This window comes from Pantoea sp. YU22, assembly GCF_003970755.1.
In the GTDB taxonomy this organism is placed as follows: domain Bacteria; phylum Pseudomonadota; class Gammaproteobacteria; order Enterobacterales; family Enterobacteriaceae; genus Pantoea; species Pantoea piersonii.
The window spans coordinates 852905-908133 of sequence record NZ_RYDU01000001.1; the positions used below are offsets into that span (position 1 = coordinate 852905).

Sequence of the window (55229 nt, forward strand, 5' to 3'; positions counted from 1 at the left end):
ACCTTTTCTATATCCTGCCCCGCTTCTTTTACGGCGCGTATAAGCCGATCCTGGGTGATATGCAGCGTCAGCATCCAGAAAGTAATTTGCCACTGTTCGCTGACTTCCACGCAGGAAAGATCAGCAGGGACGCGACGAACGATGGGGTCTCTCATATCTTTGTCCTTATTACCGGCAAAGGAAAAGCACCGGGACAATATTCAGCGTACGAAGCCCCCCATCCTGAATGTCTGGTACAGGATATAAAGCGGATTTATCCCTAAACGATTGTGAAGATAAATTATGAGAGGGTTCCGAGAGCGAAACCCAATTGAAAGGAGCCAGTTAATATTAAAGTGCGTTAAAAACCGATCCCATTAACCGCCACGCTAATTACATTAACAATGTTATTACATGCACCTGCGATATCAGGCAGTGACGGCGGATGATCAGACAGAAACAGAAACTTTCGCGCCTGTTACAGAAATTCTGTTATCCCTTTACCGATTGTTTTGTGTATGCCAAACAGAGTCCTGCTGGAACATGACTGGCTGCACAGAGAGAAACTTTTTATGAAGACAAAATCCTTTAAGCCAGGCGTCATTGTACAGAGCGATGTGCGTTCCCTTCGGGTCGCCGCTGGCCTGACTCAGGAGCGCGCCGCTGAACGCTTCAATCTGAGCCTGCGCAGCTGGCAACTTAAAGAGGCTGTATCCAGTCCCGGGCTGCTCAGCCAGGGAGAATATGAACTGCTGTTATTACTGGCTGGTAAACACCCCCATTTTATTCTGGCGTCTCGCTAACACCCTCAAGCATGGATGCTTATCAATATAAACGTAGCGCTTTAAGCCTGTCACTTAACATTCTATTTAAAATAAACAACATAAAGATAACCCACCGCGAAACAGACGCATCCACCTCTCGCAGAATTTTAATTGAAGGGGAAAAGAAACATGCCGATAACTAATCAGTTTTGCGATTCAGCAGACTGTTTTGTTAACGTATGGGGAACGGGAAAGCTATGTTTAAAAATTTACCTGTCAAGAAAAAATTCCTTCTTGCTTTTGGCACTGTTGTTGTTTTGTTGCTGGCGCTCTGCACCACTTTCTACAACAACTTTTCCAGTATCGTAAATTCCAATGACTGGAATATTCACAGCTGGCGCGTCATCGATAAAAGCCGCGCGCTGACCCAGAGTCTGGTGAATATGGAGACGGGCCTGCGCGGCTATGCCATTAATGGTAAAGAGGAAATGCTGGAGCCCTGGAAGTCGGGCAAAGATGACTTTGTTAAGTTTCTGCAGGAAGCAAAATCGCTGACCGCTGATAACCCTGCTCAGCAGGAGCGCCTGAACAATTTACTGAAGCAGGAGCAAGAGTGGCAGGAAAAATTCGTCGCTGAACTGCTGACTCATCGTCGCGCGCTCAATGCCGGGACCCTGACGCAGGTAGAGTTTAACGCCTCTTTCGAAGCGAATACCGGCAAAGCGCAGATGGATCAGATGCGCAGGACCATTGATGAGATCGTTAACGGCGAGAAAGGCCTGCTCAGCGAACGACAGAATACCGTTGATTCTATTGAAGCCAGGACCCGGCTGGCCCTGTTTGCTGGCGCGCTGCTGGGTCTGGGTATCGCTTCAGCTTTAGGTTACATTCTTGCCCGTTCAATTGTTCTGCCGCTTGAAGAGGCGGTAAAAGCGGCCAGAGCGATCGCTGCTGGCGATCTCTCTACAACGCTGGTTACCCATTCAAAAGATGAAACCGGTATTTTGATCGCGACCTTCGCCGCCATGCAGGAACAGCTCAAGAAAGTGGTCTCTGATATTCAGACCGCCGCGTCATCTATCGACACAGCGTCTAAAGAGGTGGCGATGGGCAATACCGATCTCTCTGCGCGAACCGAACAGCAGGCCGCCTCGCTGGAAGAAACCTCCGCCAGCATGGAGGAGTTAACGGCGACCGTCAGACAAAATGCCTCTAATGCGCAAACTGCGAGTAGCCTGGCGTCTGAGGCCTCCCAGGTTGCGCAGCAGGGAGGCGAAGTGGTCGATAAAGTTGTCACTACCATGGCGGCCATCTTTGATAGCTCGAAAAGCGTGGTCGATATTATCGGTACGATTGAGAGCATTGCGTTTCAGACAAATATCCTGGCGCTGAACGCAGCGGTCGAAGCGGCTCGCGCTGGCGAGCAAGGCCGCGGCTTTGCCGTGGTGGCAAGCGAGGTACGCGCCCTGGCACAGCGCAGCGCGACGGCGGCGAAAGAGATTAAATCTCTTATTGAAGCCTCAAACCACCGTATCTCAGAAGGCACCGATCTGGTGGCGCAGGCTGGCAAGACGATGAATGGCATAGTCACTGCGATCGGCGACGTGTCGCAAATTATGTCTGAAATCTATACCGCCACCGGCGAGCAGGTTAACGGCATCGAGCATGTTGGCATTGCCATCACGCAGATGGATGAAGTGACTCAGCAAAACGCAGCGCTGGTGCAACAGGCCGCCGCTGCCGCCGCTTCGCTGGAAGATCAGGCGGCGCAGCTAAGCCGTACCACCGCCATTTTTAAAATCGCCTGACAGACGATTAACGATCAACAAAACCTCGCGCCTGCGAGGTTTTGTTATTGTCAGAATAGCTATAACCTGGCTTTACCAGGGCACCACCTTGCCAAAACGGTCTAAAAATTCCAGGCCGGGTTTGCTTCGCTTGCGCTCAATCACGCTGACAATATCGGGAATCGTCTCTTCCAGCGTGTAGGCACCCTCTTCTCCGCCCAGCTCGGTACGGATCCAGCCCGGCGCCAGCAGCAATAACGCGCGCTCAGGGTAAAGCACCGCCTGTCGCGCGGCGTAGCTGCGCATGTACTGATTTAAGGCTGCTTTCGTGCCGCGATAGACCTCTCTGCCGCCCTGATGATTATTACCGATACTTCCCTGCCCGGAGGACATCACACCGATCAGCCCGTCCGCGTCGACAAGCTCCTGCAGCCGTTCTGCTACCCGAAGCGGTGAAAGCGCATTGGTTATCATCAGATGGGCAAACTCTTCGGTACTCACCTCTGCAATGGTGTCGTTCTGATTCCGGTTGGCTATGCCGGCATTGATGAACAGCGCATTAAAACGCTGGTGCCGCAGGCGGTTATGCAGCCGGGAAAGTTGAGCCTCATCTGTCATATCCAGCTGCTCCAGGGTCAGCGCCTGCGCATAGCGGGCCGCAAGGTTGTCCAGAGCGGCAGAGGCGGCTGCGCGGATCGTGGCGGTGACGCGCCAGCCGCGAGCGAGCAGCTCTTCAGCCATCGCCAGGCCGATGCCGCGCGAGGCGCCAATCAGCAAAATATGAGGGGGTGTCGTCTGTAACGGGTTCAGCGCCATGTTGATCTCCGGAATCTTCGCAGGGATCTTCAAACTAAACAGGAAAGGAGCATTACACCAGACGCCTCACATGCAACAATGGATTGCATCGCACGCAATCAACTCTTTCTTATGCCTGACATCGATCTGAACTTGCTCACCGCTCTGGATGCTTTGCTGACGGAATGCAGCGTCACCCGTGCGGCGCGGCGTATGGGCCTCAGTCCCTCGGCCATGAGCCGCACGCTTGCCCGTTTGCGCGCCGCTACCGGCGACCCGCTGCTGGTCCAGGCGGGTCGTCAGATGGTGCCAACGCCCTACGCGGCTGAACTGGCCGGGCGCGTCTCTCACGTCGCACGCAGCGCATGCGCGCTTCTGCAGCCAGCTAACCCACAGCTGAATCTCGCCAGTACGGAACGCAGCTTTATCATTCGCGCCAATGACAGTTTTATCGATCTGACCGCCGCCGCCCTGGTAAAAGAGCTTCAGCAACAGGCGCCGCTAATACGGCTGGTGTTTGTTAACAAGCGTGATAAAGAGGCTGACCTGCTGCGCAGAGGGGAAATTGACCTTGAAATCGGCGTGCTGGGAACCGATGCGCCGGAACTTAAAATCAGAACGCTGTTCAATGACCGGTTTGTGGGAATTTGCCGACAGAACCATCCCCTTTTACAGGCGCCTGGCGTGACGGCTGAACGCTACGCCAGCTACCCTCACGTTGTTATCTCCCGTCATAATAAAATCTGGGGACCGGTAGATGACGCGCTTGAGCGGCTGGGTTTGCGGCGGCGCGTGATCATGGCACTACCCGCTTTCGCTAACGCCATCCCTGTGGTGCAGGATTCCGATATTCTCGGTCTGGTTCCGCTTTCCTGCTCAGCCTGTTTCGCCTCTGGCGCGCGCCAAAACGATCTGGCCTACTTTGAGCTGCCCGTTGAGACGCCTGCCATCAACATCTCTCTTATCTGGCATCCGCGCATGCAGGCCGATCCGCTGCATCGCTGGCTGCGGGAAACCATTATGACGGTGTGTCGACGAGAGCAGGCAGCGCGCGGGTAGCCGTGAAAAGCGCAGGCATCCCTGCGGCGTAGCGGGTTGCCCACGGCTTCAACCCGGTACAGCCTGTAAAATTACAGGTATACTCAGTGAAATTTTTAACCGGCTTAGAAACGAAGATGACGAAACTTACCTTACAAGAGCAGATGCTAAAAGCAGGCCTGGTCACCAGCAAAAAGATGGACAAGGTGCAGAGAACGGCTAAAAAATCGCGCGTTCAGGCACGCGAAGCGAGACAGGCGGTAGAAGAAAATAAAAAAGCCCAGCTTGAGCGCGACAGGCAGCTAAACGAACAGCAAAAACAGGCTGTTCTCTCAAAAGAGTATAAAGCTCAGGTGAAACAGCTGATTGAGATGAACCGGATTATCATCTCCCGGGGCACTATTGGTTTTAACTTTACCGATAATAACTTAATTAAAAAAATAGAGGTGGATAAGGCGACTCAGGCGCAGCTGATTAGCGGCCGCCTCGCCATCGCGCGTCTGGCGACCGACAGCAGCGGCGAGAGCGAATACGCAATTATTCCCGCGAGCGTAGCCGATAAAATTGCGCAGCGCGATGCGAACAGTATCGTGTTAAACAGCGCGCTCAGTCAGGAAGAGCAGGATGAAGACGATCCCTACGCTGACTTTAAAGTGCCTGACGATTTGATGTGGTAATTCCTCGCTGTACAACGCTTTATATGAAAAGTCCCTGAGGGCTTTTCATCTTCCGTTCCCCCTCAATATCCTCTGATTCAGCGTCGCCAGCCGTGGCTACGCCGTCAGAATGGAGAGGCGTGACGGGCGGTTATCCGCTCTCCGCTGACGGGATGGATAAAATGAAGCTCGCTGGCGTGAAGCATCAGCCGTGGCGTCCGCTCGCTGCCTGGCAGTTCCCGCCCGCCATACAGGTCACAGCCCAAAATGGGGTGCCCCAGCTGCTGGCAGTGAATGCGCAGCTGATGGGTACGCCCGGTTTCTGGCGTCAGTTCAACGCGCGTCAACGACAGCCCTCCTCCGCCCTCCTGCTCCTGATAAAAACGCTCGACGACCCGATAGCGGGAACGTGCGGGCTTGCCGCGCACCGCGCAGATCGACATCAACGGGAACAGCGCCGGGTCTTTGGCAATCGGCGCGTCTATTACGCCTTCGGTATCGCCCAGATGTCCACAAAGCAGCGCGCTATAGCGTTTAATGACCGTGCGCTGACTGAACTGCTGGCAGAGCGCGGCGTTAATAGCCTTATTGCGCGCAATAACCATCAGCCCGGAGGTGCCGAAGTCGAGACGATGGACCAGAGTGCAGCCTGGAAAGATCTGAACCAGCCGGTGATGCACCGAGTCGAGATTGAGCGGATTTTTCCCCGAGAGGCTGAGCAGCCCGGAGGGTTTAGCGATCAGCGCCAGGTGTTCATCCTGATAGAGCGTCTCTATCTTTTCGTGACACGGCGGAGCAATAAAGGTATCTGAAAGGGTAGACATCAGGCTGCCGGTTAAGAAGTAAGGGCAGATAGTAGCGAATTTTGCGATAGCTGGCGAATCTTGCCGGGCTGCGCCATATCCCGGTGTAATGCGCCCGCTCTCGTTACGTTCAGCAGCGCTGCACCAGGCGCGGATCGCTTAACGCGTTCACTGAAAACCAAACGGCCCGCAGAAGCGGGCCATTTCATTACCCGCGTTGAATATCATTCGCAGGCGGCGGCCCCATATACTGCGCGCTGCTGACAGATGCTGGCGGCGGCCCCATATGCTGAGCGCTGCTGTCAGACGCTGACGGCGGCCCCATATGCTGAGCGCTGCTGTCATAGGCTGGTGGTGGCCCCATATGCTGAGAAGCGCTGCCAGCTGGTCCGGCGTGATGGTGTTTGCCTGAAGAAGGCGCGTAATGATGATGTCCACCATCAGCCACAACGCAGCCGGAGACAGCTGCGCACCCTAATGTTATCACCAGACAGGCGATCGCTTTTTTAAACATTATCATTTTCCCGATTAAATATTTACGCTTCACTTTATAACGGTGGGGTTACACCCTGGCTAAACGTGTGTGAAGAATTAATCTCCTGAAGCGAATAAATTGATGAGGATCAAATCTTAATAAATCGCCTGTCAACGCGACACTGATCAAGAGCCCGACACTAATGGCCAGCAAAAAAAATAAAAGCCACGAACATCACAATAATCAATTTTTAGCTGCTTTGCGGTAACACACCACGTTGACTCAGAACAATTTCCGGGTAAATTAATGCCTGATATTTACGGAGAAAAATTAATACATGAAACCGTAAATATTATTATTAATGCCAGTCCCGTTCTTCGCCATAGTGGCAATCCCGCTTCACTCTACCGGTCGCCAACGACTAATGAAGCGGGAGCTTTTTTTCTGAAACGCCAGTAACCTCTGCGCGCCCGAAAAATCATTATGCTATCACTGCCATTTCAGAAAAGACTCCTGCTGATAAATTAATTTTACATATCATCCAAAATGGCACTAATTTTGCGCGCGGGGGGGGTTATTATTTGGTCGCAGCGGTAAGGCAGGTGTCGCCCAGGCCGAGCTTAACAAAAGGCAAGTCAAATAAAGAGGCATCTTGGCTGGTAAACATAACGATGCCGTTACGCGACTCCATGGCTTTATAAGGGGCATAAAGTTCATATTGAATACCGTAATTCTTTACCTGACGCCCCTGGCTGTTGAAAAGAAAGAAGCACATTTTTTTACCTTTATCGGGCGTATAGGCTTCTTTGCTCATATTATTTATCGTTACTTTATAGGTAACCTGATATTCTGGCTGGTCAGTACGGCTGTTCCAGATGCTGCCCTGCGCATCCTTTGATGCAAAAACGGTAAGATCAGGCGTACTTTCCGATGCGACAGCGCTACCCGCCGCGAGCATGGTTAAAGAGAGCAACATCGCTTTTGTAGTTTTCAACATCAGATGACCTCCGGTTCTAAGAGATAAAAACAGTGACGTGCGGAATTATTCAGTCAGCGGCAAATTCCGCGCTGGGTTTTATAAGAGGAGCATGTTCATATTATGATGCGCGCGAGCTAAACTGATAAATATTCCCCCTGCGCCAGATAAACTATTGCTGCACCTCGATCTGAGTCCAACCTTTCTGATACATGCAGTCTTTGACTAAAATATCTCGTTGAGACGCATTCGAATCGCTCAGGGTATAACTTACGTCAGATTCGCCGTTCTTTTTATCCTGGGATACCGTTTTCCCGCTGACCTGATTATCCGGCGGCAGGTCGCGCAGCGCCTGAGCCTGACAGGCGGTTTCCACTACCGTTTCGTCTCTGTCGCTTGCGCCCTCTTTCACCCATTTATAATTAGCGCAGCTCGCCAGAAAAAGGGGCAATATCAGTAAAAGTATTTTCTTCATAAAAGCTTTAACCATGATTTATTTAAGGCGAGCACAGCCTGACAGGGAAAGGCGTAAATTAACTAATTACGCCTTATAAAAAATATCTGCTACTGTTCTTATGAACGACTCAACAATCAGGAAGCGGTGCCGCTTACTGTTTAACAATCTCTTTTACGTTTTGCTTCTGTAGCTGATGCATATTTCCGCCGACATCCTCGTAGGATATCATCCCAGTCTCTTTATCGATAACTGGCTTCCCGTTGGTATTGATCATATGTCCGTCATTGGTAGAAATAATATAATGACCTGCGCAGGCGGAAAGCATTGAAACCGCCGCCAGTATAATTATGCTTGCTGATGCTTTTTTAATGAACATGGCCCTGCCCCTTGTGTTAAACAGAATCAAAAACTGTTAATTTCGAAGCCAATACTACTCCTCTGAAATAAACACCACATCAACAATCGATGCTGAAAGACTCTGTCCTTACCATTAAATGATATTTGTCAAAAGAAGCTGCCGACTGAGACTTTTTCAGCCGCTAACTATGTAAGCGATTGATACGACATTTACGGACTGTAATGCGAAAGCTGTTAGCCAGCGCTGCTACTCAGCCCACTGGCGTAGCGGTAGCTTTTACGATCGGTTGCTGTTTTTGCGATCTACATTGTAGTACAACAGTAAATATTCGTACTACAATTAGGCAAAAGTCACGGAAACTGACGTTCGACCTGTACTTCAACTATGCGGTAAAACTGAGCGCTCAGGGTAAAGTAGATGCGCACAATCAGAACATACGGAGTGGCTATGAACCTCAATAAAACGGATCGCATCGTTATTACCCTGGGTAAACAGATCGTCAGCGGCAAATATCTTCCGGGCGCAGCGTTACCGGCAGAGACAGAGTTGTGTGAGGAGTTCGAAACCTCGCGCAACATCATCCGCGAGGTGTTTCGTTCGCTGACGGCGAAGCGCCTGATTGAAATCAGGCGTTATTACGGCGCGTTCGTCACCTTGCGTAATCAGTGGAACTACCTAGATACGGACGTGCTGCAATGGGTGCTGGAAAACGACGCTGACCCACACCTGATCGCCGCCATGAGCGAAGTGCGAAATCTGGTGGAGCCGGTTATAGCGCGCTGGGCGGCGGAGCGCGCTACGTCACAGGACCTGGCACAGATTGAGTCGGCGCTGAATGAGATGATCGCCAACAATCAGAACCGGGAAGCCTTTAACGAAGCGGATATTCGTTACCACGAGGCGGTTTTGCGGTCGGTGCACAATCCCGTGCTGGAGCAGCTTAGCGTAGCCATCAGCTCGCTGCAGCGCGCTGTGTTTGAGCGCACCTGGAAAGGCGATGAAGCCAATATGCCGCAAACGCTCCGTGAACATAAAGCGTTGTTCGACGCCATACGGCTGCAGAACGGCGATGCGGCAGAGCAGGCGGCCTACACCATGATCGCCAGCTCGACACATCGGTTAAAGGAGATCACATGACATTTCGCTACATCGCCATTGACTGGGGATCAACCAATTTACGCGCCTGGCTTGTCGAGAACGATCAATGTCTGGAGAGCAGGCAGTCTGAGGCAGGCGTTACCCGGCTGAATGGAAAATCCCCGCAGGCGGTGCTGGCGGATGTGACTAAGGGATGGCGCGACAGCGCTACGCCCGTGGTGATGGCGGGCATGGCAGGCAGCAACCTGGGCTGGAAAAACGTTCCCTATCTGCCGCTGCCCGCCAGTTTATCGACGATCGGCGAACAGCTCACTGCCGTCGACGATAACGTCTGGATCGTTCCGGGTTTATGCGTTTGTCGGGAGGATCACCATAACGTGATGCGCGGCGAGGAGACGCAGCTGCTCGGCGCACAAACGCTGGCTCCCTCCTCTCTCTATGTTATGCCGGGAACGCACTGTAAATGGGTAAAGGCTGACGAGCGCCATATTCAAGATTTTCATACCGTCATGACCGGCGAACTGCACCACATACTGCTGCGCCATTCGCTGCTGGGTGCCGGGTTACCGGAGCAGCAACCGTCACAGAACGCCTTTACCGCTGGTCTCGATCGCGGTATCGCGTCGCCAGCGCTGTTACCGCAGCTTTTTGAAATTCGCGCCTCGCGCCTCCTTGGCGCGCTGCCCCCTGAGCAGGTCAGTGAATTTTTATCCGGACTACTGATTGGCGCGGAAGTCGCCACGATGAGCGAACGTTTTAGCGATCGGCAGATCACCCTTGTTGCCGGAGAAGCGCTGGCGAACCGTTATCAGCAGGCGCTGGCCGCTGTGGGTCGTCAGGCGACGATGATATCCGGCGATACGGCATTTCAGGCAGGAATAAGGAGCATCGTTAATGCAATGGCAAACTGAACTCCCGCTTATCGCCATTCTGCGTGGGGTAAAGCCTGATGAGGTCCTGGCGCACGTCGGCGCCGTGATCGATGCAGGTTTTGATGCGGTTGAGATCCCCCTTAACTCCCCGCAGTGGGAAAAAAGCATCCCGCTGATTCTGGATGCTTACGGCGACAAGGCGCTGATTGGCGCGGGAACGGTATTGAAAACAGAACAGGTGGATATGCTCGCTCAGATGGGCAGCAAACTCATCGTGACGCCCAATATCCAGCCCGAACTGATTCGCCACGCCGTAAGCCTGGGGATGATCGTCTGTCCCGGCTGCGCGACCGCCAGCGAAGCCTTTAACGCGCTGGATGCCGGTGCGCAGGCGTTAAAAATCTTCCCGTCATCAGCCTTTGGTCCGGGCTATATCAAAGCGCTGAAGGCGGTGCTTCCCGAGGATGTACCTGTGCTGGCGGTGGGCGGCGTAACGCCGGAGAACCTGGCGCAATGGCTTGATGCCGGCTGCGCAGGCGCCGGACTCGGCAGCGATCTCTACCGCGCCGGACAACCCGTAGAACGCACCGCACAACAGGCGGCCGCATTTGTTCAGGCATACCGAGAGGCAGTGAAATGAAAATAACCCGGCTCACCACCTGGCGTTTACCCCCGCGCTGGATGTTTCTTAAAATCGAAACCGACGAAGGCGTGACTGGCTGGGGGGAACCCATTATTGAAGGACGCGCGCGCACCGTCGAGGCCGCAGTACACGAACTGGGCGACTACCTGATCGGTCAGGACCCGGCGCGCATCAACGATCTCTGGCAGGTCATGTACCGTGCAGGTTTTTATCGCGGCGGCCCGATCCTGATGAGCGCTATCGCCGGTATCGACCAGGCGCTGTGGGATATTAAAGGCAAGGTTCTGGGCGCGCCGGTCTGGCAGCTAATGGGCGGTCTGGTACGCGATAAAATCAAAGCCTACAGCTGGGTGGGCGGCGACCGACCGGCGGAAGTGATTGGCGGTATTGAAAAATTACGCCAAATCGGCTTTGACACCTTCAAACTTAACGGCTGTGAAGAGCTGGGAATAATTGACGACTCGCGCAAAGTGGACGCCGCGGTAAATACCGTGGCACAAATTCGCGAAGCGTTTGGCTATGAGATTGAGTTCGGCCTCGACTTTCACGGCCGCGTTAGCGCGCCGATGGCGAAAATCCTGATTAAAGAGCTGGAACCCTATCGTCCGCTGTTTATTGAGGAGCCGGTGCTGGCGGAGCAGGCTGAATATTATCCAAAGCTGGCGGCGCAAACGGCTGTGCCTCTCGCCGCGGGCGAACGTATGTTCTCGCGCTTTGAGTTCAAACGCGTGCTGGAGGCGGGGGGACTGGCTATCCTGCAGCCCGATCTCTCTCATGCCGGCGGCATTACCGAATGCTGTAAAATCGCCGCTATGGCGGAGGCCTGGGATGTCGCCCTCGCCCCCCACTGCCCGCTGGGCCCCATCGCACTCGCCGCCTGTCTTCATGTCGATTTCGTCTCGCGCAACGCGGTTTTCCAGGAACAGAGCATGGGCATTCATTACAATCAGGGCGCGGAACTGCTCGACTTTGTGAAAAACAAAGAGGACTTCAGCATGGAAGGCGGCTTTTTTAAACCCTTAATGAAACCGGGACTTGGCGTGGAGATCGACGAGGCGCAGGTGATTGAACGCAGTAAAAATGTCTCAGACTGGCATAACCCGCTGTGGCGCCATGCGGATGGTTCAGTCGCGGAGTGGTAAGACCGGCCAGGGATTCGTCCTTATCTGACACCGCCCAAGCCCGGGCCGAGGCAATTTCGCCGCGGCTTTAGCCCTGGTCAGTAAACGGCCAGCATCGCCAGCGTGCAGCAGGTTAACACTTTTCCGCTGCCGCCTGGCCAGGGCAAATAACAATCACTCCAGGTAGGGCTTCAGCAGCGTTTCACTCCACTGCATAAAGGCTCTGACGCGCTGCGACAGGTTACGCCGGTGCGCCACGACGAAAGACGCGCTAAGCGGCGCGGGACGCAGAGCAGGCAAAACCTCCACCAGCGTGCCGTTTGCCAGATGCGGCGCCAGCGCGGAATAGCCCGCCTGAATCAACCCCATCCCTGCCAGCCCCGCCTCATGATAGGTTTGTACGCTGTTAACCTTCATCATGCCGGGTAACATCAGCGTCTTATACCCCTCGTTTACCGGATATTCCCACCCGTCAGGTTTCGACCCAAAATTCCTGATGTAGTGCACCATCCTGTGTCCCTGGCTGAGCAGATCTTCAATCGTCTGGGGCGTCCCGAAACGTTCAAGATAGCCTGGGCTCGCCGCATTGATCATGCGTAGCTTGCCCATCGGCCGGGCAATCAGCGTATCGTCCACCACCGGCCCAAGACGTATTACGCAGTCAAAACCTTCCTGAACAAGATCGACACGGCGATCGGTGCTGGAGAGTTCGATCTCAAGATCCGGATGCGCTTCCATCAGCTGCGGCAAGGCGGGAATAAACAGGGTCTGCGCCAGAACGGTGGGCATATCAATGCGCAACCGCCCGCGCAGCGGCACGCCCTTATCGGCGAACATCGACTGTAGCGCCTCTGCCTCCGCCAGCAGATCCCGCGCACGGGAATAAAAAGCGCGCCCATCCTCGGTGAGCTGCACGCTGCGCGTGGTGCGATGCAGCAGCGTTGCGCCTACGTCTGCCTCAAGCTGGCGTATGACGGCTGAAACACGCCCCTTCTGAATACCCAGGCTTTCAGCCGCACGGGTAAAGCTCATCATCTCCGCCACGCGGCAAAAAAGCATTAACGCATCAAGATTCTTCATTGTTCATTATTCCGATAACAGCGCGTTCTTTTTTGGGCTGTTTATAGGCAGTCTAATACTCAATAGAGTGGCTTCACACCCTGTTTCTTTATCCGCTTTACAACCAGAGGTCATAAACATGAAGCCAAAAGGTTATTTAATCGCCCACGTTACCGTGTCGGATGCGGCTGCTTACGCTGACTATGCCAAAGCCGCCGGAGAGGCCATGCGGGAGTTCGCGCCTGAAATCGTCGCCTGGTCCGGGGCATATGAAAATCTGGAAGGAGAAGCGCATGAGCGCCATGTGATTTTTGAATTCGCCTCTTTTGCCGAGGCAAAGCGTTTCTATGAAAGCCCGGCGTATCAGGCCGCCAGAAAACTGCGCGAGAAAGCGGCAACCGGAACCTTTGTGCTGGTAGAAGGAAGCGCCTGACCGTCTGTTCCTTTTTTACGCAGAAGAAGCGCCTGCTTTGCCGACAATGAATCAAGCTGCTCAGGGTCATTTCCTGAGCGGTTAATTGCCCCGCTTGCAGACCTTCTGGTATTTGGTTCCTTTTTAAAATTATATTAGCGACCATGGTAAGCAGGTGCGCTTAGGAGCCTGTCCACAAATTCGTAATAGGCCTTCCCGGAATAGCGCCCTTGCCAGCCCGGAGGGCTGCATCAGGCGTTATCCCGTCTGTCTGCATGGCAATGTTTAATCCTGTACTATCGGGATCCTTGCAATAACCTTAATTTCAAAATCGAACCCAGCCAGCCAGTTCACGCCGACGGCCGTCCAGTTTGGATAAGGCGGCTGAGGGAAAACAGACTGCTTCACCTGCATAATGGTTGAAAACTGCTTTTCCGGATCGGTATGGAAGGTTGTGACATCAATCAAATCGGCAAAAGTACACCCGGCGGCGGCAAGCGTAGCCTCCAGGTTATCAAAAGCGAGCTGCACCTGTGCGGCAAAATCTGGCTCAGGCGAGCCGTCGGCACGACTGCCAACTTGCCCAGAAACGAACAGCAGATCGCCAGAACGGATCGCAGCGGAGTAACCATGCGCCTCATAAAGAGCGTGTCGATTAGCCGGGAAAACAGGGTAAGGCTGATTCATAAAGTATCCTTTTGAGCAGTAGATGAAGCGGGATGCGCAGCCTGCATAAATGATTTAAAATACGCTGCGTATGTAAAATTAATCATACATACGCGCCGTATGTCAACTCACATACGCTGCGTATGTAACAAGGAGAACGAATGGCTGTTAACCGCCGTGTCGAAACCATGGAACTCAACCGCGCAAAATTGATTGCGGCCGCGCGAAAAGCGTTTGCAGAAAAAGGTTTTGCAGCCGCATCAATGGATGACCTGACTGCCAGCGTTAACCTGACACGCGGAGCGCTCTACCATAACTTTGGCGATAAAAAGGGATTACTTGCCGCGGTTGTTACCCAGATAGATGGCGAGATGGCGCAGCGTGCCAGAGACGCCGTTTCTGATGCAGGTGATGACTGGGATAAGCTGCTGGCCGAAGGGATCGCCTACATTAAAATGGCGCTGGACGATGAAGTCCGCCGCATCGTTCTGCTTGATGGCCCGGCTTTTCTCGGCAACCCTGCGCAATGGCCAAGTCAGAACAGCTGTCTTGAATCCACTCGTCAGGGCATCTTAAACATGCTCGAAGGCGGCGTAATCAAATCGGTAGATCCGGATGCCACCGCCTATCTGCTGAATAGCGCCGCCTTCAATGCAGCGCAGTGGATAGCAGCCAGCGACGATCCGCAGCAGTCGCTGCCAAAAGTGATTGAGGTATTCACATTACTGGTAAAGGGTTTACGTAATAATGCCGGTGCAGCTTAATATATAAAAGAACAGCTAATTTCATTATTAGCCTTTCCCTTAATCTTTTCTGCTTCCCCTAAAAGCGGCATAAGATTGCCGCTTTAATCAAAGCGTATTTAAAACACCTGAATTCCGTAAGATAACATTTATTCTCAAGTGAGAATCAATATATGCAGGTCAGTTATTTACTTGAACGATAACTTATATAGTATGGGGGAAACTTAACTAGCTTGCTGTAATCGGTATGGGTTAGCACTACCCCTGCGATCAGTTAGCTGCCCTGCTTACTCTAAGCATTAATAATAAAAACATGAAATACACAGCGGGTAGCGGCATTACAAAAATAATCACCCAATTGATTCGATAGCCATGATGAACCTTATTAAAAGATTTTTTAAGCGGGTGTTTAAATCCTTATTTTCTCTTTATGCCCCGACCGTACTTACGGTCGTGTTCGCGATTGTTCTGGTCCATTTTTTCCCGGAAGGCCCCTTATGGCCTGTGCTTGTGTTTTTCATATTAACAATGATTATTATTGATTAAATATCATATAGGGCAGAAAAAACACGATGAATATAAATTCAGATTAAATTATAAAATTTTTATAGTAAACCCACAATGCTAGTAGCTCAAAGGAAACGCCTTACCAGATCATGCACAGAGTATTAGAGTATGCGTTTGAAGAAGACAACCAAGTTTTCCCGACAAATTTTCATTACATATAAAAAACCTAAAACACAGCGGCATCGGATGTCGGCCTTGCAAATTCATTCACCAGAGTAGATCGAAAGCTATGGCAAAAACTCTTAAAAGTTTTTTAAGCGGCTGATTAAATCTTTAGTTTCAGATTATGCTCCTGCATTGCTTACATTCTTATTCGCAGTTTTCCTGATACATTTTTTCCCGCAAGGCCCCTTATGGCCGGTGCTCATATTCTTCATATTTATAGTAATAATTATAGAGCGATGGTATATGAAATGGTAATCGCTGAAAGAGAAGCTTATTTTCACTAGATTATCTTTGTTTTAATTTTATTTAAGCGACACGAAATCAAACATTAACTTTTTCAGTAAAATGATTCTTTAAAGCAACCTGCTAATTTAAAACACTACGGGCACAGGGATGCGATATCATTTAAGTCATTCCAGGGGTTACGATAATTATGTGGAATATCATCATAAGGATCTTTAGGCGTCTTTTTATGTCCCTGTTTGCGCTATATGCCCCTCAAGCCCTGATACTGATCTTCACGATTGCTCTGGTTCATTTTTTTCCTGATGGTCCAGTCTGGCCTGTAGGTCTTTTTGCTCTTTTCATAATTTACATTTTCGCTCGTTACTGCAAATGGTGATCTTTTATAACGATCTTTCACCAGCATTTTCTGTTCTGTGGCACGACAAGGAAGGCAACTTAACCCTGAAAATTCACAACAGCGATTTGCGGTCACTACTTTTGTGTCTTCGCCTCAAAAGGAAGAGCGCCCCCCTGCGCTTTCCAGCACTGGCCTGTTGTGTGTTTTCACCATAAAACGTGCTGGCATTCGCCGCCGTAATCCGTACCATACGCGGCATACTTTTGCCTGCTGATGATTATCGACGGGCGCACACGCCCTCTTTTATAGCGAATCAGATGGGGTATGAACATGCGCAGAGTGTCCGTGAGTCCTGTGCGACCTGGATTGAAAAGATGAACAGCGAGCAGGTTGAAATGCTCAACGGTAAGCTGGCAATCTGAGTGGACCTTGCCCCTTATATGCCCCTTTTGGTTGTAGAGACAGAGAAAAATGCAAGAAAATCAAACGGTTGACAAGAAAGAACAGTACAACCTTAATAAACTCCAGAAGCGCCTGCGTCGCAACGTCGGCGAGGCTATCGCTGATTACAATATGATTGAAGAAGGCGACCGCATTATGGTCTGCCTGTCGGGCGGCAAGGACAGCTATACGCTGCTGGAGATCCTGCGTAATCTGCAGCAGAGCGCGCCGATTAACTTCTCGCTGGTTGCGGTCAATCTCGATCAGAAACAACCGGGTTTTCCAGGGCACATTCTGCCGGAATATCTGGAGTCGCTTGGCGTCGAATACAAAATCGTCGAGGAAGACACCTACTCCATCGTTAAAGAGAAGATCCCGGAAGGCAAAACCACCTGCTCGCTCTGTTCGCGCCTGCGCCGCGGCATTCTCTACCGCACCGCCTCCGAGTTAGGGTGTACTAAAATCGCGCTCGGCCATCACCGCGACGATATTCTGCAGACGCTGTTCCTGAACATGTTCTACGGCGGAAAAATGAAAGGTATGCCGCCGAAACTGATGAGCGACGACGGCAAACATATCGTGATCCGCCCGCTGGCCTACTGCCGTGAAAAAGATATCGTACGCTTCTCTGAAGCGCGCAAATTCCCGATTATTCCGTGCAACCTCTGCGGTTCGCAGCCTAACCTGCAACGTCAGGTGATCGCCGATATGCTGCGCGACTGGGACAAACGCTATCCCGGACGTATCGAGACGATGTTCAGCGCGATGCAAAACGTCGTGCCGTCGCATCTGGCGGATATCAACCTGTTCGATTTTAAAGGCATCCAGCACGGCGATGCGGTGGTGGACGGCGGCGATCTCGCTTTTGATCGGGAAACGCTGCCGGTACAGCCTGCTGGCTGGCAGGAAGAGGATGACGCCGAGCCGGTAGTCCGTCTCGACGTACTGCAACTGCCGTAATCGGAACGTGTTAAAAAGGGCGCGCTGCAATGTCAGCGCGCCCTTTTTTTTTACCGATGCGGCGGTGGATCGAGGATGGGCGGATAACCCGGCTCAGGCTGCGGGTCCGGTTGTGGGTTCGGCGGCGGTTGCGGCATCGGATCGGGAATCGGGACGGGATCGGTAGGAATCGGATCGCTTGCGATAATGGATGTCATACCCTTCTCCTTTGTGGTTACTGTCCTTAAAGCATAGGTATAACTCCGCCGCAGGGGCAAAAAAAAGCCGGCGGATAGGCCGGCGTATCGAATTAAATATGTGCTATGCAGTAATTCTAAAAAGGAAGTAAGACAATATGGAGCGCAACGCCCATCGCTTGACGTTGCATTCACCTGCGGATACAGAGTTTGCCGCTGTTGCCCTGGAGGGTTATTGACCTCGATCAGCTTTTTTTCCCTTTTTGCCATTAGCCGGCTTTTTTTATAGCTGAATTAACCCTTATAACCAGTTGATTACATTATTGTCACAGCCACTTGCGCCGTTTAAGCCACCAGGCGACGCCCAGAGCGAGGGCCACCAACAGCAGGCAGAACACGCTAAAGCCCAGGTGCCAGTTGGCGCCGGGAATGCCGCCAAGGTTGACGCCAAACAGCCCGGTCAGAAAGGTTGTCGGCAGGAAAATCATCGCCAGCAGCGACATGGTATAGGTACGGCGATTCATCGCTTCGGCCATCTGCGAGGCCACTTCGTCCGCCAGCACGGCGGTACGCGCCACCCCCGCGTCCAGGTCGTCAAGCCCGCGCCCTAACCTGTCCGACACCTCCTGCATGCGGCGACGATCGCTGTCATCCATCCACGGCAGCTTCTCGCTGGCGAGCCGCGAATAAACGTCCCGCTGCGGCGTCATATAGCGCCGCATGACTATCAGCTGCTTGCGCAGCAGCGACAGCTCGCCGCGCGCCGGTATACGCTGATCCAGCAGCGCATCCTCCAGCACGATGATTTTGTCATGCAGCTCTTCAATAAATTCACTGGCGTGATCGGTCAGCGCATCGCAGATATCGACCAGCCAGCTGCCGCCATCTTCAGGCCCGTTGCCGTTTTGCAGATCGGTCAGCACCTCATCTACCGCATAGACTTTACGGCGACGCGTCGAGACAATCAGCTTGTCGTTGATAAAGACCCGCATCGCCACCAGCTGCTCAGGCCGGGAGTCGGCGTTGTGGTTAACGCTGCGCAGCACAATCATAAATCCGTCGCCAAGACGGCTGACGCGCGGCCGCATGCTGTCGCCCGCCAGCGCGTCGCGCACCGTGTCGGGGATCAGGGGCGTAGACTGCAGCCAGTCAGAGCTCTGGCGATGGGTATAGTTAAGATGCAGCCAGCAGGGTCGCTCGCAGTGGATAACATCTTTATCTTCGATAGGGATTAAGCCGCCCTTGCCATCAAGCTGACAGGCGATAATGGCGTCGGAAACCTGCAACGCTTTGCCTTCAATGACGTTCACTCACTAGCCTCACTACAAAAATCAATACGATACAGTCTAGCGCGGCGCGGTTGAGTTGCAATCATCAGGCTGTGAGCAAAGGTGTCTGGATGCGGCCTGCTGGCAGGCCGCACAGGGCTTAGTGTTTTGCGATCCACAGCTCACGGCTGTAGGCGACATCTTCGGGATTAGTGATGGGATAGCCTTTCACCCACGGCTTGATCAGGCGGCCGTTGGTATACTGGTAAATCGGCGCGATCGGCGCCTGGTCGGCCAGGATCTGCTCCGCTTTGTTGTAGTCGCTATTACGCGCGTCAGCCTGGGTTTCGCTGCTTGCTCTGGCGAGAACCGCATCGTAATCGGCGTTGCTGAAGCGCGCGATATTGCTGCTGTTGCCGCTGGTCAGCAGGCTGAGAAACGTAGAAGGCTCATTGTAATCACCAACCCAGGAGGCGCGGATAACGTCGAAACTGCCGCTGTTGCGGCTGTCGATATACGTCTTCCACTCCTGGTTCTGCAACGTCACCTGAACGCCAAGATTTTTCTTCCACATCGACGCCACGGCAATCGCGATTTTTTGATGGCTTTCCGAGGTGTTGTAGAGCAGCGTCAGATGCAGCGGTCGGCCAGGGCCGTAGCCCGCTGCGTTAAGCAGCGCTTTCGCCTGGGCGTTAAGCTCCTGCTGGCTGTGCTGCTCAATATAGGATTGCGCAGGTTTGAAGCCCGCCGTCACGTCGGGCGTAAAGCGCCATGCGGGCTTCTCGCCGGTGCCCAGCACCTTTTCCGCGATAATGCGGCGGTCGATGCTCCACGACAGCGCCTTACGCACCCGCGCATCAGCCGTCGCTCCCTTTTGCGTATTAAAGGCGTAGTAGTAGGTGCCTAGCTGGTCAGGCGTGTAGACCTCGCCCGGCAGCGTTTTTTTCAGCTGGGCATACATGTTCTTCGGAAAGGATTCGGTGATATCGATATCGCCCGCGCGATAGCGTTTAGTGGCGCTGGACTCTTCATTGATGGGAATAAAGGTCACTTTGGTCAGGACCGAATGCGCGTCGTCCCAGTAGTGCGGATTACGCGCCAGCACAATCTTCTCATTCACCACGCGCGACGCAAGCTGGTAAGCGCCGTTGCCCACCAGCTTGCCCGGCGCGGTCCAGCCGTCACCCTCACTGGCGATAACCTGCTGAGGCACCGGGAAAAGCGCGACGTTAGCCGCAAGTGCGGGAAACCAGGGCACCGGCCGGTCGAGCGTCACCTTCAGGTGCTGGGCGTCTACGGCGCTGACGCCGAGTCGATTCGCCGGCATCTCGCCTTTGGTTATCGCACCCGCGTTGCTGATGCCTGCCAGCCCGGCAAACCAGGCAAAGGGCGAACTGTTTTTGGGCTCGACAAGACGCTGCCAGCTGTAGACGAAATCCTGCGCCGTTACCGGCTCGCCGTTCGACCATTTCGCATTAGTGCGTAGCGTAAAGATCCAGGTTTTATTGTCGCTGCTGCTCCAGTTTTCGGCCACGCCCGGCACGATATTGCCCTGCGCATCCTGATTCGTCAGCCCCTCGAACAGATCGCGGATCACCTGAATTTCCGGCAGCCCAACGGCTTTTAACGGATCGAGCGAGGCGGGTTCATCTTTGATATGGCGGACAATCTCCTGCCGATCGGCCAGCTGCGCGTTGGCCGGCAGCTGTGCCGCCAGCGCCTGGCTCGCGATGCCTGCGAGCGCCAGCGCCATCAGCGTCTTGCGAAATGTGCTTTTCATCTTCACTCCCTTACCCTAATGAAGCGCTGCGCAATGCACCAGAGGGCGCAGCATGACCCGGGCACTGTAGCGCAAATGCCTGAAGGATAAATAGCGATTTTCCGCGCGCGGCTTTTCCGCTACTTTGTCTGACAGAGGGCAACAAAGGAGAAAGCCTATGACGTTGTTACACCCGCGACCGCGGCGCGGAAAACTTGAAATTCCGTTTCAGCGCTACGGTGACAGCGTACTGGGCGCGCCGCTGCTCTGGTTTCCCGCGCCCGCCGCCGATGCCGACAGCGGACTGATTCTGGCAGGTACGCATGGCGATGAGAATGCGGCCATCGCCACGCTTTCCGCCGCGATGCGCACGCTGCCGGACCGGCTGCGTCGTCACCACGTGGTGCTGGCGGTCAATCCGGACGGATGCCAGCTTGGCCTGCGCGCCAACGCGCACGGCGTCGACCTCAACCGTAATTTCCCGGCGGCCAACTGGCAGAGCGGCGAGACGGTCTATCGCTGGAACAGCGCTGCCGAGGCGCGCGACGTGCTGCTCTCGACCGGGGATGGGCCAGGTTCAGAGCCGGAAACGCAGGCGCTGTGCGAGCTGATTCACGGGCTGAAGCCGCGCTGGGTGGTCTCCTGGCATGAGCCGCTGGCCTGTATCGACGATCCGCGCGGCAGCGATATCGGTCACTGGCTGGCGCAGCAGACCGCGCTGCCGCTGGTGAGCACTGTTGGTTACGACACGCCCGGCTCGTTCGGCAGCTGGTGCAACGACCTCGGTCTGCCCTGCATCACCGCCGAGATGCCAGCCATTTCGGTTGATGAAGCGACGGAGCGCTATCTGGAGGCGATGATCAACCTGCTGCGCTGGCAGCGATAAGCACCTTGCCTGCGCTGACCTGTATGGCGGGCTCGACATCCACCGCCAGCCAGGTCGGCCCGTCCAGATCGGCGAAGCGCGCTCCCGCCGCCAGCGGCAGCGCGGCATGAATAGCGCGCGAGGTGCAGATCATGCAGCCGAGCATTATCTCAAAACCGAGCGCCTTCGCCGCTGTCGCCAGCGCCAGCGCTTCGGTCAGGCCGCCCGCTTTATCTAGCTTGATGTTGATCATTTCATAACGCCCCCGCAGAGCGGGCAGGCTGTCGCGGGTATGGCAGCTTTCATCGGCGCAAATCGGCAGCGGATGGATAAAATTGGCCAGCGCCGCATCCTGACCGGCAGGCAACGGCTGTTCAAGCATCGCCACGCCAAGATCCGCCAGCAGCTGGCAACGCGCCGCCAGGCCTTCGGCCTGCCAGGATTCATTCGCGTCAACAATCAGCGTCGCCTGCGGCACCGCCGCGCGGATCGCCACCAGCCGCTCGGTGATAAAAGTATCATCCAGTTTGATTTTCAGCAGCGTCGCGCCGTGCTGCCACAGCGCGCGGGCGCTGCTTGCCATCGCTTCCGGGGTATCGATGCTGACGGTCTGCGCCGTCACGACCTCATCGGGCGCCGTGACGCCGTTCAGCATCCAGAGATCCTGCTGCTGCTGGCGGCTCTGCAGATCCCACAGCGCGCTGTCGATAGCGTTGCGCGCCGCGCCGGCGGGTAGCGCCAGCTGTAGGCCGTCGCGCGTCATTCCCTGCTGTAACGCCGGGAGAATATCAGCGATCTGCGCCAGCACTGAGGCTTCCGTTTCGCCGTAGCGCGCATAGGGCGTCGCCTCGCCGGTGCCTTTTACGCCATCCTCTTCAATTTCCACTACCACCACTTTCGCCTCGGTGCGGCTGCCGCGGGCGATAACGAAAGGGGTATGCAGCGGCCAGGACTCGGGATAGCTTTTTACCGTTCTCATACTCTCTCCATGTAGGTCGATAACTGCGCATCGTCTCGGATAATCTGCGTTTTTCGCTCGTAAGTCTTTTATAGATATGTCATAAACACGTTTTCAAACCATACTTACCTGTAGCCAGTCACGCTTTTTTCTGACGTTTAAGGAATCGCTATGTCTCATACTGTTCACTTTCAGGGCAACCCGGTTGAGGTTGCTGGTCACTTTCCACAGGCGGGCGAACAGGCTAAAGCCTTTTCGCTGGTGGCGAAAAATCTCACCGACGTGTCGCTCTCTGAGTATGCAGGAAAACGCAAGGTTCTGAATATTTTTCCCAGCATCGACACCGGCGTTTGCGCCGCCTCGGTACGCCGCTTCAATCAGCTCGCCAGCGAGCTGAACAATACGGTGGTGCTCTGCATCTCCGCCGATCTGCCGTTTGCCCAGTCGCGCTTTTGCGGCGCCGATAACCTGAATAACGTCGTCACGCTCTCGACGCTGCGCGGCGCTGAATTTAAAAATGACTACGGCGTTGAAATTGCCGCGGGCGCGCTGGCAGGTCTGACGGCGCGTGCGGTCGTGGTGCTGGATGAGCAGGATAAGGTGTTGTACAGCCAGCTGGTGAATGAAATCACCACCGAACCCGATTACGATTCCGCGCTGGCGGTACTGAAGTAGCATTAACGGCGGCGGCGCCTCTTAGCCGCCGCTTTTCTCTTCCTTTTCGCCACGTTTCTGCCCTAACCCATATTCGCGCAGTTTATTAGCGATCGCCGTATGCGATACGCCGAGGCGTTTCGCCAGCTTGCGGGTGCTGGGATAGGAGAGATAAAGGCGCGTCAGCACAGATCGCTCGAAGCGGCTGGTAATCTCGTCAAGCGTACCTTCCATCGCCTCTTCACCCAGCGAGGCATCCAGCGCCTGCTCAGGCAGGACGATATCCTGCGGGCGCAGCTCATGCCCTTCTAGCTGCGTCAGCGCGCGGTAGAGCGCATTTTTCAACTGACGCACGTTGCCCGGCCAGTTGTAGCGCGTCAGCAGTCCATTAAGCTGCGGTGACAGACGCGGACGCGGAATGCCCTGCTCGTCGGCAAAGCGCGCCACAAACATTTCGGTGAGCGGCAGAATATCCTGCGGACGCTCGCGCAGCGGCGGCAGATGCAGCGTTAATACGTTAAGGCGATAAAAGAGATCTTCACGGAACTCGCCGCGCTGCACCAGTTCAATCAGGTTCTTCTGCGTGGCGCAGATGACGCGCACGTCCACATGGACTTCATGCTCTTCCCCGACGCGGCGGAACGTCCCGTCATTCAGGAAGCGCAGCAGCTTGGTCTGCATGCGCGGCGACATTTCGCCGATCTCGTCGAGCAGAACCGAGCCACCATTAGCCTGTTCAAAGAAACCTTTCTTGCCCTCTAAGGCGTTCGGGTAGGCACCAGCGGCATGACCAAAAAGTTCGCTCTCTGCAACGTCATCCGGCAGCGAGGCGCAGTTCAGCGCCAGGAAAGGCTTCTTGCCGCGCGCGCTGCGCAGATGGCAGGCGCGCGCCAGCATATCTTTGCCGGTGCCGGTATCGCCGACGATCAGTAACGGCGCGTCATGCATCGCCAGCTTGCGCGCCTGATCGATCACCTGACGCATTTTCGGCGTCACCGCAATAATATGATCGAACTCCGACTCGTCGGTCACCACCAGATTTTGCAGCTGGCGTCCCATGCGCGCGGTGGATTTCAGCATCACCATCGCGCCCACCGGCTGGTCGCCCGCACCTTCATCGGCGGTGAGATAGACAGGATGCGCTTCCATCAGAAAATCGCGGCCGTCGATCACCACATGCTGCGCCTGCGCCTCAACGCGGTCGCTTTCCAGCCAGCGCTGGAAATTAAAGCCGCTAATCAAATTGCCTGCGCTGTAGTTACGAATTTTCTGCTCGTCGAGATCGAACAGGTTCTGCGCCGCCGGATTCGCCAGCTCGACTTTACTTTTCAGATCAATGGAAAACACCGGCTCTGGCATCGCCACCAGCAGCGCGCTCAGGGCACGATGCTCCCGCTCCGAAGGCATATAGGCGACGGTACGCACGTCGGTAACGCCCGGCGTGCGGCGGATTTCCGCCATCAGGCTGCTGAACTGATTAAATTCAAGCGCAGAAAAGTTGAGATAAATACGGCCAAGAGCCGCGATTTCAATGCCGCGTAAATCGATATTACGGGCGACTAACAGATCGAGCAGCTCGCGCGCCAGACCGATGCGGTCCTGGCAGAAGACTTCAAGACGCATTGCGATGGCCTTAGTCAGGTAAAGAATCTGGAGATAATACGCTAACTTGCAACAGGTCTGAAGAGGCGTGGAAGCAAAAGTTGACACCGGTGTTCATCCGGCGGTGCGCGCCGCTCAGGCGACGGCGCACCGGCAGGCAGGCGCGCTTAGTTTTCGCGCTTCGCGCCGCTTTTCGGCAGCGTCTCTTTAAGCTGACTAATAAGATCGCGACGGAAGTCGCCCAGCCGCGGCTTATCCTCCTCCAGCCAGGGCAGCGGGCGACACAGCTCCATCGCCTTGATGCCGAGCCGCGCGGTCAGCAGACCCGCGCCGATGCCCTGGGCGGCGCGCGCTGAGAGTCGGGCAGCAATATCCTGCGACATCCAGTCCATTCCCACTTCCCGCACCAGCTCAGACGCGCCGGCGAACGCCATATTCAGCAGCACCAGGCGAAACAGCCGCAGCCGACTGAAGTAGCCCAGTTCGATACCGTAGATGGCGGCGATACGATTGACCAGCCGCAGGTTGCGCCAGGCGATAAATGCCATATCTACCAGCGCCAGCGGGCTGACGGCGATCATCAGCGTCGACTCCGCCGCGTGGCGGCCGATTTCACGTCGCGCCTGACGATCCTGCACCGGCTGCACCAGCTGCGCATAGAGCTGAACGGTTTCGCGATCGTTCTGGGTTTCATGCAGCGACGCGTGCCAGCGCTGCAGCGCCGGATGCGCCTGATCGATGCCCGCCTGCTGCGCCAGCTTTTCGCAAAAAGCGCGGCCTTTGCCGACGCTATGGCTGTGCAGCAGTTCACGCCCGACGTCGCGCGCTTCGGCTCGCTCGCGCAGCTTATAGAGACGACGCCACTCGCTGGCCAGCGCGCCGACGCCAGCGATAACGATAAGCCCGCCAGCCGCGCCGCTGCCGAGTGCGAACCAGTCGCGCGTTAGCCAGGCGTCATGCATCCACTGGACGCTCTGCGCCGCGACGCTTGCAGCAAACAGCGCGACGCCCACGCCGACCAGTCTGCGCCACAGGCTGCGTTTCGGTCGCAATGCCTGCTCGACCGCCCGCTCTCCCGCGCCCTCTTCCATCACGTCGCCAGCCTGCTCGTCAACGGCAAGAAACGCCTGCTGCGCCTCATCGTCAAAAGCCAGCGCCGGGCGCAGCGGCTGCTCGCGCGGGGCCTCAAGCGGCCGGGCGAAATCGATACGCGGCTTAATTTTTTCATCGCTCATCGCAGCTTATCTCCTAATAAAAATTCCAGCGCGGCATCCATGCGGATATGGGGCAGCGGACGATCGATATCGAGCGGCTGCGGCCGGAACTGTTCAAACTGAAAACCCTGCTGCTGCCAGAAGGCCTGCCCCGGCAAACGCGGCGGCACTTCGCCCGGATAGAAAGTCAGGGCTGCGCCGTCTGCCAGTCGATCGCCGCGCAGCGCCGGGATCTTCTCGCCGCGATGATCCACCAGCCCGCTTTGCGTAGCCTGCACCGAGGCCAGCCCGATGCACTCCATGCTGATGCCCTCGAACGCCGCGTTTTGCCAGGCGTCCTGTACCAGCTGCTGCAGCAGCGACACCATATTAGCGTGCTGATCGGCGGTGATATGGTCAGCTTTGGTGGCGGCGAACAGCAGTTTATCGATAACCGGCGCAAACAGGCGACGGAACAGGGTGCGCTGTCCGTAGTGGAAACTCTGCATCAGCTGAGTCAGCGCCAGCCGCATATCGTTAAACGCCTGAGGGCCGCTGTTCAGCGGCTGCAGGCAATCCACCAGGACAATCTGGCGATCGAAGCGCAGGAAGTGGTTGCGGTAAAAATCTTTCACCACATGCTGGCAGTAGTAGCGGAAACGCTGCTGCAGCATGGCGAAGTTGCTGCCTTTGTCGGCCTGCGCCAGTTTGCCGCGCTCGGCCTCGTCCATCAGCGGCCAGGGAAAAAATTGCAGCGCCGGTGCGCCCGCCATCTCGCCAGGCAGCACAAAGCGGCCGGGCTGGATAAAGTGCAGCCCTTCGGCTTTACAGCGGTGCAGATAGTCGGTCCAGGCGGCGGCGATGGCGGCCAGCCGGTTTTCGTCGGCAGGCGCAAAGGGATCGAGCGACGCGCACAGCTCACGCCACGGCTGCGCCCACTGTGCGCGATCGCCCTGCAACAGGCTCAGCATTTGTCGCGACCAGTCGAGGTAATCCTGCGCCAGCATCGGCAGGTCGAGCAGCCATTCGCCGGGATAGTCGACGATTTCCAGATAGAGCGTCGCGCTCTCTTTGAAATGGCGCAGCAACGAATCCTGCGAACGATAGCGCAACGCCAGCCGCATTTCGCTGACGCCGCGCGTCGGGGTCGGCCAGGCGGGCGGCGTGCCATAAATCTGCGCCAGCCCTTCGTCGTAGGTGAAACGCGCCGTGCCCATGTCGCGCTGCGGAATGCGCTTGACGCCCAGCAGGCGCTCGTCGCGCACCACAGAAAAGAGCGGCAGCCGCGCGCCGCTGTGCACGTTAAGCAGTTGATTAACGAGTGAGGTGATAAAAGCGGTTTTGCCGCTGCGGCTCAGGCCGGTTACCGCCAGGCGCAGATGACGATCCGCGCCGCGGTTGAGTAATGAGAGTAGTTCAGACTTGTTTATCATCTTTTTCCCTGATGAAGCGCGCCGCCGCCCGCTTCATTACGCGCTGCAGCAACGGCTCCAGCGCCAGGGAAAGCAGAATGCGCAGAGGACGACGCGCAACCGATTTTACTGCCCAGCCGGTCAGACCGGCAGGCCCGTAGCTCACGGCATTGATAATGATGAATTTCCCGACCGACTTCAACGCGGGGGTCGCGCGGCGGCGAAAAGAGGACGTACGTGAATATAACAAAGCAAACCTCCGGTTGATCAGCATAACGGGGCCTGAACGGCCCCGCTCAGGAAAGGTCAGAGCTGGCGAAAGCGGCTACGCACGCTGAAGGTTTCAGACGTTACGTAACGCTCTATCTCGCGCACGCTGTACTCATCGCGACGCAGCGCGCTTTCCAGTCGGTCCAGCAGTTCGCCAGCGTTCGGCTTGCCCGCGCTCTCTTCAGCATCCGCGGGTTTAGGATCGAGTACATATCCCAGAATAAAATAGGCGCTGACGGTAATCGCGAACAGGCCGAAAAAGAGCGACAGCACCACGATCACGCGCAGCAGACGCACCGGGATATCGAGGTACTCCGCCACGCCGGCGCAGACGCCCATCAGCTTCCCTTCTTCCGGTTTACGCCACAGCTTACGTTTAATCATGGCTGCCTCCATTTCGGATGCTCAGCGTCCAGAATGGACTCCAGCGCCTGGATGCGGTCGCGCATCCGTTCAGCTTCCTGCGTTAGCTGCTGCAGGCGCTGAAGATCGCCTGCCGACAGGTCGTTGCCGCTGCGGCGATTGCTGTAATGCAGCCATAACCAGATCGGCAACACAAAGAGCACGAAAATGGTCAGCGGTATAGCGAGAAAAAGTGCGCTCATTGACTCTCCTTAATCAGTCTCGCAGACAGGATCATTATTATTCGCTACGGTTCATTTTGGCTTTCAGCGCTTCCAGCTGCTGACTGATCTCGTCATCGGCCTGCAGATCGGCAAACTGCGCGTCCAGCGATTTTGGCTTACCGAAACGCTGGCTTTCCGCTTCTGCTTCCATATGGTCGATGCGACGCTCAAACGATTCAAAACGCGCCATGGCTTCATCCAGCTTGCCGCTGTCGAGCTGACGGCGCGCGTCACGCGACGTAGAAGCCGCCTGGTGACGCAGCGTCAGCGCCTGTTGACGCGCGCGAGTTTCGCTCAGTTTTTTCTCCAGCTCGCCGATTTCGCCCTTCATGCGCTCCAGCGTCTCTTCAACGTGCACCACTTCCTGCTGCAGCGAGGCGATAAGGTCGGTGAGCTTCTGTTTTTCGATCAGGGCCGCACGCGCCAGATCGTCTTTCTCTTTGCGCAGCGCCAGCTCCGCTTTTTCCTGCCATTCGGCCTGCTGAATTTCGGCCTGTTCAATGCGGCGGTTCAGCTGTTTTTTCTCCGCCAGCGCGCGCGCCGAGGTGGAGCGCACTTCAATCAGCGTGTCTTCCATCTCCTGAATCATCAGGCGTACCAGTTTCTGCGGATCTTCCGCACGCTCCAGCAGCGAATTGATGTTGGCATTAACGATATCGGCGAAACGAGAAAAAATACCCATAATGATGTTCCTCTTTGATTATGTTGGTGCGCCATGCGCTGATTGTTATATACAAAAGGCGTGCCAGTTTTCATTTCGTTGATTTTAAATCATATTTATATTTTACAGCGCAGCGCGCGTCGCGTAAGGTAGTTAAATTGATTAACAGGTGGTGAATTTCATCATGGCTGGCAGCAACGATAATCTGTTGGGTGAATCCAACAACTTTCTTGAAGTGCTTGAACAGGTCTCTATGCTGGCGCCGCTGGAAAAGCCCGTGCTGGTAGTGGGTGAACGCGGCACCGGCAAAGAGCTTATCGCCAGCCGCCTGCACTATCTGTCCGACCGCTGGCAAGGCCCGTTTATCTCGCTTAACTGCGCCGCGCTGAATGAAAATCTGCTCGATTCCGAGCTGTTCGGCCATGAGGCCGGCGCCTTTACCGGCGCGCAGAAGCGCCATCTGGGCCGCTTTGAGCGGGCAGATGGCGGCACGCTGTTTCTCGACGAACTGGCAACCGCGCCGATGCTGGTGCAGGAGAAGCTGCTGCGGGTTATTGAGTATGGACAGCTTGAGCGCGTCGGCGGCAATCACGCTTTGCAGGTTAATGTGCGGCTGGTATGCGCCACCAACGAGGATTTACCCGCGCTGGCGGCGGCAGGAAAGTTCCGCGCCGACCTGCTCGATCGTCTCGCTTTTGACGTAGTGCAGCTACCGCCGCTGCGCGAGCGGCGCAGCGATATTCTGGTGATGGCGGAGCATTTCGCTATTCAGATGTGCCGCGAGCTGGGGCTGCCGCTGTTTCCGGGCTTTACGCCCGAGGCGCAGGAGACGCTGCTGGCGTATCAGTGGCCCGGCAACGTGCGTGAACTCAAAAACGTGGTGGAACGCTCGGTTTATCGTCATCACAGCAGCGAAGTGCCGCTGGACAGGATTATCATTAATCCCTTTGCGCCGCGCGCGCAGCCAGCGGTTACAGCGCAGGAAGAAACAAGCAGCGACCTGCCCGCTTTGCCGCTCGATCTGCGCCAGTGGCAAAACCAGCAGGAGCGCGCGCTGGTAGAGGCCAGTTTGCAACAGGCGAAATATAATCAGCGCCGCGCCGCCGAACTGCTGGGCGTGACCTATCACCAGTTGCGGGCGATGATGAAAAAGCACGGGGTAGAAAAGGAATAAACCATTAAAAATCAGGTAGTTGAATGATGAAAACAGGCCTGAAATGTGCAGTGAGTGATGGCCGCCGGATGAAGCCGTGAGCCATAATCGGCTATAAATTACTTTTAAAAAATTTTGATAAGCAAATAAAGACGATGCGGGGAAGCATCGCCAAAACGCATAGCGCAATCAGGTTGTAAGTAAGCCACTCAAAAATAAAGAGCTTTGCGCCTGTCGTTGTTCCTGACTGATGCTGCTCAGCGTTATTGCCAGCCTGATAATTCATTCCTGCTTTCAAAATGAATTTTCGTCCAGCTTCGAGCGTTATCTCTAATTTTATTTCGCTGCAGCCTTAATCAGACCATCCAGCCATTCCTGATGGCCGTTCAGCATTGGATTCGGGCGCGTTTCTGCCAGTTCTTTCGCAGGGTTACCGTTCTGAGTTTCCTGAGTCAGAATACGGACACGGTTACCACTAAGCTCCTCCAGCAACCAGGCATGATGAACATCGAGGCGGTCTGCACTGTTTTTCTCCCCTGCCCACCCGTGCCATGCCAGACGGGCAGGCAGGCCTTCCGCAGGTGGAACATACTCCACAACCTGAGCCTCTACTGGAAAACCAAAAGTGCTGAAGTAGAACCGGACCTTCTCTGCCAGCTCTGGTCCTTTACCGTCATAAAAGCGCACATCAGCGGAGTTTTTGTAGTAGACCGGCCACAGAAGAGGCTGACTCAGGAACGGCCAGACATCACTGACGCTCAGACCCGAAATGATCATTTCATTAGAGACAAAGTTATCAGTAAAACCCGGAACAAAACCCTCTGGCCAGTTAATCGCATTCATATGTTACTCCCGTTGCATTTATCGATTGCATTGTGTGTCAGTACGGCTGCCGTACTTGACCTGATGACAATGATTATTTGCGCAACGAAGTTATAAGACGAATCGTTATTCTTTATAATTAATATAAGATAAGTTATATCAGGCTATCAGAGGGCTGGCTGACTTCTGCACATAAAGCACGCATCCACTGATGAGCAGGATCACGATGAGTGCGCTCATGCCAGGCCATACTTTTAACAAAGCCCGGGATTTTAAGCGGCAAGGGTAAAATCGAAAGTCCGCTGTCAGCCAGAACCATGCGGCTGGGCACAACGGCAATCATATCGGTTAACCTCAAAATATCGGGTATCACCAGAAAACTGTTGACCGACATACCCACGCGCCGTGACAGACCCAGCTCAGCCAGAGCCTCATCCGTCACTGCCATGAAGCGCCCTTCTGTCGACACCAGAATATGTTCCTGCTCGCAGAATTGTGTGAGCGTTATTTCTGAAGCCGCAGCCAGAGGGTGATGGCTATGTGCTACGCAAATATATTCTTCTTCGTACAGTGCCCGTCCGTGCAGGTCTTCAGGGGTTGTTTGTGGTGTAACCAGAGCCAGGTCCACTTCGCCCCGGGCGAGTTGCTGATACATGCGCCCACTGTCTACTGGCCGTACTGCGATTCTGATGAGCGGTGCACGCTGTTTCAGCGCAGCCATTAACGGAACGACAACGGCCTTGAGTGCATAGTCCGTCGCCAGGATGGTATAGGTCAGGTCCGCCGTCACCGGATCAAATTCCACGGGTTTAAGCAGAATAGCGATATCAGTGAGGATTTGTTTTACCGGTATGGCAAGTTCGTTCGCACGCAGCGTAGGTATCATGCCGTAGCTGGAGCGAATAAAAAGGGGATCGCCAAAGTAATCACGCAATCGGGTAAGCATGCCACTGACGGCAGGCTGCGTCAGAGAGAGGCGCTCTGCAGCCCGTGTCACGCTGCCCTCATCCAGTAACGCATCCAGAGCTTTAAGCAGGTTAAGATCGAGGCCTCTGATATCATTTTTCATAATGAAGTAGTCTGGCAAATATAATAATTTTAATTGAGACCACAGGTTTGGAAAATACTTTTCCACAAAGTTTACGTCTGTTAATTCTTCGGCGTGATATTCCCTTCCGGGACAGAGGTCTTGAGGTAGAACAACATACTTTTAGCTATAACTGACCTTATCCACTCATGCCCGGACTCTCCCCGGTATCTCATAGCAGGTATCAGGGATTGCGTTAACATCACGTCGGGGCGCGTCTGGCCCTTTGCCAGCCTCTGAGTCAGTTACAAGTCCTACTACGCCTGTGCACCTGTATGCCGGAAAGGAACTGTGCCAGTCTGTTTTTGCCCAAAGTGGATGTTGTCGCCTCATGCAATTTCAACAGATATGCTTTAGAACTTTGTGTCGAAAACTTTATGCCAAAGGAAGAGGTATTTATGCGGACCATAGCTGTGATGCCATACGATGAAAAATGGCCAGAGGCGTTTAAAGTTGAAAGGTTACTGTTACAGACATTTCTTGGTGGCGTGGCTAAAAATGTTCATCATATTGGCAGTACGTCAGTACCTGGCCTCCCAGCAAAGCCAGTAATCGATATACTGCTCGAAGTGTCTGATGTTACTGAACTGGATAAATACAACGCTATAATGGTCCGTGCCGGGTACGTTGCGCGCGGTGAGAACGGGATTCCGGGACGCCGGTACTTTATTAAGGGTAGTGATGTGCGTAGCCACCAAGTGCATGCGTTTACAGTAGGGAATAAAGAGATACTGAGACATCTTGCTTTCCGTGATTACCTCAGGAAAAACAGAGATATTGCCTTAGATTACGCTGAGATAAAGCGTACTGCAGCATTCTTCTGTAAGAACGATGTTCATCGCTACAGCGCGCTCAAAGCGAATTTTATAGAGCATCATCTACAACTGGCGCTGATTGACCTGAAATGACAGGGATTGAGTTCGTTGCCGGATGCCATGTTCAATGCAGTGGTAATCTTCAGTTGTCATCTCAGCAAATGCAACATCCGCTATGTATCAGAAGCGGACGTTGCTATCCGCGTAGTACATTGCTCTTTATGAAGCAGGTCCTGGGAGGTTCGAATGCTCTTTTGCTGCATGAATAATACAAAATGGAATAAAATCCGCCTGGCCATGCTTAGCATGACATCGCCCCCTTTATGGAAAACTACCTCTCTAAATGGCTATGAATCCATAGTTGATGGTGAGTGGTTTTACCATTTCAGTGAAGGTGGTTATTCAGATATCCGATATCTGGATGTTTTGATAAACTCATTTGAACAGCATGTGGAAGTTGGAGCTATTCTTCGGGCTATTCATCTCCCCGGAATTGAAACTTCAAACGGCTATAGAATTTTGGGATACGCAGATTCGGCCGACCATGTGTTTTATCTTTAACTGGACAGAATTATTAAGTGGCCAATGAGATTACTGGATAATCGTGTAACATTTTTGTCTGCTCCTTGCTCTAAGCGGACCTTATACCGCGCATGTCCGCTCTGTGCCAGCAGCGGACGTTGCTAACCAAATGCTATGTTTATCTAAAAAATCATTTTTATAATCATATTCAGGTTATCGGCTGCTCGTCCGAATAACATAAAGATACATAGTGCGACTAAGGATAACGCGTGAGGGAACTGACTGAATTAATCGATCAGCAGTCATCTGGCTGGTTTATAGTGCAGCAGTGGCTTAAAGAAGCATCCAATAACTATAAAGTGCTTCCCTGTAATCCAATGCTCGCAGGCTCTGAGTTACATCAGCTTCAGGTGACAACGCACTCTCTCTTGGGCGCTGTCTTAATACGAAACGGGGGCTCCTGGTTGATAATGGCTGGTTGCGGATTTTAGGCTCCGGTCACCCCAGACTGGCGCGAACTATTGCCTCCTGGACGCCATCGGTGACAACAGGTCGGACATTTCAGGCACTCTTAGTTGCTGATGATTTATCCGGAGGTTTTTTGCACTTAACGGTGGTGAATTCGGTAAAGATCGCGGCGGTGTATATTACCTCGCTTCGGACACTCTCGAATGGGAGAGCCTTGAGACTGACTATTCAGGTTTTTTGCACCGGGCTCTTTGTGGAGATTTGGACCGATTTTATCAAAGCGTACGCTGGACAGGGTGGCGAGAAGAAACATCTTCGATAAATGGTGAGGCGGTTTACTCCTTTTATTCTTTCCTTTGGACCGAACCACAATTACCTATAGAACAGCGTTCATGAGTTGCTGTGCCTGTTGATGATCACTGGTCATTCTGCCTGGACTTACAACATCAATTAACCGGTATGCAGGACGACCAGTCTGCACGCTCATGATGAAGCAACCGTAGTGTAAATAGTGCCTTACGAACTTCTGCTTCTGGCTCATAACAGACAGTACGCGCGCGTCCGGCGGTTTTGAGCCAGCCCCAGACATGGCTAATTTTATGCTACCTGAATCCGAAGAGAGCGACGTGATTATCTTTCTGGCTTGAACTACAACATGCACAGAGCACGTTACTTTTTCCATTTCGCTCGGGAGAATAGGTCATGTTTAGTCATATTCACGTTGGCGCAAGAGATCTCAACACGTTAGTTGCTTTCTATGAAGCTCTGCTTGCGAGGTTAGGCTTTGAACAGATGCCAGAGGGTAACGGCGGCCAGGCTAAAGGGGTTGGCTGGAAATATCCGGATAAGCGATGGCCTCAGTTTTACGTGCAGGTGCCTGAAAATGGCCTCCCTTCAACCTGGGGAAATGGTATGCAAGTCAGTTTCTTAGTCGCTTCTCAGGAAGAAGTGCAGGAGATTTGGCACCTCGCCCTGAAAATGGGAGGAACCAACGAGGGTAAACCCGGTTTCAGAGAATACGCTTCAGACTTCTATGCGGCTTATTGTCGGGATCCAGAAGGGAATAAGCTGTGCTTTGTCCATGCTCCTGAAGAATAAGTTATCCGGATCAGGCTATGGTTATTCAAAAGGCGTTCTCTCACTACCTGTGATTGAACACCGCAATTGCCAGACGGACAGTCCGCTTTTCGTTCATAGCGGGCTATTTACTTGCCAGCGGAAAACAACGGGATCGTATCCCGGTGCTGGGCTATTTGTTCTACATCGCCGATCGCAGGCTCACCAATATGCATTATCCTTCGGGAGATAAGGCGCCGGATGGCTGGTTCCGTTTGCGTCATGAGCCTGCAATGGGCAGTGCTGGTGTGCAACGGCTGGCCGAAGCGGCAGTTGAGCAGTACGGCTTTCGTGACTTCAAGCTAAAAGGCGGTGTGATGGCAGGCGAAGTGGAAGTTGAAACGGTTGAAGCGCTGCTGACGTGCTTTCCTGACGCGCGTGTAACCGTCGATCCCAATGCAAGCTGGTCGCTGGATGATGCGATTCGCTTTGGTAAACAGCTGGCGGGGAAAGTGCCATATCTGGAAGATCCTTGCGGTGCAGAACAGGGCTATTCAGGCAGGGAAACGCTTACGGAATTCCGTCGCGCCACGGGCGTGCCGGTCGCTACCAATATGATCGCTAACGACTGGCGTCAGCTGCACCATGCGCTGCAGCTTAACGCCATAGATATTCCGCTCGCCGATCCGCACTTCTGGACGATGCGCAACGCCAATGTGGTGGCACAGTTGTGCAACGAATGGGGGCTGACCACCGGCTGCCACTCCAATAATCATTTTGATATCTCATTGGCTATGGTGGCGCACCTTGGCGCGGCGGTGCCAGGTGAGCGTCAGACCGCCTTTGATACCCACTGGATCTGGCAGGACGGACAGCAACTGACGCACCAGGCGCCGCAGATCCGCGATGGCTATCTGGAATTGCCACCCGGTCCAGGTCTGGGCATCGAGTTGAATATGGAACGCGTCGAGCAGGCGCATGCGCTTTACAACACGCTGCCGGATAAGAACCGAAACGATGCGTTGGGAATGCAGTTTTTAATTGATAACTGGCGTTATGATGCCAAACGTCCGTCACTGGTTCGCTAAGGAAGCAATGTGAAGAAAATAATACATGCAAAGACGATGGTGACGTATTAACGCCGCCTGGTAGCATGAAACTGGTCGCCCTGACTGTCGGCCGCACAATAGTCTAATCTGCTGAGGATGCATGAATAAATTTCTGATGACTCTGGTCTGCTGTGTTTCTTTTTCGTCTTGTTTAGCGCAAGCCGCCTCTTCAGTCTGCCGCCCCCAGGAATTTGGGGGTAAAGCTGATGGAGAAACCCTGCACACGAATGCTATTCAACAGGCTATTCAGCAATGTAGTCAGCGCGGTGGAGGAACCGTTCAACTATCGCCGGGGCTCTGGTTGAGTGGGCCGCTGCAATTACAAAATAATATCACGCTAAAAATTGAAAAAGGGGCAACCCTTAAAGCCAGCAATCAGGAAGGAAAATTCATTTCAGCCTTTATCGGGCATCCGGCCAAAGTGAATGAAGCCTTTATCTTCGCCAGTAATGTGAAAAATGTGTCCATTATGGGCGGAGGCACACTGGATGGCGATGGAGAGAAAACCTGGTGGCCTGAAGCATTAAAAATACGTGGCGAAGTAAGAGGTGGGAATCAAAAAATCTTCACCGACCGCTTTCCCGGAATTCCTTTGGCGAACGGTGTTCCACGCCCCTGGTTTGTAGAACTTAATCATGTCTCTCAGGGTAAGATTGAAAATCTACATCTGACTAATTCGCCCATGTGGAACATTGTTATTCGCAACAGCGTCGATATTAATGTGCACAAAGTGAAGATCACCAATCCTGTCACCTCGCCGAATACTGACGGGATGGATATTGTCTCTTCCCGGAACATTACTGTGTCAAACATGGATATTGCAACGGGTGATGACAATATTGCCATTAAGTCCGGGTTGGTTAACGGCACGGGAACAGCATCGAAGGATATCACCATCCACGACTCCATTATGCGTGATGGCCACGGTATTTCTGTAGGGAGTGAAACCGCGAACGGTATCGGAAAGGTGACGATCAGTCGCGTCACATTCCTGAATACGGAAAATGGCGTGCGCATTAAATCAGCCAGGGACAGAGGCAATGCCATAGGCCCTCTTATCGCCAGTCATCTCACCATGTCCAATGTGAACACGCCGATTCTGGTGACCAACAGCTACAGCGGCCAGGCGGGGGCACAAGGGCATACCCTTACGCAGCCGATAGAAACGAGCCCGCTTACGACTTCAACGCCAAAAATCAGAGGGATAACCCTCTCTGATGTGATGGCGACTAAAGCGACCTATGCCATGATTTTCAGCGGCCTGCCGGAATCCCCAATACAGGATGTCTCGTTACATAACATCAGGATTGATGCCAGTTATGGCGTGCAGGCAAGATATGTCGCAGGCAAAGGGAATAATGTGAGCATTTCCGTGAAGGAGGGTTCGACGATGGAAAAAGGCCCGGATGTAACACTGCAACTGAATCACGGGTCAGACTAACGGAATGAACGGGTATATTCCCTGAACACCCTGGGTCTTTCAATGTCGGTTCTGTGCCAGAAGCGGACGTTGCTATAGCAGCTTGTTTTGTCAGTCAGGGAAGATGTAAGCTTTTAATGTCCCCCCTGACTTTATCTGACACGTGCGTTTACAAACATGTTGTAATGTCCTGAATCGTTACTTTCAATATGAAGGCTTATTCTTGAATTCATATACGGCAACGCGCTTAAAGAGGACAAATGGATAAGTATGCGGAACGACTTACAGGATTTATGCGGGCTGTAGGCTGTATGAATGATACGGCAAACCGCGTGTCTGACTATTTTGTGATTAAACTTGAGGAAAGCGACAGCTTACTGATATCTCTGGCGATGTATCATTCATCTATCACAGATAAGTTTCCGGCTACATACTGGCATCCACAACTTGGAGCATGCTCTCAAAAAAAATTTATGGAGACAGTGGCATCATGGTTCTTTGAGCATAAGGATACGCAGCTTCTGCCTTCCTCACTCAGGCAAAACCTCCTCGCCCATTTTATAGATGATCTTAATGAAATGACCGGTAATGCACTGTTCTTTACCCTCATTACCAGCCCACCAGTATGGTATGGCTCCCTGCACGAAGAGTTTGTGATTGAGTCACAATATGGCAAATACCTCGTTCATTTCAGTTGTCACTGACCCCTTTGTCACCATTCAAAGTCAGCAAAGCTGCCCTGAACAACCTCTACCCCTATTAAGAAAATCGAGCTGAGGGCTTCGCGCGCCAGCATGCTGATTGCGTGTAGCCGGTCCTGATATCCTTTTGGGGAGGCCACCTTTTTTCAGCGAGACTGATAATCACCAGCATCATCTGGCGGACCTGCTCAGTGAGCGAAGGCGCTGAGGTGTGTCACTTTGGTCATGAAAAGCTCTTTTTCGAATTGATAAGCGTCTTCATGCGTGCCAGATCACCCGGTACTTTCTCGTTGCTGGTCGGTACGTAGAGCTTTTCCAGCTGCACACGGGCCCGTGACCATCCAGTAGTCCGCATTAGCTTGCCACGGATAGGCTTCTGGGGAGTGATATAAACCGCGGCGTGCACTGTAGCGCATGACCATGTCATAAAGCGTATTTCCATCCGGCAAACCTGCAGCGCCATTTTCACCGCCCTTGCACCCGCTGATGTAATGTTTAGCTTACGAGAACTGCAGTCCCAGCTTGCTTAAATAAGCATTCAGGGCTTCTGTGCCACCATCGTTCAGTGCAATCCCAATATACCCGTCAGGCCGCAGCAGACAGGTAGCATTCCGGGCAAAACCGGCCTGACCGAACGCATCGATCCAGGGGAAAACTGTCAGCGCAATATTATTGTGCTCGCACCACTCTTTCAGTCCAGCAAAGGGGCTTCCATACACGTGAACCTGCCATGCAATAGCAGAGAGAGAAGCATAATTATCGCCACCATCGAAGCGAATAAATGGAAGCCGATCCCCACCTGCTACCCTGCCCGCTTTACCGGAACTGAGCGGGCTCTCGGGATAATTCAGCATCGTCTGTGAAACGACGCGAAACAGATATTCACGGACATTTTCCAGACCATAGGCGACGCTGGCGAAGACAGGCACTATACGTGTGCGAACGAAGTCAGCTACGCTTCCCTCAGCGGTTGCAAATGAGAAGAGACGGTCTGTGGTCTCAACAAGCTTGTGCGCAAATGCCCTTCGCTCAATGTCATAGCTGTCGAGCAGGCGGTCTGGTGCCTGCATTTTAATGACGGCCGAAAGTTTCCAGGCCAGGTTAATAGCGTCAACGATCCCCGTATTCATGCCCTGTCCGCCCGCAGGGCTGTGGACGTGAGCGGCGTCACCCGCCAGAAAGATGCGACCATGCCGGAAATGGTCTGTGACCCGATGATGAACATGATAAGTTGAGAACCAGTTCACTTTATCAATACTGATGCCCAGACCTTCAATTGCCTTGTGCCCAATGTCCTTAAAGGTCAGGGAATGCTGTTCGGATGCAGATTCATTCTGAACTGTACCAATCAGACGATACTGTCCGGGATATCCGTATGCCATCACCAGCACAAAGTCTGACTTATCAAACGCAATATGCGCCTCTCCGGCAGGCTCCACCCCCTCTGCTTTAACGTCAGCGACATAAAATATCTGTTTGTAAGTACCCCCCTCGAATCCGCTACCAGTCTGGTGGCGAATCAGCGAGCGAGCACCGTCACAGCCAGCCAGATAGGTACAGATGCAGGTCTGGTCCAGACCGTCCTGTCTTCTCAGCGTAGCGATAACGTGATCATCTTTTTCTTCAAATCTGACGAACTCGGTCTCACGCTCCACCTCGACACCAAGCCTTTGCAGCCGCTCGACCAACAACCGTTCATGTTTATCCTGGGGGAAAACCAACACGAAAGGATAAGGCGATATATCTTCGCCAGCCTCGGTCAGCCTAATATGCGCTTTCCGTTTCCCGCGCGCCCACATATTCATTGCCGGGGTCTTGTAGCCCTCAGCTACTACGTCATCGGCCATATCCAGTTGACGATAAAGTTCAAGCGTACGGGCCTGTACTGCCATTGCTCTGGATGTCTCACCCGGACCGCTGCTTTTATCCACTATACGTACGGATATCCCCTGCCTGGTCAGCCAGAGGGCGAGAACGAGCCCGGTAGGGCCAGCTCCGACGATAAGGACATCTGTTCTGGTCATAAATTTTCCTTTATTTCAGAGAGATATGCAGGTCATCACCTCAGGAAAAACACAGATTATTACCGTACCCCCATGTTAATGACTATAGAGTCATTAACAATTTATGTAAAGTTGACTACATTGACCAGAGCAGAACAACGCTGTAAAAAAACGGCCAGGGAGGAGTTGTCATGGTTGCACAAAATGAAAATGCACCGCGCAGACGCCGTAAAGAAGCGCGCCCGTCAGAAATTATCAATGCTGCTACAAGCGTCTTTGCAGAGAAAGGGTATGCCAGTACTAACCTGAATGAAGTGGCTAAGCGTGCAGGTGTGGCAAAAGGTACGCTTTACCTGTACTTTGCGACAAAAGAAGATTTATTCAGGGCCGTTGCACGTTCTGCATTTACCAGTCATCTGGAAGGGATGGATAAGGCTGCCTCTGAACTCAGCGGTTCAGCGCGATTCATTATTCCCTTGATTCTGAATACTGCGGCCGAAGGCGCGAGTAACAGTCATGTGCCGGCCATAGCCCGTATGGTGGTAAGCGAATCGAAAAAATTCCCTGACCTTGCACGCATCTGGCACGACAATGTTGTTGCCCGCGTGCTCAGCCTGCTAACTGTCGTGCTTACTGAAGGGCAAAAGCGGGGAGAAGTCAGGCATGGAAATGCGCTGCATCAGGCGTTTTCAATCATCGGACCGATGGTAACGGCGACGCTTTTTCGTGAAATTTTCCCAGAAGACAGCACACTGCGGCCTGATCTGGACTCGCTGGCGAAAAGTCATGCTGATATAGTTTTAAGAGGCCTTCTTGAATCACCATGCGGACTGGACTCAGGCATGTGAGTAGTATTTAAGCACGATGTCCGCCTTTGCTATTTGCGGACATGGCTGCTTTACTCCCCTAAAACATTATCCTCCCGCTCCTCCAGAACCGAATAGCCTGTATCAGGGTTTATATTAATGTCACGTCGTGACGTTTACTGTTCTCTATACTTGTGTTTTTTCACCAGCCTCTGAGCCAGTTTCTGATCCCACTGCACCTGCCTGAACTGTTTCCCTGCCGATCGCCAGAATGCGCAAAATTCAGCAACCTGGGCGGCTCTGGTGGCTTATCAAGCGTCAATCAACCTGACAGGTGCTTCTTAGTTGTGACCTCATTGCCCGGCTGCGTCTGAATACATCCTGCCTTCCAGCCTTCCCAGGCATTTGGGTCAAGGCCTGACAATCCTGTCTCACCGCTGGACCTGGCCGGCATGGGAGAAAATGATGTCCAGATTGCCTTTTTCCTGCTGAATGACAGAGGCAACCATCACCATCTCCTTTTTGTGGGAGACATCGGCAACGATAGCGTGGCCATTCGGGCCAGTCTGTTTGATTGCCTCATCAAGAACGTTCTGACGGCGGCCCACGATATAGACAAAAGCACCTTCTTCAGCAAGGTGCTTTGCGCCCGCCAGACCGAGCCCGGTTCCGCCACCAGTAACCTTACCTTTTAACGTTTGAGCCGACACAAATATTCCTCTTTTTGTAATACAGGCCGCTTAAGCGTTCGTCTGCACTACGCTCATACAGGAGAAATCGATGGTGTCTCTGATTTTCTCTCCGAGAGCCATATGAGCAGGGTCATGCATGTAGCGCTCCCAGTCTTCCCGGGAATCGAACTCGGCGATCAGCACCACTGCCCGGGATTCTGACCAGGCAAGCGTCTTTTCAACGCTGAAGGCCCTGATCCAGGGGACGATGACGGGCAGATTGCGAAGAGTGTCTACAACAGCAGACAGCTCTGCCTCAGTCTTACCTGGATACGTTTTACCGATAAAAATATGTTTCAGCATCCGGGGTTCCTCAGGCATTTTTCAGCGTGGACATATCAATGGAGAAACGATATTTGACGTCACCTTTTTCCAGGCGGCTATAAGCGTCATTAATATCCTGGATGCCGATGACTTCCACATCGGATGTAATGTTGTGCTGACCGCAGAAATCAAGCATTTCCTGCGTTTCAGCAATCCCGCCAATAAGCGATCCCGACAGGCTACGGCCGCCAAAAATAAGGCTGTAGGCTGAAACATCAATTTTGTCAGCAGAAGCGCCAACCAGCGTCAGGTTCCCTTCCGGATGAAGCAGATTGAGATAAACATTCAGATCATGTGGAGCAGATACGGTATCGAGAATGAAATCAAACGTACCGGCGTGGGCCTGCATCTCTTCAGGGTTACGCGACACCACCACTTCGTGAGCACCAACACGGAGCGCATCTTCTTTTTTCGATGGGGATGTGGTGAAAAGAACCACATGTGCGCCCAGGGCGCGGGCAAATTTCACGCCCATATGTCCAAGCCCGCCCAGACCCACGATGCCTACTTTCTGACCGGCCTTTACCCCCCAGCGACGAATGGGGGAATACGCAGTGATACCCGCACATACCAGCGGAGCAACACCCGCCAGATCGAGATTTTTCGGTACCTGAAGGACAAAATGTTCATTCACTACAATGCTTTCGGCATAACCACCGTAGGTTGCCGGTGCAGTACCGTGCTTGTCCGGTGAGTTATACGTCAGCACCTTGGCAGGAGAATACTGTTCACGATTTGCTTTACAGTGAGGACAGGTCGGATCGGCATCGACCAGGCAGCCTACTGCGACAATATCACCCGCCTTGTGTTTTGACACTGCCGCGCCCACCGAGATAACCCGTCCCACAATCTCATGACCCGGAACAATCGGGTAGATGGTTGGCATGGCGCTACCGAACTCATCACGTACATGGTGAATATCGGAATGGCAAACCCCGCAGAACAAAATATCAATCTGGACATCGTGCTCATTCGGGTCACGACGCGGGATCGATAACGGTGCAAGGGGGGATGTTGCGGACGTGGCCGCATAAGCTTTGGTTACGTACATTCTTTGCTCCCGGTTGATCCCGGCGAGGAGTGCCGGGAAATGCGGCTACTATAGGATGTTAATTATCAAGTGAATAGCCAGCAAAGAATTGAAGCTGTTGTAAGTTCTGATTGATAATGGCTTCATTCATGGTTATCGGGGAAGGTAGTATGCTGACGAAAGACATTCGCGCTTTAGACATACTGGCGAAATCAGTCGAGCTGGGTAGTCTGCGGCAGGCCGCAATCGCAAAAGGGGTGACCTCACAGGCTGCCAGCCAGGCGCTGGCTCAACTTGAAGATTCTCTGGGAGTGCGTCTTCTGCACAGGACAACGCGCAGTCTCTCTCTGACAGAGGAAGGCAGGCAACTGCTGGAAGCCACACAACCGGCGCTGGGTGCGCTGGACCGCGCGCTCACGCGTGCACGGCAGTCAAAGGATGAAATTGCCGGTCCGTTGCGTATCGTTGGCCCCCGTTCCGCCTTTACTCCTGTTTTGTGGCCAGTCATTGACGAATACTGCAGGCGTTATCCGGACGTGCAGCCTGAAGTTCAACTTGATGATAACATGGGAGACTGGGTTCTTGATCGTGTTGACGTGGGTTTCAGGTTTGGTTCCTCCCCAGCGGAGGGACTTATTGCGCGGCAACTGTTCTCTGCCCAGATGATCATCTGTGCGTCACCGGCATACCTCCGCTATTATGGAACGCCCTTGTCACTGGATGAACTGGCTTTTCATCGCTGTAGTGTCTTCCGCCATCCAGGAACAAATGCGATCTTTCCCTGGTATGTGAATGTGGATGGCGAAATCCAGACTCGAGAGTTTCCTCCAACCCTGGCAACAAACAGCACGGATATTGAAGTTGAGGCTACGCTGACCGGACAGGTCATTGCACAGCTCTCATCACTGTCCGCAGCTACGCTGATACGCGAAGGCCGTCTTGTGCCACTACTGACAGAGCATGTAGCCAGCCACCTGCATCTTTACGCTTACTATGGTAGCCGCAAAGCGCAGCCGCTTAGGGTAAGAAAATTCATTGAGCTCGCCGTTGAGCGACTAAAGGACAACAGGGAGCTCACTCTGACCACAGAGGAATTGCAGACTTATTCTGCTGAAAGCCTGGACCAGTAAATGGCAGCATGTACAGAAAAGTCCTTCGTAAAAACAAGCCGAGACTGAGAATCCACTCAGGGATGTCCGCTCTTCGCTCAAAGCGGACATTTCCCGCTTTTAACCGATACCACTTCATTTCTCCCGGAACCTCTCCGGAATCTCATAGACCGTATGAGCTATCGCGTTAACATCGCGTCGGGGCGCTCTGCTCACGTTAAACTGTTGGCCCTTTACCAGCCTCTGGGCCAGTTTCAGACCTCATTCCGGCTATGCCCTAAAAGAACTGGGCCAGTCCGCTTTTGCCAGAAGCGGACGTAGCTGCTTCAGAGTTTTACAAACATTACGCTACAGAGATGACATGGTAATTGAGTGCCAGTGCTGACCTACCAGACAAAAAAGGCGCCAAAGATGCGGCTTGTCATTATTTACTTACGGGGTTTCCCCGCATCCGAGCGCTTTTCTCGAACGCTTCCGTCATTATTACGATCGCGGGGCTGGGTACCGCCGCCGGGTTTAGGAACGACTACGTTTGGATTGAGAGGTCTTCTGTCCGCCATGTTTCCATTTCCTGACCGAATGGCAAAAGTGCCGTCTCTTTTGATACGCCTGATACGGATATCTTTCAATTCTGACGAAGCGGCAGGTTGCGCATCATCAACTTTTGAAACCTTATTTCTTTATATGCGAAAAAGGCCGCCCAGTGGGCGGCCTCTTTCGGCAATTCCTTTTGCGACCATCCGTTATTTGTACAGTTCAGCGGTCATGTGCACGTAGTTATTGGTGTTAGCCTCAGTGATTTTGTAGTGAGCACCTTCCTGCTGAGCCTGGGCGGCGATTTTCGCTTCCGCGCCGTCCAGTGTGCCTGAAGTCACTGAAATGCTCTGTGCGAAGCTTGCGGCTGACATCAGAGAAAGAGCGGCTACGGCGGCGACAGACATTGCTTTGATAGTTTTCATGGTCTAAATCCTTGGTTTGTATGGTTGAAAGCCTGTTTGCTTTCGATGTGATAATGATAACCAAGGTTACTATTTAAATATTAACAATTAATGCTGGTATTGTGATCGTGCTAACCATCTTGCTAACCGGCGTGCAATTCAACTGCTTAGCGGCGGATGTATGCTGTTCAGTTTGTCCGTAAGACGGATGACTCGCGCACTGGTTATTCATACCCGGCAATGCTCGTAATGCAGTCTTCAGCTGGGCCGGGGTTACCATGGTCTGCTCACCGTTCATAGCAGGCAGCCTGCCCAAAGCAGCAATGTATATAAAAAGATGTTGTTAAAAGCCTGGCAGATACTTTCTGTATAAAAATTTAATTTTAAAAAGAAAAACGCAATAAAATGTCATTTCATATTTAACCTTAAATATAGTGGATCGCCTGGTTTCATCGGGTGATAACCAGTGTAAGTAATCCATTAACTGCGCAATTATGAACCCAGCTCATTACTCCATGCTGGTTTGCGCTATTTTCATCGGCTCTTCCTCCGTCCAGAATTCAGAAACCACTACACAGTATTCTTCAATTTACCCGGGCTAAAGCAGGAGAAATTATGCCGCACCTCGATTTACATTTTAACCCGCGCGAACTCAGTGAAGACGACATTGCCAATATGGCATCTGAACTTTGTGAAGTTTTGCGCCGACACCTTGGCACCAATGACGGTGCTATCTCGCTGTCATTCACCCAGGTAACGGCTGAAAACTGGAAGTCTCACGTCTATGACCCGCTGATTAGTCCAGTGATTGACGAGCTGTATAAGGCTCCGGGTTACACATTCTGAAAAGCTCAACAGGGAGAATCAACATGGTCACATATGATTTCAGTAACAAAGTTGCGCTGATTACCGGTGCCGCTTCCGGGATGGGACTTGCTACGGCAGAGGCGTTCTGTGAGGCTGGTGCTGCCGTAGCCATGGCCGACGTGCGAAAAGAAGAGCTGACCCTGGCGGCGCAGAAACTCCGTGAGGCGGGATATCGCGTACTGGATATCGTTTGCGATGTAACTGACGAAAACCAGGTGCGTCAGATGGTCGAACAGACAGTAGCGACATTTGGTCGCCTCGATGCTGCATATAACAATGCCGGCATACAAAGCCCAGTTGCCGAAACGGCTGATGCAGACAGTGATGAGTTTGACCGCGTTATGGCCATCAATCTGCGTGGCATCTGGAACTGCATGAAGTATGAGTTGCAACATATGCGCAGCCAGAGAAGCGGCGCAATCGTGAATTGCTCATCTCTTGGCGGCCTGGTAGGTATTGCAGGCCGGGGAGTCTATCACGCTTCTAAACATGGCGTGCTTGGACTGACGAAAAGCGCGTCGCTGGAATATGCAGCACGCGGTATACGGATTAATGCTATTTGTCCGGGAATAATCAGCACACCAATGGTTGACGCCATGCTGGAAAAAGAGCCGGATGCTATGGAAGAACTGATGAAACTTCAGCCTGTTGGACGACTGGGAGAAGCGCGTGAAATAGCCGCCGCTGTATTGTGGCTTTGCAGCTCAGATTCTGCGTTCATTATAGGTCATGCCCTGGCAATTGACGGCGGCTACACCGTTCAGTAACACAGCCAGATGAACATGTAATTTATGTCCATATTAATGAGATAAATTCATTTCTCTATCCCTTTTTATCTACTTAATCAGATTAATTCTCTGGCCTAAACTAACTACATCAACATTTCGCTGGCTGGTTATCTCTGTGCAGATGACAGTCTTATTGGCTCAGCCAGCTTATATATAAGCAAGGAAACGTCATGACCGATATTTATAAAAGTGGTTCACAGGCATCTTTCGCTGGTCCTGAAGAGTGGTTCACAGGCACCGTTCGAGTTGATCCTCTGTTCCCTGCCAATGAGCCTGCCCGCGCAAGCGGCGGCAGCGTGACATTTGAACCGGGCGCACGTACCGCCTGGCATACGCATCCGCTGGGGCAGACGCTGATCGTCACTGCAGGCTTTGGTTATGTGCAGACATGGGGTAAAGAAGCGCAAGAAATCCGTCCTGGGGACGTTGTCTGGATCCCGCCATTTGAAAAGCACTGGCACGGTGCAAGCGCAACCACACCGCTGACTCATATCGCCATTCAGGAAGCGCTGGACGGCAAGGTTGTCGAGTGGCTGGAAAAAGTAACCGATGAACAGTATGGAGATAAATAATGAGCACTGGCATTAGCGGAAAAGTAATTGTTATTACCGGAGCCAGCAGTGGGCTTGGCGAGTGCACCGCACGTCATTTGAGCGCTCTGGGTGCCATCCTCGTACTGGGAGCTCGTCGTACTGAACGGCTGCAAACACTGGTTACCGAACTGGAAAAACAGGGTGGAAAAGCGATTGCGGTTGCGACCAATGTTACGCGCAAAGAGCAGGTTGAAGCGCTGATCAAAACCGCTGTTGAAAAATTCGGACGCGTTGATGTTCTGTTAAATAACGCTGGTTTGATGCAGCAATCCCGGCTGGACAGTTTAAAGACTGATGAATGGGACAATATGATAGATGTGAACCTGAAAGGTACACTTTATGGTATTGCTGCTGTACTGCCATACATGCAGGCTCAAAAAAGCGGACATATTATCAATGTGTCATCTGTAGCAGGTCACAAGGTTACGCCTGCAGGCTCTGTCTACTGTGCGACTAAACATGCAGTGCGCGCTATTAGTGAAGGCCTGCGCTCAGAAGTGAAAGAGTGGAACCTGCGTACCACTATTATTTCACCCGGCGCAGTGGCTACTGAACTCACTGACCATATTACTGAAAAAGAAATTGGCCAGGGCATGCGTGACTTTTACAAACAGCATGCTGTCGGGCCTGACTCGTTTGCCCGCATCGTTGAATTTGCTCTCAGCCAGCCGGCTGAAGTAGATATTAATGAGATTCTGTACCGCCCTACCAGCCAGGAAGTCTGAGTCTGGTAAACTGCACAGAAGCGTAACAGAAGGCGTGCTCCTTTCCAGTGGACACGCCTTTTTTCATATGTGCTGTGCTTACTACTCAATCGTTCACCTGTTACATGAGGTTATTCAGATGGCACGGGAAAGCCTTAACGATCTGGTCGCTTTTGTTACCGTCGCCCGCGAGCAAAGCTTTACGCGCGCAGCTGCTCAACTGGGCGTGTCTCAGTCTGCGCTCAGCCACAGCGTGCGTGGGCTTGAAACCCGGCTTGGCGTCCGGCTGCTGACCAGAACTACGCGCAGTGTTTCCCCCACTACCGCTGGACAGCGCTTGCTTGAGTCACTGGCTCCCCGCCTCGAAGAGATCTGGAATGAGCTTTCCGTAATAGGCGATATGCGCGATACACCCACTGGAACGGTCCGCATTACCGCAACCGACTATGCCATTAAGTACCTGCTGTGGCCAAAACTGACGCCGCTTCTGAGAGAATACCCAGATATAAAAGTTGAGCTGGCAAACGAATATGCGCTGACCGATATCGCCGCTAATAGCTATGATGCCGGAGTACGCCTGGGAGAGCAGATCACCAACGGCATGATATCTGTACGAATTGGCCCTGATATCCGCTTTGCTGTTGTTGGCTCGCCAGATTATTTTCACAAAAATGGCAAACCGCTTGCCCCGGAGGATCTGATTGGTCACCGCTGCATCAATCTGCGTCTATCTACGCACGGCGGCCTTTATGCGTGGGAATTTGAAAAAAACGGGCATGAGGTTAAAGTCCGCGTAGAGGGACAGGTAACATTCAATGATATTTTTCAGGTTATCGACGCCGCAATAGATGGCTTTGGTCTGGCTCATGTCCCAGAAGAGATGGCCGAACAGTACCTTGCAACAGGCCGCCTGGTAAGAGTTCTTGACGCGTTTTGCCCGGCATGGGAAGGACATCATCTTTACTATCCCAGTCGTCAGTCATCGCGTGCGCTCTCCATGGTGGTCGATGCATTGCGTCACCGGCAGCGCTGATCGCGCCTCCTGTAATGGGAGCCATGTTATTTAACTTACTTTTCGGGCCGCAAAGACCTCTTTGAAAGCGGGCATGGCTGAAAAAACGGTTGGCCAGCCTGCCACAAAGGCGAGTTGAGTCAGCACTTCGGAAGCCTGAGAACGCGCGAGTCCACTGTCCATTGTGCGATTCAGATGAAACGTCCCTGCGCAATCTGACCTGCTGTAACCCGCGCGCTCCCGGTAATAAGGCTGCGGTCACGAGGGGCAAGGCCCGGGCGCAGCCAGAGATCGCGGAATACCGCCTCTGTAGTAAATTTCACTACGCCAGATGCCCCCTACCCGAAGTTGTCGTGCACCATAGTTGACCGTTTGATCTCTCCTTTCTCGTCCAGAGGCGTTATGCAGAGCGTATCCGCTTCAGTTGCCGGAAAATAGTTGCACGTCACAGGCCTTCAGCAGCGAGGGAAATATGCAGATAAAGTTTCCCCGCCAGGCTGTTCATCAGCTATATATCCCAGAAAAATGGCCCCAAATATGTCGTACTCAGAATAAGCAATCATTTCTGGTGTAGCGATAAACAGTGTTCCCTCAACCTGTTTTATTTATAAGAGCTACTGTCGTATCAGTCAGCGCGTTCGAACACGGCAGATATTGTGTTTGCCTTAAAAGGGAAACTTTCAGGAGCATCCAGTTGGCCAAGTTTAACCAGACCGACAGCATAGCTTTGTGTCTTGTAAAAAATGGCCAGATTTCCCCACGGAGCATACAAGCAGATATCGCCCTTGATGGCGTCGCTGCCTCTCGGCGAATCGGATGTTGAAAGACGACCCGGCAGATCGCTGATTTTCTCTGCACCTGCATAATCGTTAAGCTGAAGGGTAAGAGGCATCATGGCGACAAAATCTCTGCTGGCCTGGCTGTCGTTCAACGTGGCAGAGAATGTCCGCCCATCAATATGTATCTTTACATGCATGCTAATTTCCTGCGCGGAGAGATGGCTGTATTTCAGAAGCAGGCAACCTACAGCTATCATCATAAAGACCAATTTGGAAAAGCGGCCGATTCCGGATTTTGAATTGTTCATATGACCGTTTCTATCCAGATATGGATATTAATTATTAACAAATCAGAAGCGAATAATGAATAGCGAATTCATGAATACAGTAATGACCTGGTTTCATGAATGGCTCGGGGTGAATTCCCGTTTTGTTAAAAAAGATTTTACGGTGGGCGACTGTAAAGAATAAACCTGAGCCGTGAGTGAGTTCGATCATCTCTCGCTGCACATAGCCGAGGCAGGTGTGTTTCATGGCGTCGTTACCCACTATTTGGTAACGATGGATAAGCCTCTCGTTATGCTGAACAGAAAGGAATTTCATGATGACCACACCGTTTTAGCTGGGTGCAGACAGCCTGTCTGTGGCCATACGGCTAAACTGGCAACAGTAATGATCCGCTCAGCCGGGCCTGCACCTCATGCCCGCTCACCTTCATGAAGCTAAGCACCCAGCCTGTCCCGGCACACGTTATTCTTCTCCACGCCTGCTTGTGGAGAAGAATATACGCTTTGCGTTAGGGCTTCGTAGCTTGCAGTTCAGCCTCTAACTTTTTGGAATCATAATAATCGCCCTGCCAGGTGATTTTTCCATCGATAACTTTGATAAAACTGACGCCTTCAAATTTGATGTTGTTGTTAGTGGCAGGCGCGCCCGCCCATTCACCTGAATTTTTACCGGTAAATTCCCACTGAAAAGCGATAGTATCCTGGTTAAAGACGGGCTTACTGGTCATCTTCCACTGCAGGTCAGGCACCGCGCGAATAAACGCGCCGATAACCTCTTTTTCCGCCCGTTCCTTCCCTTTGACCGGCGAACCGGTTGCAGCGTCGTAATAGACAACGTCTTTCGCCAGATAACGGGCAGCCTGCGACGAGCTATGGGCATTCCATGCGGCCATATAGCCAGTTACAACGGCCTGCGGCGACTCTTCTGCCATGACGCCGCAAGAGATCAGGATAAGAGAGAGCGCAGCAATTCGGATCGATTTCATCTTGCTTCCTTTAGTCGTTAATGTCGCACATGATGTGTTTTACACGGGTGTACTCATCAAGTGAGTAAGAAGAGAGATCCTTGCCATAGCCCGATTTCTTAAAACCGCCGTGTGGCATTTCCGCGCACAGAGGGATATGGTTGTTGATCCACACCGTGCCAAAATCCAGTTCGATGCTGAAACGCTGGGCGCGTCCGTGGTGGCGTGTCCAGACGCTGGCCGCCAGTCCATATTCGACATCATTGGCTTTGTTTAAGGCGTCCGCTTCGTCAGAGAAACGCTGGATGGTCATCACCGGCCCAAATACTTCATGCTGGATGGCTTCGTCATGCTGCTGAAGCCCAGAGATGATGGTCGGTTCAAAGTAGTAGCCCGGCCCCTTTCCGGGACGGCCGCCGGTTTCGATTCTGGCATGCGCAGGCAGGCGCTCGATAAACCCCCTGACCTGTTCCAGCTGGTTACGGCTGTTTAACGCGCCATAGAGGGCGTCGCGATCGTCAGGCGTACCGAATCTGATTTTCCGCGTCCTGGCAACCAGCTTTTCAAGAAAGGCATCATAGGCTGACGCCTCAACGAGGATGCGCGTTGCTGCGGTGCAATCCTGGCCGGCGTTGAAAAACCCGGCAGTGGTAATTGTCTCGACAGCCTTATCCATATCGGCATCCGCAAAGACAATGACCGGCGCCTTGCCGCCTAACTCAAGATGCGCCTTGGTCAGGTTTACGGCGGCTGAGGCGGCAACCTGCAGCCCCGCCCGCACCGATCCGGTAATAGACACCAGTGACGCGACAGGATTTGAAACAATGAGCGACCCCGTCTCAGCTTTACCCAGCACGACGTTAAACGCGCCGGCGGGGAAAAAGGGCGCGGCCAGTTCAGCAAGGAGCAAGGTGCTGACGGGCGTCGTATCGCTTGGCTTCAGAACCACCGTATTGCCGGCGGCCAGCGCAGGGGCTATTTTCCAAACGGCCATCATAAAGGGATAGTTCCAGGGCGCCACCTGCCCGACGATGCCAAGAGGCTCCCGACGGATCACTGACGTGAAGCCGGCAGCGTACTCGCCGGCAGCCTTGCCTTCCAGGCAGCGCGCAGCGCCCGCAAAAAAGCGGATAGCGTCGCACGATGCCGCGATCTCCTCTTTCTCAATAAAATGTTTGAGTTGCCCTGTTTCTTTACTTTGCCATTCCACAAGGCGGGTAATGTTTTTTTCGATTTCATCCGCTAACCGGAGTAGCGCTTTTTGTCTCTCTGCCGGCGTAGACTTCTTCCAGATTAAAAACGCTTTTTCAGCCGCAGCGTAAGCAAGATCGACTTCCGCCTTGCCGCCATTGGGCGACTGCGCATAGATTTCACCATCAACCGGACTGACCAGATCGAAAAAATCGCTTCCCTGACTTGATACATACTGCCCATTGATGAAGTGCTGTAGGGTTTGCATCGCCTTCTCCGCTCACATTAATACATAAAAGATATTATGTAATATATTATCAGGCGAGGTTTCAATCCTTGCGTCTGTACAACATGAAGCGCATCGCATTTCTAACAAATTGATTACAATCCATGCAGCCGCTAACACGCGCGGGTTAGCGTCAGGCCAGTAATGACTCTCTGCGCTGAGCGGCATCGACAAACAACAGCAGCGGGATTACGTCTTACTTTCGGCATCTTTTAACCAGAAATTGACGTTATTTACTTCTTTCGTGACAGGTATGTTTATGCTAAGTATGGCGGCCTGTAGAAGGGACTTTCAGAGAAGATTATGATTACTCACGCGGTTATATTCGCTCCTATTGGCCAGGCCAGCCGTTCTGATCAGATAGTTCAGCGTCTTACTAATGCCATCGTTACCGGCCTGCTTGAACCGCATGAACAGCTGCCCAATGAGTCAGATCTGGCAAAGATGATGGGCGTGTCCCACATTACCATCCGCGAAGCGTTGAATACCTTACGCGCGAACGCGCTGATACATACGGTGCGCGGCCGTAACGGCGGCAGCTTTGTCTGTGAAACCGTTCCCGAATCGGGCAAGGATCTTTACCCATTCCGCAGCATCAGTACGGATTATCTGGCTGACCTGGGAGAGATGCATAGTGCGATTATCAGTCACAGCGCGAGGCTGGCTTCGCGGAGGATGACTAATGCGGATCTGAATCGTCTTCTGGAATTTACTGCGGTGCTGGCGAATGCTGAAACGCCTGAGCAGAGAACGCAGGCGGATATGCGTTGCCTGCTGGCAATCGCGGCGAGCTCGCAATCTGCCAGACTGGCGAATCAGGAGCTGCAGCTGCAGGCGGAATGGGCTTCTTTAGTCGCCGCACTTTACCGCTCCGATGATATTCATCGCGAGGTGATAGCACTTTACGCCGGGCTGACAGATGCGCTCGCCTCACATTCAGAGCAGCCTGCCGTTCAGGCCGCCACACAGCTTATCGATACGTTCACCGTATATTTATTAGAAAAGAAAATGAATTATCACTCTGAATAATCACCGTATAGGCAGTGTAGAAAATGAATCACTCAGAGCACCTTAGCGCGCTAACCCGTAAAATTGACGACATCATTAACTCCACTGTCGAGAGTACTGGTTTATTAGCAGACGAGATCAGGCAGTGTCTTAACGTTCATCAGGAAAGCCGGCCTGAAATGTTACTGGAGCCGGGCGTTAAAACGGCGATTCAGTCTTATATCAAAAAAACGCTAAACCATAACCCCTACTGCTCGGGAACGGGCTTTGCGAGTCACATTGAAAGCGCTGGCGCTGTGCGAGAATACTGGCTGCTGGAATGGTGGTATAAAAAAGATAAAGGCTTAAAGCAGGTGAGTCTCGATCTTGACCAGGCGACGCAGCAGCGACTCGATTTCCGTACTTTCGAATGGTTTAAAACGCCTGTCGCCGAAGGCAAAGCCTATATCCATGGCCCTTACGTTGACTATATCTGCAACACCTCGCTTACTCTGACCGCCGCTGTTCCCGTGCTTGCTGGAGGCCAGGTTCTGGGCGTCGCAGCGCTCGATATCCTCGTCAGCCGCGTCGAAGAAGAGCTTTTGCCTCTGTGTGGCAGGGAAAAGGTCATCCTGACCAACCTTGACGGGAGAATCATTTTTTCAACCAATCCACGGCTGCGCATCGGGGAACTGTTCAGGGCGGAAGCTCAGGAACTGATTTACCAAAACAGCTACTCGCTTCTCTACCAGCAGTAACCAGCAATAGTCCGGCGGCTCAGGTGCCAGCGTTCACGCGATATCAGCCTGAGCCGCATTGCCTGCTGCTAAAAAGCGCAATAAAAAAGCCGTAGCGTTAAAAGCTACGGCTTACGATAACGCCCTTAAAGACAATGGCGACAGCGACAGTTATCCCTTCAGAACCCCTCTTTTGCCCTGAGCCTGCTGGCGTGTTCAATGGCATCGTTTTCTGGCGCGCTGGAACGCCCAAACGGTTTGGCAATCGTCATATAAATCAGGCCGGCAATCAGCACGACCGCCAGGCCCACCAGCACCGTCCAGCGATCAAGGAAGCTGCTGCCGTCGGCAGGCTGAGCGAGAAGCCAAATTCCACACAGGCCATAGATCAGCGCGAAGACGTTTACGATGAACCCCCAGGATCCGAGTGTCCACTCTCCTGCCGGCTTCCAGCCCTTAAGGCGCTGACGCAGGGCAGCAAGCACAACCAGCTGGAAAGAGATGTAAATGCCTATTACGGCGAACGCGGTGATGCGCGAAAGATTATCCGGCTGGAAGTAGACCCAGACGCAGATGATGACGGGCAGGATGCAGCTGACCAGCATGGCGTTATCCGGTACGCTGTTTTTGGAAATTTTAGCCATCCATTCACTGCCGGGCAGCATCTTGTCGCGCGAGAAAGAGAAGATCAGACGGCTCAGAGCGGCCTGAAGCGAGAGGATGCAGGAGAGCATAGCGATGACAGCGACAACGATAAATACTCTGGCACCCGTGCTCCCCAGCGCTTCGTTAAGAATGGCCGGAATGGGATCGGCTATTTTACCGGTGACGATATTGACCAGATCGGGCGAGGACAACAGATAGCCCATTACCGAAATAACGGCTGAGATGGCACCAAAGACAATGCTCAGGATCATTGCTAAAGGGATCTTTTTGCCTGGATTTTTTACCTCTTCCGCGACGTTGCCGCAGGCTTCAAAACCAAAAAACATAAACAGGCCCATCAGCGCAGCGGACATGAACGCCGTCGCGTAGCTGCCGTCTTTAGCTATAACGCCCATTGAGTCAAAGAGGACG

The 55229-nt window shown here is 53.1% G+C and carries 60 protein-coding genes and 3 pseudogenes (2 of these 63 running past the window's edge); 30 read left to right on the top strand and 33 right to left on the bottom strand.

Annotation, left to right across the window (positions count from 1 at the left end):
- Positions 1–155 carry the 5' portion of a DUF3606 domain-containing protein gene (locus EKL29_RS04105; RefSeq protein ID WP_120452748.1) on the bottom strand. Its footprint begins 49 nt before the window's first position, so only the first 155 of its 204 coding nucleotides appear in the window; its start codon is at positions 153–155; the stop codon falls past the left edge of the window.
- A gap of 396 nt (positions 156–551) precedes the next feature.
- On the opposite strand from EKL29_RS04105, the gene EKL29_RS04110 reads away from it, so the two are divergent.
- Positions 552–782 (top strand): transcriptional regulator, encoded by a 231-nt coding sequence (locus tag EKL29_RS04110; protein ID WP_126688910.1) that lies wholly within the window; start codon positions 552–554, stop codon positions 780–782.
- A 218-nt stretch (positions 783–1000) separates the two neighbouring features.
- Positions 1001–2551, top strand: a complete 1551-nt coding sequence (locus tag EKL29_RS04115) for a methyl-accepting chemotaxis protein (protein WP_120452749.1) — start codon at positions 1001–1003, stop codon at positions 2549–2551.
- Positions 2552–2623: 72 nt separating this feature from the next.
- Here EKL29_RS04115 and EKL29_RS04120 read toward each other — a convergent pair whose 3' ends face one another.
- Positions 2624–3346: an SDR family NAD(P)-dependent oxidoreductase gene (locus tag EKL29_RS04120; RefSeq protein ID WP_120452751.1), complete on the bottom strand. Its 723-nt coding sequence runs from the start codon at positions 3344–3346 to the stop codon at positions 2624–2626.
- 111 nt (positions 3347–3457) lie between these two features.
- Here EKL29_RS04120 and EKL29_RS04125 point away from each other — a divergent pair, with 111 nt between their 5' ends.
- Both EKL29_RS04125 and EKL29_RS04130 read left to right on the top strand, forming a co-directional pair.
- Positions 3458–4384, top strand: a complete 927-nt coding sequence (locus tag EKL29_RS04125) for a LysR family transcriptional regulator (protein ID WP_126688911.1) — start codon at positions 3458–3460, stop codon at positions 4382–4384.
- Between the two features lie 116 nt (positions 4385–4500).
- A complete protein-coding gene (locus EKL29_RS04130; RefSeq protein ID WP_120452912.1) occupies positions 4501–5040 on the top strand; it encodes a DUF2058 domain-containing protein in 540 nt (179 codons plus the stop codon).
- Between the two features lie 104 nt (positions 5041–5144).
- On the opposite strand, the gene EKL29_RS04135 is transcribed toward EKL29_RS04130, so the two are convergent.
- The 4 genes from EKL29_RS04135 to EKL29_RS04150 form a co-directional block, all read right to left on the bottom strand.
- The gene (locus tag EKL29_RS04135; RefSeq protein WP_126688912.1) at positions 5145–5843 is read right to left on the bottom strand and encodes an RluA family pseudouridine synthase; all 699 of its coding nucleotides are present in this window, start codon (positions 5841–5843) and stop codon (positions 5145–5147) included.
- A 1031-nt stretch (positions 5844–6874) separates the two neighbouring features.
- Positions 6875–7294: a DUF4354 family protein gene (locus tag EKL29_RS04140; protein ID WP_120452757.1), complete on the bottom strand. Its 420-nt coding sequence runs from the start codon at positions 7292–7294 to the stop codon at positions 6875–6877.
- A 151-nt stretch (positions 7295–7445) separates the two neighbouring features.
- A complete protein-coding gene (locus EKL29_RS04145; protein ID WP_126688913.1) occupies positions 7446–7748 on the bottom strand; it encodes a hypothetical protein in 303 nt (100 codons plus the stop codon).
- Between the two features lie 133 nt (positions 7749–7881).
- Positions 7882–8106: a YgdI/YgdR family lipoprotein gene (locus tag EKL29_RS04150; protein ID WP_120452759.1), complete on the bottom strand. Its 225-nt coding sequence runs from the start codon at positions 8104–8106 to the stop codon at positions 7882–7884.
- 429 nt (positions 8107–8535) lie between these two features.
- Between EKL29_RS04150 and dgoR the strand changes: the two genes are divergently transcribed.
- The 4 genes from dgoR to dgoD are packed head-to-tail and all read left to right on the top strand — an operon-like array spanning position 8536 to position 11843.
- Positions 8536–9225, top strand: a complete 690-nt coding sequence (gene dgoR / locus EKL29_RS04155; RefSeq protein ID WP_126688914.1) for a D-galactonate utilization transcriptional regulator DgoR — start codon at positions 8536–8538, stop codon at positions 9223–9225.
- Complete coding sequence (locus tag EKL29_RS04160; protein WP_126688915.1) at positions 9222–10097, top strand: 2-dehydro-3-deoxygalactonokinase; 876 nt, start codon at positions 9222–9224, stop codon at positions 10095–10097. Before dgoR ends, EKL29_RS04160 begins: the two co-directional genes overlap by 4 nt.
- Complete coding sequence (locus tag EKL29_RS04165; protein WP_126688916.1) at positions 10081–10698, top strand: 2-dehydro-3-deoxy-6-phosphogalactonate aldolase; 618 nt, start codon at positions 10081–10083, stop codon at positions 10696–10698. Before EKL29_RS04160 ends, EKL29_RS04165 begins: the two co-directional genes overlap by 17 nt.
- Positions 10695–11843 carry a galactonate dehydratase gene (gene dgoD, locus EKL29_RS04170; protein WP_126688917.1) on the top strand — a complete coding sequence of 383 codons (1149 nt, stop codon included), beginning with the start codon at positions 10695–10697 and terminating at the stop codon, positions 11841–11843. Before EKL29_RS04165 ends, dgoD begins: the two co-directional genes overlap by 4 nt.
- A gap of 153 nt (positions 11844–11996) precedes the next feature.
- On the opposite strand, the gene EKL29_RS04175 is transcribed toward dgoD, so the two are convergent.
- Positions 11997–12902, bottom strand: a complete 906-nt coding sequence (locus EKL29_RS04175) for a LysR substrate-binding domain-containing protein (RefSeq protein ID WP_126688918.1) — start codon at positions 12900–12902, stop codon at positions 11997–11999.
- Between the two features lie 118 nt (positions 12903–13020).
- Between EKL29_RS04175 and EKL29_RS04180 the strand changes: the two genes are divergently transcribed.
- Positions 13021–13314: a DUF1330 domain-containing protein gene (locus EKL29_RS04180; RefSeq protein ID WP_126688919.1), complete on the top strand. Its 294-nt coding sequence runs from the start codon at positions 13021–13023 to the stop codon at positions 13312–13314.
- Positions 13315–13578: 264 nt separating this feature from the next.
- Here the strand turns inward: EKL29_RS04180 and EKL29_RS04185 are convergent, their stop codons facing one another.
- Positions 13579–13980: a RidA family protein gene (locus EKL29_RS04185; RefSeq protein WP_126688920.1), complete on the bottom strand. Its 402-nt coding sequence runs from the start codon at positions 13978–13980 to the stop codon at positions 13579–13581.
- A gap of 140 nt (positions 13981–14120) precedes the next feature.
- Between EKL29_RS04185 and EKL29_RS04190 the strand changes: the two genes are divergently transcribed.
- Complete coding sequence (locus EKL29_RS04190) at positions 14121–14723, top strand: TetR/AcrR family transcriptional regulator (protein ID WP_120452773.1); 603 nt, start codon at positions 14121–14123, stop codon at positions 14721–14723.
- 1765 nt (positions 14724–16488) lie between these two features.
- Positions 16489–17418, top strand: a complete 930-nt coding sequence (ttcA, locus tag EKL29_RS04205; protein ID WP_126688923.1) for a tRNA 2-thiocytidine(32) synthetase TtcA — start codon at positions 16489–16491, stop codon at positions 17416–17418.
- 50 nt (positions 17419–17468) lie between these two features.
- Here the strand turns inward: ttcA and EKL29_RS23200 are convergent, their stop codons facing one another.
- From EKL29_RS23200 to EKL29_RS04215, 3 genes are all read right to left on the bottom strand, one after another.
- A complete protein-coding gene (locus EKL29_RS23200; protein WP_167456951.1) occupies positions 17469–17615 on the bottom strand; it encodes a hypothetical protein in 147 nt (48 codons plus the stop codon).
- A gap of 305 nt (positions 17616–17920) precedes the next feature.
- The gene (gene zntB / locus EKL29_RS04210; RefSeq protein ID WP_120452780.1) at positions 17921–18904 is read right to left on the bottom strand and encodes a zinc transporter ZntB; all 984 of its coding nucleotides are present in this window, start codon (positions 18902–18904) and stop codon (positions 17921–17923) included.
- A 118-nt stretch (positions 18905–19022) separates the two neighbouring features.
- Positions 19023–20642 (bottom strand): ABC transporter substrate-binding protein, encoded by a 1620-nt coding sequence (locus EKL29_RS04215; RefSeq protein WP_126688924.1) that lies wholly within the window; start codon positions 20640–20642, stop codon positions 19023–19025.
- 157 nt (positions 20643–20799) lie between these two features.
- On the opposite strand from EKL29_RS04215, the gene mpaA reads away from it, so the two are divergent.
- Positions 20800–21507: a murein tripeptide amidase MpaA gene (gene mpaA, locus EKL29_RS04220; RefSeq protein ID WP_126688925.1), complete on the top strand. Its 708-nt coding sequence runs from the start codon at positions 20800–20802 to the stop codon at positions 21505–21507.
- Here the strand turns inward: mpaA and ycjG are convergent.
- A complete protein-coding gene (gene ycjG, locus EKL29_RS04225; RefSeq protein WP_126688926.1) occupies positions 21482–22465 on the bottom strand; it encodes an L-Ala-D/L-Glu epimerase in 984 nt (327 codons plus the stop codon). The two genes, mpaA and ycjG, sit on opposite strands and share 26 nt — an antisense overlap.
- 150 nt (positions 22466–22615) lie before the next feature.
- Here ycjG and tpx point away from each other — a divergent pair, with 150 nt between their 5' ends.
- Positions 22616–23119, top strand: a complete 504-nt coding sequence (gene tpx / locus EKL29_RS04230; RefSeq protein WP_120452786.1) for a thiol peroxidase — start codon at positions 22616–22618, stop codon at positions 23117–23119.
- A 21-nt stretch (positions 23120–23140) separates the two neighbouring features.
- Here the strand turns inward: tpx and tyrR are convergent, their stop codons facing one another.
- The 7 genes from tyrR to pspA form a co-directional block, all read right to left on the bottom strand.
- Positions 23141–24721: a transcriptional regulator TyrR gene (tyrR, locus tag EKL29_RS04235; protein WP_126688927.1), complete on the bottom strand. Its 1581-nt coding sequence runs from the start codon at positions 24719–24721 to the stop codon at positions 23141–23143.
- Positions 24722–24867: 146 nt separating this feature from the next.
- Positions 24868–25935, bottom strand: coding sequence for a YcjF family protein (locus tag EKL29_RS04240; RefSeq protein WP_126688928.1), 1068 nt, complete (start codon positions 25933–25935; stop codon positions 24868–24870).
- Complete coding sequence (locus EKL29_RS04245) at positions 25932–27326, bottom strand: YcjX family protein (RefSeq protein ID WP_126688929.1); 1395 nt, start codon at positions 27324–27326, stop codon at positions 25932–25934. The genes EKL29_RS04240 and EKL29_RS04245 overlap by 4 nt, the downstream gene beginning before the upstream one ends.
- Complete coding sequence (gene pspD, locus EKL29_RS04250) at positions 27310–27579, bottom strand: phage shock protein PspD (RefSeq protein ID WP_371315526.1); 270 nt, start codon at positions 27577–27579, stop codon at positions 27310–27312. Before pspD ends, EKL29_RS04245 begins: the two co-directional genes overlap by 17 nt.
- Positions 27580–27611: 32 nt before the next feature.
- Complete coding sequence (gene pspC, locus EKL29_RS04255) at positions 27612–27971, bottom strand: envelope stress response membrane protein PspC (RefSeq protein WP_371315527.1); 360 nt, start codon at positions 27969–27971, stop codon at positions 27612–27614.
- Complete coding sequence (gene pspB, locus EKL29_RS04260; protein ID WP_120452796.1) at positions 27956–28180, bottom strand: envelope stress response membrane protein PspB; 225 nt, start codon at positions 28178–28180, stop codon at positions 27956–27958. The genes pspC and pspB overlap by 16 nt, the downstream gene beginning before the upstream one ends.
- A gap of 37 nt (positions 28181–28217) precedes the next feature.
- Positions 28218–28883 carry a phage shock protein PspA gene (gene pspA, locus EKL29_RS04265; protein ID WP_120452798.1) on the bottom strand — a complete coding sequence of 222 codons (666 nt, stop codon included), beginning with the start codon at positions 28881–28883 and terminating at the stop codon, positions 28218–28220.
- 163 nt (positions 28884–29046) lie between these two features.
- Between pspA and pspF the strand changes: the two genes are divergently transcribed.
- Positions 29047–30036, top strand: coding sequence for a phage shock protein operon transcriptional activator (pspF, locus tag EKL29_RS04270; RefSeq protein WP_126688930.1), 990 nt, complete (start codon positions 29047–29049; stop codon positions 30034–30036).
- Positions 30037–30351: 315 nt separating this feature from the next.
- Here the strand turns inward: pspF and EKL29_RS04275 are convergent, their stop codons facing one another.
- Both EKL29_RS04275 and EKL29_RS04280 read right to left on the bottom strand, forming a co-directional pair.
- Positions 30352–30858, bottom strand: coding sequence for an SRPBCC domain-containing protein (locus EKL29_RS04275; RefSeq protein ID WP_126688931.1), 507 nt, complete (start codon positions 30856–30858; stop codon positions 30352–30354).
- Between the two features lie 133 nt (positions 30859–30991).
- The gene (locus EKL29_RS04280) at positions 30992–31906 is read right to left on the bottom strand and encodes a LysR family transcriptional regulator (protein WP_126688977.1); all 915 of its coding nucleotides are present in this window, start codon (positions 31904–31906) and stop codon (positions 30992–30994) included.
- A gap of 416 nt (positions 31907–32322) precedes the next feature.
- Here EKL29_RS04280 and EKL29_RS04285 point away from each other — a divergent pair, with 416 nt between their 5' ends.
- The 7 genes and pseudogenes from EKL29_RS04285 to EKL29_RS04315 all read left to right on the top strand — a co-directional run bounded on the left by EKL29_RS04285 (position 32323) and on the right by EKL29_RS04315 (position 38018).
- A complete protein-coding gene (locus tag EKL29_RS04285) occupies positions 32323–32832 on the top strand; it encodes a GrpB family protein (RefSeq protein WP_120452804.1) in 510 nt (169 codons plus the stop codon).
- Positions 32833–32985: 153 nt separating this feature from the next.
- Positions 32986–33300, top strand: a complete 315-nt coding sequence (locus tag EKL29_RS04290; RefSeq protein ID WP_126688932.1) for a DUF6678 family protein — start codon at positions 32986–32988, stop codon at positions 33298–33300.
- A gap of 230 nt (positions 33301–33530) precedes the next feature.
- Positions 33531–34125: pseudogene (locus EKL29_RS23525) on the top strand (DUF2625 family protein).
- 306 nt (positions 34126–34431) lie between these two features.
- Complete coding sequence (locus EKL29_RS04300) at positions 34432–34827, top strand: VOC family protein (protein ID WP_126688933.1); 396 nt, start codon at positions 34432–34434, stop codon at positions 34825–34827.
- Positions 34828–34934: 107 nt separating this feature from the next.
- Positions 34935–35873, top strand: a pseudogene (locus EKL29_RS04305) (enolase C-terminal domain-like protein); the annotation flags it as partial.
- A 121-nt stretch (positions 35874–35994) separates the two neighbouring features.
- The gene (locus EKL29_RS04310; protein ID WP_311778961.1) at positions 35995–37335 is read left to right on the top strand and encodes a glycosyl hydrolase family 28 protein; all 1341 of its coding nucleotides are present in this window, start codon (positions 35995–35997) and stop codon (positions 37333–37335) included.
- Between the two features lie 239 nt (positions 37336–37574).
- On the top strand, positions 37575–38018 hold the full coding sequence (locus EKL29_RS04315; RefSeq protein ID WP_126688934.1) for a hypothetical protein: 444 nt from the start codon (positions 37575–37577) through the stop codon (positions 38016–38018).
- Positions 38019–38287: 269 nt separating this feature from the next.
- Here the strand turns inward: EKL29_RS04315 and EKL29_RS04320 are convergent, their stop codons facing one another.
- Complete coding sequence (locus EKL29_RS04320) at positions 38288–38503, bottom strand: replication protein P (protein WP_126688979.1); 216 nt, start codon at positions 38501–38503, stop codon at positions 38288–38290.
- A gap of 12 nt (positions 38504–38515) precedes the next feature.
- Positions 38516–40039, bottom strand: coding sequence for an FAD-dependent oxidoreductase (locus tag EKL29_RS04325; RefSeq protein WP_126688935.1), 1524 nt, complete (start codon positions 40037–40039; stop codon positions 38516–38518).
- Positions 40040–40209: 170 nt separating this feature from the next.
- Here EKL29_RS04325 and EKL29_RS04330 point away from each other — a divergent pair, with 170 nt between their 5' ends.
- On the top strand, positions 40210–40866 hold the full coding sequence (locus EKL29_RS04330; RefSeq protein ID WP_126688936.1) for a TetR/AcrR family transcriptional regulator: 657 nt from the start codon (positions 40210–40212) through the stop codon (positions 40864–40866).
- A 134-nt stretch (positions 40867–41000) separates the two neighbouring features.
- Here the strand turns inward: EKL29_RS04330 and EKL29_RS23530 are convergent.
- The 4 genes and pseudogenes from EKL29_RS23530 to EKL29_RS04345 all read right to left on the bottom strand — a co-directional run.
- Positions 41001–41108: pseudogene (locus tag EKL29_RS23530) on the bottom strand (hypothetical protein); the annotation flags it as partial.
- A 147-nt stretch (positions 41109–41255) separates the two neighbouring features.
- The gene (locus tag EKL29_RS04335; RefSeq protein WP_311778962.1) at positions 41256–41534 is read right to left on the bottom strand and encodes an SDR family NAD(P)-dependent oxidoreductase; all 279 of its coding nucleotides are present in this window, start codon (positions 41532–41534) and stop codon (positions 41256–41258) included.
- Positions 41535–41564: 30 nt separating this feature from the next.
- Positions 41565–41858, bottom strand: a complete 294-nt coding sequence (locus EKL29_RS04340; protein ID WP_158618917.1) for a Dabb family protein — start codon at positions 41856–41858, stop codon at positions 41565–41567.
- Positions 41859–41868: 10 nt separating this feature from the next.
- A complete protein-coding gene (locus tag EKL29_RS04345) occupies positions 41869–42930 on the bottom strand; it encodes an NAD(P)-dependent alcohol dehydrogenase (RefSeq protein WP_126688938.1) in 1062 nt (353 codons plus the stop codon).
- 149 nt (positions 42931–43079) lie between these two features.
- Between EKL29_RS04345 and EKL29_RS04350 the strand changes: the two genes are divergently transcribed.
- Positions 43080–44039, top strand: a complete 960-nt coding sequence (locus EKL29_RS04350) for a LysR family transcriptional regulator (RefSeq protein WP_126688939.1) — start codon at positions 43080–43082, stop codon at positions 44037–44039.
- A gap of 722 nt (positions 44040–44761) precedes the next feature.
- Here EKL29_RS04350 and EKL29_RS04355 read toward each other — a convergent pair.
- Complete coding sequence (locus EKL29_RS04355) at positions 44762–44977, bottom strand: YdgH/BhsA/McbA-like domain containing protein (protein WP_126688940.1); 216 nt, start codon at positions 44975–44977, stop codon at positions 44762–44764.
- 594 nt (positions 44978–45571) lie between these two features.
- Here EKL29_RS04355 and EKL29_RS04360 point away from each other — a divergent pair.
- The 5 genes from EKL29_RS04360 to EKL29_RS04380 all read left to right on the top strand — a co-directional run bounded on the left by EKL29_RS04360 (position 45572) and on the right by EKL29_RS04380 (position 48941).
- Positions 45572–45802 (top strand): tautomerase PptA, encoded by a 231-nt coding sequence (locus tag EKL29_RS04360; protein WP_126688941.1) that lies wholly within the window; start codon positions 45572–45574, stop codon positions 45800–45802.
- A gap of 23 nt (positions 45803–45825) precedes the next feature.
- Positions 45826–46590, top strand: a complete 765-nt coding sequence (locus EKL29_RS04365) for a glucose 1-dehydrogenase (protein WP_126688942.1) — start codon at positions 45826–45828, stop codon at positions 46588–46590.
- A 191-nt stretch (positions 46591–46781) separates the two neighbouring features.
- The gene (locus tag EKL29_RS04370; RefSeq protein ID WP_126688943.1) at positions 46782–47183 is read left to right on the top strand and encodes a cupin domain-containing protein; all 402 of its coding nucleotides are present in this window, start codon (positions 46782–46784) and stop codon (positions 47181–47183) included.
- Positions 47183–47929, top strand: coding sequence for an SDR family oxidoreductase (locus EKL29_RS04375; protein WP_126688944.1), 747 nt, complete (start codon positions 47183–47185; stop codon positions 47927–47929). Before EKL29_RS04370 ends, EKL29_RS04375 begins: the two co-directional genes overlap by 1 nt.
- A 118-nt stretch (positions 47930–48047) precedes the next feature.
- Complete coding sequence (locus tag EKL29_RS04380) at positions 48048–48941, top strand: LysR family transcriptional regulator (protein ID WP_126688945.1); 894 nt, start codon at positions 48048–48050, stop codon at positions 48939–48941.
- Positions 48942–48971: 30 nt separating this feature from the next.
- Here EKL29_RS04380 and EKL29_RS04385 read toward each other — a convergent pair whose 3' ends face one another.
- The 4 genes from EKL29_RS04385 to EKL29_RS04400 form a co-directional block, all read right to left on the bottom strand.
- Complete coding sequence (locus EKL29_RS04385; protein ID WP_126688946.1) at positions 48972–49103, bottom strand: hypothetical protein; 132 nt, start codon at positions 49101–49103, stop codon at positions 48972–48974.
- A 442-nt stretch (positions 49104–49545) separates the two neighbouring features.
- Positions 49546–50007: a cyclophilin-like fold protein gene (locus EKL29_RS04390; protein WP_269950229.1), complete on the bottom strand. Its 462-nt coding sequence runs from the start codon at positions 50005–50007 to the stop codon at positions 49546–49548.
- A 488-nt stretch (positions 50008–50495) separates the two neighbouring features.
- The gene (locus EKL29_RS04395) at positions 50496–50972 is read right to left on the bottom strand and encodes an ester cyclase (protein WP_126688947.1); all 477 of its coding nucleotides are present in this window, start codon (positions 50970–50972) and stop codon (positions 50496–50498) included.
- Positions 50973–50982: 10 nt separating this feature from the next.
- Positions 50983–52410: a gamma-aminobutyraldehyde dehydrogenase gene (locus EKL29_RS04400; RefSeq protein ID WP_126688948.1), complete on the bottom strand. Its 1428-nt coding sequence runs from the start codon at positions 52408–52410 to the stop codon at positions 50983–50985.
- A 321-nt stretch (positions 52411–52731) separates the two neighbouring features.
- Between EKL29_RS04400 and EKL29_RS04405 the strand changes: the two genes are divergently transcribed.
- Together EKL29_RS04405 and EKL29_RS04410 are read left to right on the top strand one after the other, a co-directional pair.
- On the top strand, positions 52732–53457 hold the full coding sequence (locus tag EKL29_RS04405) for a FadR/GntR family transcriptional regulator (protein ID WP_126688949.1): 726 nt from the start codon (positions 52732–52734) through the stop codon (positions 53455–53457).
- 23 nt (positions 53458–53480) lie between these two features.
- Positions 53481–54173, top strand: coding sequence for a cache domain-containing protein (locus EKL29_RS04410; protein ID WP_126688950.1), 693 nt, complete (start codon positions 53481–53483; stop codon positions 54171–54173).
- A 158-nt stretch (positions 54174–54331) separates the two neighbouring features.
- Here EKL29_RS04410 and EKL29_RS04415 read toward each other — a convergent pair whose 3' ends face one another.
- A protein-coding gene (locus tag EKL29_RS04415) for an APC family permease (protein ID WP_126688951.1) crosses the window boundary here: on the bottom strand, positions 54332–55229 show its 3' portion. Its footprint extends 584 nt past the window's final position; 898 of the gene's 1482 nt are visible here — the last part of the coding sequence; the start codon falls outside the window, past its right edge — the gene reads right to left on this strand; the stop codon is at positions 54332–54334.

Excerpts from the sequence above, each read along its gene's own strand:
- pspC (WP_371315527.1), bottom strand. The coding sequence starts at position 27,971 with ATGGAGGCAGCCATGATTAAACGTAAGCTGTGGCGTAAACCGGAAGAA.
- EKL29_RS04380 (WP_126688945.1), top strand. The coding sequence starts at position 48,048 with ATGGCACGGGAAAGCCTTAACGATCTGGTCGCTTTTGTTACCGTCGCC.
- pspA (WP_120452798.1), bottom strand. The coding sequence starts at position 28,883 with ATGGGTATTTTTTCTCGTTTCGCCGATATCGTTAATGCCAACATCAAT.
- EKL29_RS04325 (WP_126688935.1), bottom strand. The coding sequence starts at position 40,039 with ATGACCAGAACAGATGTCCTTATCGTCGGAGCTGGCCCTACCGGGCTC.
- dgoD (WP_126688917.1), top strand. The coding sequence starts at position 10,695 with ATGAAAATAACCCGGCTCACCACCTGGCGTTTACCCCCGCGCTGGATG.
- EKL29_RS04145 (WP_126688913.1), bottom strand. The coding sequence starts at position 7,748 with ATGAAGAAAATACTTTTACTGATATTGCCCCTTTTTCTGGCGAGCTGC.
- EKL29_RS04180 (WP_126688919.1), top strand. The coding sequence starts at position 13,021 with ATGAAGCCAAAAGGTTATTTAATCGCCCACGTTACCGTGTCGGATGCG.
- EKL29_RS04405 (WP_126688949.1), top strand. The coding sequence starts at position 52,732 with ATGATTACTCACGCGGTTATATTCGCTCCTATTGGCCAGGCCAGCCGT.
- EKL29_RS04110 (WP_126688910.1), top strand. The coding sequence starts at position 552 with ATGAAGACAAAATCCTTTAAGCCAGGCGTCATTGTACAGAGCGATGTG.
- EKL29_RS04285 (WP_120452804.1), top strand. The coding sequence starts at position 32,323 with ATGCGGACCATAGCTGTGATGCCATACGATGAAAAATGGCCAGAGGCG.
- tpx (WP_120452786.1), top strand. The coding sequence starts at position 22,616 with ATGTCTCATACTGTTCACTTTCAGGGCAACCCGGTTGAGGTTGCTGGT.
- EKL29_RS04315 (WP_126688934.1), top strand. The coding sequence starts at position 37,575 with ATGGATAAGTATGCGGAACGACTTACAGGATTTATGCGGGCTGTAGGC.
- EKL29_RS04300 (WP_126688933.1), top strand. The coding sequence starts at position 34,432 with ATGTTTAGTCATATTCACGTTGGCGCAAGAGATCTCAACACGTTAGTT.
- EKL29_RS04185 (WP_126688920.1), bottom strand. The coding sequence starts at position 13,980 with ATGAATCAGCCTTACCCTGTTTTCCCGGCTAATCGACACGCTCTTTAT.
- EKL29_RS04330 (WP_126688936.1), top strand. The coding sequence starts at position 40,210 with ATGGTTGCACAAAATGAAAATGCACCGCGCAGACGCCGTAAAGAAGCG.
- EKL29_RS04310 (WP_311778961.1), top strand. The coding sequence starts at position 35,995 with ATGAATAAATTTCTGATGACTCTGGTCTGCTGTGTTTCTTTTTCGTCT.
- EKL29_RS04160 (WP_126688915.1), top strand. The coding sequence starts at position 9,222 with ATGACATTTCGCTACATCGCCATTGACTGGGGATCAACCAATTTACGC.
- EKL29_RS04355 (WP_126688940.1), bottom strand. The coding sequence starts at position 44,977 with ATGAAAACTATCAAAGCAATGTCTGTCGCCGCCGTAGCCGCTCTTTCT.
- EKL29_RS04140 (WP_120452757.1), bottom strand. The coding sequence starts at position 7,294 with ATGTTGAAAACTACAAAAGCGATGTTGCTCTCTTTAACCATGCTCGCG.
- EKL29_RS04150 (WP_120452759.1), bottom strand. The coding sequence starts at position 8,106 with ATGTTCATTAAAAAAGCATCAGCAAGCATAATTATACTGGCGGCGGTT.
- dgoR (WP_126688914.1), top strand. The coding sequence starts at position 8,536 with ATGAACCTCAATAAAACGGATCGCATCGTTATTACCCTGGGTAAACAG.
- EKL29_RS04340 (WP_158618917.1), bottom strand. The coding sequence starts at position 41,858 with ATGCTGAAACATATTTTTATCGGTAAAACGTATCCAGGTAAGACTGAG.
- EKL29_RS04125 (WP_126688911.1), top strand. The coding sequence starts at position 3,458 with ATGCCTGACATCGATCTGAACTTGCTCACCGCTCTGGATGCTTTGCTG.
- pspF (WP_126688930.1), top strand. The coding sequence starts at position 29,047 with ATGGCTGGCAGCAACGATAATCTGTTGGGTGAATCCAACAACTTTCTT.
- EKL29_RS04400 (WP_126688948.1), bottom strand. The coding sequence starts at position 52,410 with ATGCAAACCCTACAGCACTTCATCAATGGGCAGTATGTATCAAGTCAG.
- EKL29_RS04115 (WP_120452749.1), top strand. The coding sequence starts at position 1,001 with ATGTTTAAAAATTTACCTGTCAAGAAAAAATTCCTTCTTGCTTTTGGC.
- EKL29_RS04395 (WP_126688947.1), bottom strand. The coding sequence starts at position 50,972 with ATGAAATCGATCCGAATTGCTGCGCTCTCTCTTATCCTGATCTCTTGC.
- EKL29_RS04390 (WP_269950229.1), bottom strand. The coding sequence starts at position 50,007 with ATGAACAATTCAAAATCCGGAATCGGCCGCTTTTCCAAATTGGTCTTT.
- pspD (WP_371315526.1), bottom strand. The coding sequence starts at position 27,579 with ATGCTGATCAACCGGAGGTTTGCTTTGTTATATTCACGTACGTCCTCT.
- EKL29_RS04275 (WP_126688931.1), bottom strand. The coding sequence starts at position 30,858 with ATGAATGCGATTAACTGGCCAGAGGGTTTTGTTCCGGGTTTTACTGAT.
- EKL29_RS04175 (WP_126688918.1), bottom strand. The coding sequence starts at position 12,902 with ATGAAGAATCTTGATGCGTTAATGCTTTTTTGCCGCGTGGCGGAGATG.
- EKL29_RS04130 (WP_120452912.1), top strand. The coding sequence starts at position 4,501 with ATGACGAAACTTACCTTACAAGAGCAGATGCTAAAAGCAGGCCTGGTC.
- EKL29_RS04165 (WP_126688916.1), top strand. The coding sequence starts at position 10,081 with ATGCAATGGCAAACTGAACTCCCGCTTATCGCCATTCTGCGTGGGGTA.
- EKL29_RS04375 (WP_126688944.1), top strand. The coding sequence starts at position 47,183 with ATGAGCACTGGCATTAGCGGAAAAGTAATTGTTATTACCGGAGCCAGC.
- EKL29_RS04350 (WP_126688939.1), top strand. The coding sequence starts at position 43,080 with ATGCTGACGAAAGACATTCGCGCTTTAGACATACTGGCGAAATCAGTC.
- EKL29_RS04290 (WP_126688932.1), top strand. The coding sequence starts at position 32,986 with ATGCTCTTTTGCTGCATGAATAATACAAAATGGAATAAAATCCGCCTG.
- EKL29_RS04240 (WP_126688928.1), bottom strand. The coding sequence starts at position 25,935 with ATGAGCGATGAAAAAATTAAGCCGCGTATCGATTTCGCCCGGCCGCTT.
- EKL29_RS04410 (WP_126688950.1), top strand. The coding sequence starts at position 53,481 with ATGAATCACTCAGAGCACCTTAGCGCGCTAACCCGTAAAATTGACGAC.
- EKL29_RS04365 (WP_126688942.1), top strand. The coding sequence starts at position 45,826 with ATGGTCACATATGATTTCAGTAACAAAGTTGCGCTGATTACCGGTGCC.
- mpaA (WP_126688925.1), top strand. The coding sequence starts at position 20,800 with ATGACGTTGTTACACCCGCGACCGCGGCGCGGAAAACTTGAAATTCCG.
- EKL29_RS04120 (WP_120452751.1), bottom strand. The coding sequence starts at position 3,346 with ATGGCGCTGAACCCGTTACAGACGACACCCCCTCATATTTTGCTGATT.
- pspB (WP_120452796.1), bottom strand. The coding sequence starts at position 28,180 with ATGAGCGCACTTTTTCTCGCTATACCGCTGACCATTTTCGTGCTCTTT.
- EKL29_RS04190 (WP_120452773.1), top strand. The coding sequence starts at position 14,121 with ATGGCTGTTAACCGCCGTGTCGAAACCATGGAACTCAACCGCGCAAAA.
- EKL29_RS04280 (WP_126688977.1), bottom strand. The coding sequence starts at position 31,906 with ATGAAAAATGATATCAGAGGCCTCGATCTTAACCTGCTTAAAGCTCTG.
- ttcA (WP_126688923.1), top strand. The coding sequence starts at position 16,489 with ATGCAAGAAAATCAAACGGTTGACAAGAAAGAACAGTACAACCTTAAT.
- EKL29_RS04215 (WP_126688924.1), bottom strand. The coding sequence starts at position 20,642 with ATGAAAAGCACATTTCGCAAGACGCTGATGGCGCTGGCGCTCGCAGGC.
- EKL29_RS23200 (WP_167456951.1), bottom strand. The coding sequence starts at position 17,615 with ATGACATCCATTATCGCAAGCGATCCGATTCCTACCGATCCCGTCCCG.
- EKL29_RS04370 (WP_126688943.1), top strand. The coding sequence starts at position 46,782 with ATGACCGATATTTATAAAAGTGGTTCACAGGCATCTTTCGCTGGTCCT.
- EKL29_RS04135 (WP_126688912.1), bottom strand. The coding sequence starts at position 5,843 with ATGTCTACCCTTTCAGATACCTTTATTGCTCCGCCGTGTCACGAAAAG.
- ycjG (WP_126688926.1), bottom strand. The coding sequence starts at position 22,465 with ATGAGAACGGTAAAAAGCTATCCCGAGTCCTGGCCGCTGCATACCCCT.
- tyrR (WP_126688927.1), bottom strand. The coding sequence starts at position 24,721 with ATGCGTCTTGAAGTCTTCTGCCAGGACCGCATCGGTCTGGCGCGCGAG.
- EKL29_RS04360 (WP_126688941.1), top strand. The coding sequence starts at position 45,572 with ATGCCGCACCTCGATTTACATTTTAACCCGCGCGAACTCAGTGAAGAC.
- EKL29_RS04385 (WP_126688946.1), bottom strand. The coding sequence starts at position 49,103 with ATGGACAGTGGACTCGCGCGTTCTCAGGCTTCCGAAGTGCTGACTCAA.
- EKL29_RS04345 (WP_126688938.1), bottom strand. The coding sequence starts at position 42,930 with ATGTACGTAACCAAAGCTTATGCGGCCACGTCCGCAACATCCCCCCTT.
- EKL29_RS04245 (WP_126688929.1), bottom strand. The coding sequence starts at position 27,326 with ATGATAAACAAGTCTGAACTACTCTCATTACTCAACCGCGGCGCGGAT.